Annotated in this window: 51 protein-coding genes, 2 tRNA genes and 1 pseudogene (2 of these 54 cut by a window edge); 26 read left to right on the top strand and 28 right to left on the bottom strand. The window is 53.7% G+C overall.

What is annotated here, in order from left to right:
- A pseudogene (locus ACFQ14_RS10700) lies at positions 1-226 on the bottom strand (IS3 family transposase) (it extends 903 nt beyond the left edge of the window).
- Between the two features lie 64 nt (positions 227-290).
- A complete protein-coding gene (locus tag ACFQ14_RS10695) occupies positions 291-1,559 on the bottom strand; it encodes a hypothetical protein (protein WP_377212720.1) in 1,269 nt (422 codons plus the stop codon).
- 734 nt (positions 1,560-2,293) lie between these two features.
- On the opposite strand from ACFQ14_RS10695, the gene ACFQ14_RS10690 reads away from it, so the two are divergent.
- The 6 genes from ACFQ14_RS10690 (at position 2,294) to ACFQ14_RS10665 (ending at position 10,072) form a co-directional block, all read left to right on the top strand.
- Entirely contained in the window at positions 2,294-2,449 is a 156-nt protein-coding gene (locus ACFQ14_RS10690) for a transposase (protein WP_377212719.1), read from the top strand.
- A 35-nt stretch (positions 2,450-2,484) separates the two neighbouring features.
- On the top strand, positions 2,485-2,796 hold the full coding sequence (locus ACFQ14_RS10685) for a transposase (RefSeq protein WP_377212718.1): 312 nt from the start codon (positions 2,485-2,487) through the stop codon (positions 2,794-2,796).
- A 570-nt stretch (positions 2,797-3,366) separates the two neighbouring features.
- Entirely contained in the window at positions 3,367-5,787 is a 2,421-nt protein-coding gene (locus ACFQ14_RS10680; RefSeq protein WP_377212717.1) for a Calx-beta domain-containing protein, read from the top strand.
- 424 nt (positions 5,788-6,211) lie between these two features.
- Positions 6,212-7,359 (top strand): IS3 family transposase gene (locus tag ACFQ14_RS10675; protein ID WP_377212716.1). Its coding sequence is split into 2 segments (ribosomal slippage): positions 6,212-6,458 and positions 6,458-7,359, totalling 1,149 coding nucleotides; the frame shifts between segments, so codons are not numbered across the junction.
- Positions 7,360-7,748: 389 nt separating this feature from the next.
- Complete coding sequence (locus tag ACFQ14_RS10670; protein ID WP_377212715.1) at positions 7,749-9,170, top strand: site-specific DNA-methyltransferase; 1,422 nt, start codon at positions 7,749-7,751, stop codon at positions 9,168-9,170.
- Complete coding sequence (locus tag ACFQ14_RS10665) at positions 9,167-10,072, top strand: hypothetical protein (RefSeq protein ID WP_377212714.1); 906 nt, start codon at positions 9,167-9,169, stop codon at positions 10,070-10,072. Before ACFQ14_RS10670 ends, ACFQ14_RS10665 begins: the two co-directional genes overlap by 4 nt.
- 84 nt (positions 10,073-10,156) lie before the next feature.
- On the opposite strand, the gene ACFQ14_RS10660 is transcribed toward ACFQ14_RS10665, so the two are convergent.
- Entirely contained in the window at positions 10,157-11,449 is a 1,293-nt protein-coding gene (locus tag ACFQ14_RS10660) for a calcium-binding protein (RefSeq protein ID WP_377212713.1), read from the bottom strand.
- A 235-nt stretch (positions 11,450-11,684) separates the two neighbouring features.
- On the opposite strand from ACFQ14_RS10660, the gene ACFQ14_RS10655 reads away from it, so the two are divergent.
- Positions 11,685-12,191, top strand: coding sequence for a GAF domain-containing protein (locus ACFQ14_RS10655; RefSeq protein ID WP_377212712.1), 507 nt, complete (start codon positions 11,685-11,687; stop codon positions 12,189-12,191).
- Between the two features lie 67 nt (positions 12,192-12,258).
- Here ACFQ14_RS10655 and ACFQ14_RS10650 read toward each other — a convergent pair whose 3' ends face one another.
- The 4 genes from ACFQ14_RS10650 to ACFQ14_RS10635 form a co-directional block, all read right to left on the bottom strand.
- Complete coding sequence (locus ACFQ14_RS10650; RefSeq protein WP_377212711.1) at positions 12,259-14,337, bottom strand: mechanosensitive ion channel domain-containing protein; 2,079 nt, start codon at positions 14,335-14,337, stop codon at positions 12,259-12,261.
- A 303-nt stretch (positions 14,338-14,640) separates the two neighbouring features.
- Positions 14,641-15,789: a DUF3095 domain-containing protein gene (locus ACFQ14_RS10645; protein WP_377212710.1), complete on the bottom strand. Its 1,149-nt coding sequence runs from the start codon at positions 15,787-15,789 to the stop codon at positions 14,641-14,643.
- 154 nt (positions 15,790-15,943) lie between these two features.
- Positions 15,944-16,954, bottom strand: coding sequence for an ABC transporter transmembrane domain-containing protein (locus ACFQ14_RS10640; RefSeq protein ID WP_377212709.1), 1,011 nt, complete (start codon positions 16,952-16,954; stop codon positions 15,944-15,946).
- 169 nt (positions 16,955-17,123) lie between these two features.
- Positions 17,124-17,489 (bottom strand): response regulator, encoded by a 366-nt coding sequence (locus tag ACFQ14_RS10635; protein ID WP_377212708.1) that lies wholly within the window; start codon positions 17,487-17,489, stop codon positions 17,124-17,126.
- 189 nt (positions 17,490-17,678) lie between these two features.
- Between ACFQ14_RS10635 and ACFQ14_RS10630 the strand changes: the two genes are divergently transcribed.
- A complete protein-coding gene (locus ACFQ14_RS10630; RefSeq protein ID WP_377212707.1) occupies positions 17,679-18,713 on the top strand; it encodes a sensor histidine kinase in 1,035 nt (344 codons plus the stop codon).
- 248 nt (positions 18,714-18,961) lie between these two features.
- Here the strand turns inward: ACFQ14_RS10630 and ACFQ14_RS10625 are convergent, their stop codons facing one another.
- Genes ACFQ14_RS10625 through ACFQ14_RS10605 form a run of 5 tightly spaced genes read right to left on the bottom strand, consistent with a single transcriptional unit; the run spans position 18,962 to position 25,944 of the window.
- Complete coding sequence (locus ACFQ14_RS10625; RefSeq protein ID WP_377212706.1) at positions 18,962-22,087, bottom strand: efflux RND transporter permease subunit; 3,126 nt, start codon at positions 22,085-22,087, stop codon at positions 18,962-18,964.
- Positions 22,088-22,099: 12 nt separating this feature from the next.
- Positions 22,100-23,644, bottom strand: a complete 1,545-nt coding sequence (locus ACFQ14_RS10620; RefSeq protein ID WP_377212705.1) for a CvpA family protein — start codon at positions 23,642-23,644, stop codon at positions 22,100-22,102.
- A gap of 26 nt (positions 23,645-23,670) precedes the next feature.
- A complete protein-coding gene (locus tag ACFQ14_RS10615) occupies positions 23,671-23,805 on the bottom strand; it encodes a hypothetical protein (RefSeq protein ID WP_377212704.1) in 135 nt (44 codons plus the stop codon).
- Positions 23,802-24,239 (bottom strand): DoxX family protein, encoded by a 438-nt coding sequence (locus tag ACFQ14_RS10610; RefSeq protein ID WP_377212703.1) that lies wholly within the window; start codon positions 24,237-24,239, stop codon positions 23,802-23,804. Before ACFQ14_RS10610 ends, ACFQ14_RS10615 begins: the two co-directional genes overlap by 4 nt.
- A 28-nt stretch (positions 24,240-24,267) precedes the next feature.
- Complete coding sequence (locus ACFQ14_RS10605; RefSeq protein ID WP_377212702.1) at positions 24,268-25,944, bottom strand: glutaredoxin domain-containing protein; 1,677 nt, start codon at positions 25,942-25,944, stop codon at positions 24,268-24,270.
- A gap of 213 nt (positions 25,945-26,157) precedes the next feature.
- On the opposite strand from ACFQ14_RS10605, the gene ACFQ14_RS10600 reads away from it, so the two are divergent.
- Together ACFQ14_RS10600 and ACFQ14_RS10595 are read left to right on the top strand one after the other, a co-directional pair.
- Positions 26,158-27,069 carry a LysR family transcriptional regulator gene (locus ACFQ14_RS10600; RefSeq protein WP_377212701.1) on the top strand — a complete coding sequence of 304 codons (912 nt, stop codon included), beginning with the start codon at positions 26,158-26,160 and terminating at the stop codon, positions 27,067-27,069.
- Between the two features lie 573 nt (positions 27,070-27,642).
- A complete protein-coding gene (locus ACFQ14_RS10595) occupies positions 27,643-28,773 on the top strand; it encodes an ankyrin repeat domain-containing protein (RefSeq protein WP_377212700.1) in 1,131 nt (376 codons plus the stop codon).
- A 265-nt stretch (positions 28,774-29,038) separates the two neighbouring features.
- Here ACFQ14_RS10595 and ACFQ14_RS10590 read toward each other — a convergent pair whose 3' ends face one another.
- Both ACFQ14_RS10590 and ACFQ14_RS10585 read right to left on the bottom strand, forming a co-directional pair.
- Entirely contained in the window at positions 29,039-29,470 is a 432-nt protein-coding gene (locus ACFQ14_RS10590) for a glyoxalase superfamily protein (RefSeq protein ID WP_377212699.1), read from the bottom strand.
- The gene (locus ACFQ14_RS10585) at positions 29,467-30,858 is read right to left on the bottom strand and encodes an MATE family efflux transporter (protein ID WP_377212698.1); all 1,392 of its coding nucleotides are present in this window, start codon (positions 30,856-30,858) and stop codon (positions 29,467-29,469) included. The genes ACFQ14_RS10590 and ACFQ14_RS10585 overlap by 4 nt, the downstream gene beginning before the upstream one ends.
- 454 nt (positions 30,859-31,312) lie before the next feature.
- Between ACFQ14_RS10585 and ACFQ14_RS10580 the strand changes: the two genes are divergently transcribed.
- Positions 31,313-33,196 carry an adenylate/guanylate cyclase domain-containing protein gene (locus ACFQ14_RS10580; RefSeq protein ID WP_377212697.1) on the top strand — a complete coding sequence of 628 codons (1,884 nt, stop codon included), beginning with the start codon at positions 31,313-31,315 and terminating at the stop codon, positions 33,194-33,196.
- A 364-nt stretch (positions 33,197-33,560) separates the two neighbouring features.
- Positions 33,561-33,827 (top strand): hypothetical protein, encoded by a 267-nt coding sequence (locus ACFQ14_RS10575; protein ID WP_377212696.1) that lies wholly within the window; start codon positions 33,561-33,563, stop codon positions 33,825-33,827.
- A gap of 152 nt (positions 33,828-33,979) precedes the next feature.
- Here ACFQ14_RS10575 and ACFQ14_RS10570 read toward each other — a convergent pair whose 3' ends face one another.
- Entirely contained in the window at positions 33,980-34,897 is a 918-nt protein-coding gene (locus ACFQ14_RS10570) for a hypothetical protein (protein ID WP_377212695.1), read from the bottom strand.
- A 30-nt stretch (positions 34,898-34,927) separates the two neighbouring features.
- Entirely contained in the window at positions 34,928-35,158 is a 231-nt protein-coding gene (locus ACFQ14_RS10565) for a DUF6471 domain-containing protein (protein ID WP_377212694.1), read from the bottom strand.
- Between the two features lie 106 nt (positions 35,159-35,264).
- Between ACFQ14_RS10565 and ACFQ14_RS10560 the strand changes: the two genes are divergently transcribed.
- From ACFQ14_RS10560 to ACFQ14_RS10550, 3 genes are all read left to right on the top strand, one after another.
- Entirely contained in the window at positions 35,265-36,227 is a 963-nt protein-coding gene (locus ACFQ14_RS10560) for an IS1595 family transposase (protein ID WP_377212693.1), read from the top strand.
- A 62-nt stretch (positions 36,228-36,289) separates the two neighbouring features.
- Complete coding sequence (locus ACFQ14_RS10555; RefSeq protein ID WP_377212692.1) at positions 36,290-36,733, top strand: hypothetical protein; 444 nt, start codon at positions 36,290-36,292, stop codon at positions 36,731-36,733.
- A 5-nt stretch (positions 36,734-36,738) separates the two neighbouring features.
- Positions 36,739-36,829 (top strand) — tRNA-OTHER (locus ACFQ14_RS10550).
- Positions 36,830-36,859: 30 nt separating this feature from the next.
- Here ACFQ14_RS10550 and ACFQ14_RS10545 read toward each other — a convergent pair.
- Together ACFQ14_RS10545 and ACFQ14_RS10540 are read right to left on the bottom strand one after the other, a co-directional pair.
- Positions 36,860-37,288 (bottom strand): hypothetical protein, encoded by a 429-nt coding sequence (locus tag ACFQ14_RS10545; RefSeq protein ID WP_377212691.1) that lies wholly within the window; start codon positions 37,286-37,288, stop codon positions 36,860-36,862.
- 102 nt (positions 37,289-37,390) lie between these two features.
- On the bottom strand, positions 37,391-38,110 hold the full coding sequence (locus ACFQ14_RS10540) for a TIR domain-containing protein (protein WP_377212690.1): 720 nt from the start codon (positions 38,108-38,110) through the stop codon (positions 37,391-37,393).
- Between the two features lie 495 nt (positions 38,111-38,605).
- Between ACFQ14_RS10540 and ACFQ14_RS10535 the strand changes: the two genes are divergently transcribed.
- The 4 genes from ACFQ14_RS10535 to ACFQ14_RS10520 are packed head-to-tail and all read left to right on the top strand — an operon-like array spanning position 38,606 to position 42,193.
- The gene (locus ACFQ14_RS10535) at positions 38,606-39,253 is read left to right on the top strand and encodes a DUF3489 domain-containing protein (RefSeq protein ID WP_377212689.1); all 648 of its coding nucleotides are present in this window, start codon (positions 38,606-38,608) and stop codon (positions 39,251-39,253) included.
- Positions 39,254-39,255: 2 nt separating this feature from the next.
- On the top strand, positions 39,256-39,828 hold the full coding sequence (locus tag ACFQ14_RS10530; RefSeq protein WP_377212688.1) for a DUF2924 domain-containing protein: 573 nt from the start codon (positions 39,256-39,258) through the stop codon (positions 39,826-39,828).
- The gene (locus ACFQ14_RS10525) at positions 39,825-41,648 is read left to right on the top strand and encodes a recombinase family protein (protein WP_377212687.1); all 1,824 of its coding nucleotides are present in this window, start codon (positions 39,825-39,827) and stop codon (positions 41,646-41,648) included. The genes ACFQ14_RS10530 and ACFQ14_RS10525 overlap by 4 nt, the downstream gene beginning before the upstream one ends.
- On the top strand, positions 41,645-42,193 hold the full coding sequence (locus tag ACFQ14_RS10520) for a hypothetical protein (protein ID WP_377212686.1): 549 nt from the start codon (positions 41,645-41,647) through the stop codon (positions 42,191-42,193). The genes ACFQ14_RS10525 and ACFQ14_RS10520 overlap by 4 nt, the downstream gene beginning before the upstream one ends.
- Positions 42,194-42,437: 244 nt before the next feature.
- Here ACFQ14_RS10520 and ACFQ14_RS10515 read toward each other — a convergent pair.
- Both ACFQ14_RS10515 and ACFQ14_RS10510 read right to left on the bottom strand, forming a co-directional pair.
- Positions 42,438-42,513: transfer RNA gene (locus tag ACFQ14_RS10515), tRNA-Ala, on the bottom strand.
- Between the two features lie 147 nt (positions 42,514-42,660).
- A complete protein-coding gene (locus tag ACFQ14_RS10510) occupies positions 42,661-43,080 on the bottom strand; it encodes a TIGR02300 family protein (RefSeq protein ID WP_377212685.1) in 420 nt (139 codons plus the stop codon).
- 272 nt (positions 43,081-43,352) lie between these two features.
- Here ACFQ14_RS10510 and aroA point away from each other — a divergent pair, with 272 nt between their 5' ends.
- Complete coding sequence (gene aroA / locus ACFQ14_RS10505) at positions 43,353-44,708, top strand: 3-phosphoshikimate 1-carboxyvinyltransferase (RefSeq protein WP_377212684.1); 1,356 nt, start codon at positions 43,353-43,355, stop codon at positions 44,706-44,708.
- Entirely contained in the window at positions 44,708-45,154 is a 447-nt protein-coding gene (dut, locus tag ACFQ14_RS10500) for a dUTP diphosphatase (RefSeq protein WP_377212683.1), read from the top strand. The genes aroA and dut overlap by 1 nt, the downstream gene beginning before the upstream one ends.
- Here the strand turns inward: dut and ACFQ14_RS10495 are convergent.
- Entirely contained in the window at positions 45,151-45,576 is a 426-nt protein-coding gene (locus tag ACFQ14_RS10495) for a hypothetical protein (RefSeq protein WP_377212682.1), read from the bottom strand. The genes dut and ACFQ14_RS10495 overlap by 4 nt on opposite strands.
- A 294-nt stretch (positions 45,577-45,870) precedes the next feature.
- Here ACFQ14_RS10495 and gyrB point away from each other — a divergent pair, with 294 nt between their 5' ends.
- The gene (gyrB, locus tag ACFQ14_RS10490) at positions 45,871-48,318 is read left to right on the top strand and encodes a DNA topoisomerase (ATP-hydrolyzing) subunit B (RefSeq protein ID WP_377212953.1); all 2,448 of its coding nucleotides are present in this window, start codon (positions 45,871-45,873) and stop codon (positions 48,316-48,318) included.
- On the opposite strand, the gene ACFQ14_RS10485 is transcribed toward gyrB, so the two are convergent.
- The 6 genes from ACFQ14_RS10485 to ACFQ14_RS10460 all read right to left on the bottom strand — a co-directional run bounded on the left by ACFQ14_RS10485 (position 48,319) and on the right by ACFQ14_RS10460 (position 55,390).
- On the bottom strand, positions 48,319-49,230 hold the full coding sequence (locus ACFQ14_RS10485) for an ABC transporter permease (protein ID WP_377212952.1): 912 nt from the start codon (positions 49,228-49,230) through the stop codon (positions 48,319-48,321). It abuts the gene before it with no gap.
- A 100-nt stretch (positions 49,231-49,330) separates the two neighbouring features.
- Positions 49,331-50,359, bottom strand: coding sequence for an ABC transporter permease (locus tag ACFQ14_RS10480; RefSeq protein ID WP_377212681.1), 1,029 nt, complete (start codon positions 50,357-50,359; stop codon positions 49,331-49,333).
- 80 nt (positions 50,360-50,439) lie between these two features.
- On the bottom strand, positions 50,440-52,146 hold the full coding sequence (locus ACFQ14_RS10475; protein ID WP_377212680.1) for a peptide ABC transporter substrate-binding protein: 1,707 nt from the start codon (positions 52,144-52,146) through the stop codon (positions 50,440-50,442).
- 110 nt (positions 52,147-52,256) lie between these two features.
- Positions 52,257-53,249: an ABC transporter ATP-binding protein gene (locus tag ACFQ14_RS10470; RefSeq protein WP_377212679.1), complete on the bottom strand. Its 993-nt coding sequence runs from the start codon at positions 53,247-53,249 to the stop codon at positions 52,257-52,259.
- Complete coding sequence (locus ACFQ14_RS10465) at positions 53,246-54,280, bottom strand: ABC transporter ATP-binding protein (RefSeq protein ID WP_377212678.1); 1,035 nt, start codon at positions 54,278-54,280, stop codon at positions 53,246-53,248. The genes ACFQ14_RS10470 and ACFQ14_RS10465 overlap by 4 nt, the downstream gene beginning before the upstream one ends.
- A 78-nt stretch (positions 54,281-54,358) precedes the next feature.
- Positions 54,359-55,390 carry an NADP-dependent oxidoreductase gene (locus ACFQ14_RS10460; protein WP_377212677.1) on the bottom strand — a complete coding sequence of 344 codons (1,032 nt, stop codon included), beginning with the start codon at positions 55,388-55,390 and terminating at the stop codon, positions 54,359-54,361.
- 150 nt (positions 55,391-55,540) lie between these two features.
- On the opposite strand from ACFQ14_RS10460, the gene ACFQ14_RS10455 reads away from it, so the two are divergent.
- Genes ACFQ14_RS10455 through ACFQ14_RS10445 form a run of 3 tightly spaced genes read left to right on the top strand, consistent with a single transcriptional unit; the run spans position 55,541 to position 57,341 of the window.
- Positions 55,541-55,975: a YeeE/YedE family protein gene (locus ACFQ14_RS10455; protein WP_377212676.1), complete on the top strand. Its 435-nt coding sequence runs from the start codon at positions 55,541-55,543 to the stop codon at positions 55,973-55,975.
- Between the two features lie 4 nt (positions 55,976-55,979).
- Positions 55,980-56,429, top strand: coding sequence for a DUF6691 family protein (locus tag ACFQ14_RS10450; RefSeq protein WP_377212675.1), 450 nt, complete (start codon positions 55,980-55,982; stop codon positions 56,427-56,429).
- An 18-nt stretch (positions 56,430-56,447) separates the two neighbouring features.
- Complete coding sequence (locus ACFQ14_RS10445; RefSeq protein WP_377212674.1) at positions 56,448-57,341, top strand: MBL fold metallo-hydrolase; 894 nt, start codon at positions 56,448-56,450, stop codon at positions 57,339-57,341.
- On the opposite strand, the gene ACFQ14_RS10440 is transcribed toward ACFQ14_RS10445, so the two are convergent.
- Positions 57,338-57,508, bottom strand: a complete 171-nt coding sequence (locus ACFQ14_RS10440) for a hypothetical protein (protein WP_377212673.1) — start codon at positions 57,506-57,508, stop codon at positions 57,338-57,340. The genes ACFQ14_RS10445 and ACFQ14_RS10440 overlap by 4 nt on opposite strands.
- A gap of 124 nt (positions 57,509-57,632) precedes the next feature.
- On the opposite strand from ACFQ14_RS10440, the gene gcvA reads away from it, so the two are divergent.
- Positions 57,633-57,671 carry the start of a transcriptional regulator GcvA gene (gcvA, locus tag ACFQ14_RS10435; RefSeq protein WP_377212672.1) on the top strand. Its footprint extends 921 nt past the window's final position, so the window shows 39 of its 960 coding nt (coding positions 1-39); the start codon lies at positions 57,633-57,635; its stop codon lies beyond the right edge, outside the window.

The raw sequence follows: 57,671 nt of genomic DNA, 5'->3' as shown, positions 1-57,671 counted from the left end.
CGAAAACAGTCCTTCGAAGCTGCTCGTTCTCTTTCTGAAGCTTCTTCAGCTCTTTCAGTTTATCTGTTCCAATCCCCCCATACTGCTTGCTCCAGCGGTATGAGGTTTGCTCTATGATAGTAACCTAACGGATTGCATCAGGACGGGGCATTCTCTGTCCAGCCAGCACATCAACCTGACGCAGCTTCGTGACAATCTCCTCCGGTTTGTGACGTTTGCTACCCATCTGTGGTCTTCCTTCTGCTCATCAATAGGGTGGACCACTTCATTCGGAGAGGATCAATGAATTTCTAATAAAACAGAAAATCCACTGCGTCGACAAACACGTTCGCACCACCGTCACCGTTCAGCGTGATAGTGTTTTCGCCGCCGATGGAGTCGTTGAGTGACAACAAAACCGAAGATGTGCCGTTTCCATTGATGGTGAAATCGGAAACTTCATCCGCCACCGCTGAGAACACGCGGAGACGGTCGAGGCCGTCCTGAAAATCGGTAATAGTGTCTTGGCCGAAGCCCGCGAACACGTACTGGAACTGATCTTTGCCCGACCCGCCCGTCAGCATGTCGTTGCCGGTGAAACCACGCAAAACGTCAACTCCGGCGCCACCATCAAGTGTGTCATCACCTTTACCGCCGTCAAGAAGATCGACCGTCGCAGAGCCGCCTGTCAGAACGTCGTCACCGCCAAAGCCGTAGAACTTCGCACGTCCTGCTCCAGCAACCATCACATCATCGGCCGTGTTGGAGCCCCAGAAGACTTCCATCGAAACAAATCGATCGCCCTGCACATCACCCGTACCGGCTTGCGTCGTCTCATTCAGATTGAGGTTCATTCCCGCCGTGCCAAGACGTGCGTCAAAAATGTCGAGCGCGTTGCCGCCTGAAAATATGTCGGCTCCCCCCTCGTCGAGAATGAATCTGTCGACACCAGCATTTCCCTCCAACCTGTTGTCGCCAGAATTACCAGTCGCAATATGGTTGCCGGTATCAAGGAAAGTCAGACGCTCTGTGTTCGCTGAAAGCGTCCATTGGGCCAGGCCATCCACATACACGCGATCGTAGCCTTCATTTGCCAATTCGATAACGGTGTCGCCAACATTATCGACCCAGTATTCGTCATTGCCCTCGCCGCCCAGCATACGATCAGCACCCTCTCCACCATCGAGATCGTCGGCACCGTCGCCGCCGTCAAGATTATCCTGGCCACGCTCACCGTTCAGCACGTCATTGCCTTCGAATCCGGAGATGTCGTCGTTTCCATTCCCGCCAAAAATTTGATTGTTGGTCACCGTCCCCAAGATGGTGTCGTTTCCACTGGTTCCACGAAATTGCTCGTCGACGATATCGATTACATCAACCGTCAGATCTTTTTCAACGGCCCGGTTGGTTGAATCGATGGCTCGGATGCGAACCGAATATTCATTCTGCATCTCAAAATCGAGTTCAACACCCTGCCTGACGCGCAGGGTGCTACCAATGATCTCAAATTTCCCACTAAGGTCGCCAATCAATTGGAAGTTGTGAAAGTCTCCATCGTCAGGGTCGACCGCCGATAGCAAACCGATACCTGCTCCGGCCTCACCTTCGTTTACGGAACTTGACGTCAGGAAGATGTTTCTGGGGGCGTCTGGAAGAGGATCTACCGAAAAGCTATCTTCATAAAGCCGGTTCAGAGTGCTGCGGGGCGATGTCCAGCGAAATCGAAAATCCCCCGCGTCACCGTTAAAGTCATCATCTGGCTTGAAATAAAATGTGAGTGTTGGAACATAAAAATCTGATGAACTTCGAAAAAATCCAGGCTCTCGAAGCGTTGATGTGGTAAGAAGTTTTCGAACGTTCGAGTCTCCTTCCAGATAAAATATATCACCACCGGTTGGAGACTGCTCAACACTAATAATTATTGTGTCATCCGTTGCAAAGCCTCTTAATGTGCGAATTTCGAGGAACCCTGAGTCCTCAGAGACATTAAAATTTTCACCAAGCATTTTATATTTCCAGCATCAAAGTTGTTATCGTTATTAGAAATCGTTTATTATAGTCAATCATAAAATGTTCCGTTCTCGAGATCTGATTTTCACGAACAGAATTCAAAAAAGCCTTAGCGTCCGGGTCTATTGATCAACAGGTTTTCTGATTGAGGCAAATGAGGTTCAAGGAGGCAATCGAAAAGTTTTTCCATGTCTGATTTGTTTTGGTTGTCTGATCGTCAGTTTGCGTTGATGCATCTCTATTTCTTCTAGCCCACGGCATTACACGCAGCAATGATCATAAAGCCATCTCAGGGATCATCCATGTGATCCGCAATAGTTTGCGCTGGCACGACATGCCGAGTGATTGCGGCCCGCACAAGACCGTCTACAATCGCTGTGTACGGTGGAACCGACAGGATGTTTTCGGTCCAATATTCAGCAGCTTGACCGCAAGAGCGGGTGAACCGGACATCGTTTAGATTGACGTCACTCATTTGAAAGCCCACTGAACCGCTTGCAGCGTGGTAAAAAAGGGAATATTCCTCGCCACATTGGACGGGCAAAAAGCGGCCTGAACTCCAAGCTGCAGGCTCTTAGCAACAATGAGTGCAAACCCATAGTTATGGTCCTGACAGCAGGGCAGGTTTCCGATCACATCGTAGCAAAAACCATCTACCATGGATTACCGAACGCGAAGACCCTGATCGGTGACAAGGAATACAACAGCGATGAATTCCCAGCGGCCCTCAAGACCAAGGGAATGGCTTCATGCATCCCACCAAGAGCCAAACGAAATAATCCTGCTAAGTGCCGAGAACCAATTTAAAAACAGCGATATAAGGTCGAAAACACGTACAGCAAACTGAAAGACTGGAGAGGCATCGCGATCCGCTATGATCGGTGCGCGGGCACATCCTTCGCAGCAATAGCAATCGCTGCTATGGTCATTTTCTGGCTGGATCAATGAATCCTCACACTAGGTCTAGATAATTGTGACCAGTTCTGGATGATATAGTATAGTGCTTTGGCGAATTGCTGAATATTATTTGTGGCATCATATTACATTAAAGCAATATAGAATTTCAGTTACTCGAAATTGATTTTTTTGAGTGGGATATGAATGCGCTAAAGGCTAGGTAACGTGTATTTGCCAACGTTAATGCTGCTTACGGAATTTGACCTCGTTGAAGCAATCAGCATCAATGATTGCCCGGACTGACAGATTAATTTGGCGATTGACCGGCAAGCATTCCGATATTGAAGACTATGGGCGAGCCCTATTCCAAATAGCGCCGCGTATTTATAAATAGCAATTTGAAATGAACTAAATTTTCAGTTGACACTCAATTAAAATCTCAAATTATGGGCTGGAATGGAATTAATTGGGGGTTACGGCATGGTGCAGATTTCAATTTCTGGGGATACAGTCCTCGAGAATGACAATGAATTTTTGGAGTTCGTTGTTACCCTGTCAGAGGCTGCTGTTGATGCGGTGACGGTGAACTTCCGAACGCTTCGTGGTACGGCTCTCGACGACGATCTCGACAACTCACTTACCGGAACTCTGAACAATGGAACGCTGACATTTGCGCCCGGTCAGACGTCTGCATCGATCTTCATTGAAGCGAACTTCGACACTTTAGACGAGCGCGACGAACACGTCATTGTCGAGCTTTTTGATCCAAGTGCAAACGCTGTCTTTGCGGGAGACCTCCCGGTCGCAAGAGCAACAGGGGTGATCCTTGATGATGATGGACCGGGTTCTAACCTTGCGTTGTTTGTATCCGAGCCCGTTCTGGTCGAGGCCGATGCCGGTCAAACCAACGCTGTCTTTGAGGTGCGGCTGTCGCAGCCAGCGCCATCCGCCTTCTCAGTGAACTACCAAACCGCCGATGGAACCGCTGTTTCCGGCCAAGACTATATCAGCACAAGCGGCGTACTGTCCTTCGCGCAGGGTCAAGAAGTCCTGTCGGTTTCGGTGCCCGTAATCGGCGATACTGTCGGCGAGATGGCAGAGTTCTTCTCGCTCATCGTCACGCCTCCATCCAGTCCATCCATCGGCACCGATGGCGCAGTCGGAGAGGCAACAATCCTCGACACAGACACATCCCCGCTGCCGGAGATCAGCATCGAGGGCGATACCGTCCTTGAGGATGACGTAAACTACCTGCGCTTCGTTGTTACCCTGTCCGAGGAAAGCACCTCACCCATTACTGTGGACTTCAACACAATAACAAGGACAGCTTCCGCTGCAGACTTTGACAACTCACTTACCGGAACTCTGAACAATGGAACGCTGACATTTGCGCCCGGTCAGACGTCTGCATCGATCTTCATTGAAGCGAACTTCGACACTTTAGACGAGCGCGATGAGTCACTAGCGATCCGTCTAATCAATCCGACTGGTGCAGTTTTCTCAGGCGGTGCTGATACTATCGAAGCGATCGGGTTCATGCTCGACGATGACGGTGCGGGCCTCAACATTGCTCTGGCAGGGACAGAGCTGGAAGTCTTTGAATTGCCGCAACCGGAAACCACATATTATGTGCCCGTAGAGCTTTCTCAACCGAGCAGTGTACAACTGGTTTTCAATGTCTCGGCTACTGACGGCTCCGCTAACAGTACAGATTTCCAACTTCTGGACCCGACGGTCACATTCGCACCCGGCCAAACGAAAGCATCTGTTGCGGTTAGTATCAAGGGCGATGCTATGGTGGAAGGCGATGAGATGTTCAGTCTTGATTTTTCCCCTCAAGCAGGCCTCCCCTTTGCAGGAAATATCCCAACCACATTCATAACGATTAAAAATGGTCCATTGCTGCCTGGGCCGACGAACGGAAACGATGATCTGATCGGGACCTCTGGAAATGATACAATAGACCTACTAGCTGGCAATGACAGCTATTCCGGTTTGGGCGGCAATGACACCATATTTGGGGGTGCGGGTGGTGACAGTCTAGATGGCGGCACTGGCGCTGATACGATGTACGGCGGCAGCGGCAATGATCGATTTTACGTCGATAGTACATCTGATCGAGTGTTTGAGAGCGCCAACGAGGGGTATGATATCGTCTATGCAAGCTCTGCTTCTTGGACACTTTCAGCCAACACCGAGAGACTAATCTTCACCGACAGTGGCAATCATGTTGGGCGTGGCAATGAGTTGGATAACAGACTCAATGGTAATGCAGGAATAGACCGATTTGTCATTGATGCTGGAGGAGCGGACGTTTTCTCAGGGGGTAATGGGCGCGATTCCTTTGACGCACGGTCCAGCTCAGAAGGCATGCGTTTGTTCCTCAACAATCAGGCGTTGAATGGCGATGCCGTTGCGGGTGACATATTTGCTTCCATTGAAGTATTTTTAGGTTCATCCACGGCAGATGATTTCATGCGCACAGGCGAAGGCCGAGCCCGTTTTGCAGGTTCAGGCGGCAATGATCGGCTCTACGGTGGCAACAGTGTTGACTACCTTCAAGGCGATGCAGGAGATGACGATCTCCGTGGCGGCAATGCTCGCGACACACTGATCGGCGGCACCGGAAACGACGATCTTTACGGCGGTAAAGACAGAGATCAATTCCGGTTTGTTGAGTCCGATTTTGGTCAGGATACCATCCACGACTATCAAGACGGTCTGGACTATTTCCGCTTCTTCTCAGCGGTAGCGGATGATTTCTTTGACTTCACGATTACTGGAAACGGCACTTCGAGTGTCCGCCTGACGCTGGCCAGCGATCCGACGAATTTCATAGACGTCAACGGCAATGGCGGTTCAATCGTCACGTTGGATGCTGGTGACTTCTCTTTCTATTAGGGGTGATCTGAGCAACTGCCTTTAAGTCTGATAGCTTGACGTATCGAACCATCGCGCTCTGCAGGCACGGTGGTTGACCTGCCCCCGAGAATTTGGACCATCCAAAGCTGGAATTTTCCATTTATGATCCCTTTGTTGGGAGAAGGAGATTTCCATGAAAGCATCAAAGTTCAGTGAGGCCAAGATTGCGTTTGTCTTGAACCAGCCATGGCCGCATAACTAAAACCAAACAGCTTCCGGTAAACTGGGGGCGGTTCCAACTGGACCAGTCAGATGAGGCTGATCAAGTCGCGCAATTTGGGACATTTGGTGTATTGTTATTGTTGTGCCTATTATTCATCTAATGATGTCATACGCTTACTCTGAGTAGCCCCTAGATTTGTAGACACCTTGGTCCTTACAAAATGAGGACAAGGAGGCCGTTATGGGCAGACCAAGATTTAGTGACGATTTCAAACGCGATGCGGTGCATCAGGTTGTTGAACGGGGTTATCCGGTTGCGGAGGTTTCCCAACGCTTGGGTATGAGTACGCACTCGCTGTACGGTTGGATAAAGAAGTTTTCAAAGCCAGATCAGCCCAATTCGGACGATGAGCAGGCAGCTGAGATACGCCGGTTGAAGAGTGAGTTGATGCGCGTCACCGAGGAACGCGACATCTTAAAAAAGGCCACCGCGTACTTCGCGCGAGATGCAAAGTGAAGTACGCGTTTGTGGTCCAGCATCGTCCGTCGTTTTCAGTGCGCGCGATGTGCCGTTGTCTTCGCATCCATCCCAGCGGGTTCTATGCTTGGTTGAAGATCCCACTGAGCAATCGGGCGCAGGAAGACGAGCGTCAGACAAAGCTTATCAAGTCTGCATGGAATGATAGCGGCAAGGTCTACGGGTATCGTAAGCTGCATGATGACCTGCTCGACCGGGGCGAGACATGCTGTCCCAACCGTGTAGCGCGACTGGCTTCTCTTGCGGGTATCAAGGCCCAGATTGGCTACAAGCGCCGCCCTGGATCTTATGGCGGAAAGCCGTCTGTGGTTGTCGATAATACGCTGGCGCGCCAATTCGATGTTGCTGCGCCAGACACCGCTTGGGTGACGGACATAACCTATATCAAGACCAACGAGGGGTTTGCCTACCTAGCAGTCGTCATTGATCTATTCTCGCGGCGTGTGGTCGGTTGGTCAGTTCAGAGCAGGCAGACAACCGACGTCGTATTGCAAGCGCTGCTGATGGCCGTGTGGCGGCGCAAACCAACACAACGAGTGCTGATCCACTCGGACCAAGGCTCACAGTTCACCAGCATTGATTGGGCATCATTCCTTCGCCAGCACAATCTGGAGCACTCGATGAGCCGACGTGGCAACTGTCATGACAATGCTGTCGCAGAAAGCTTCTTCAACCTGCTCAAGCGCGAACGGATCAGGCGGCGAACCTATCGCAGCCGCGAAGATGCCCGGCGCGATGTGTTCGATTACATCGAGATGTTCTACAACCCGAAAAGGAAACATGCGAGAAACGGGATGCTGTCACCCGTCGACTTCGAACGACAGCAGAAATTGAACGCCGAGAGTGTCTAGGAAACTCGGGGCTATTCATTTCATTCTACTGAGACAGCGTCTGGTTCACCCATAGAATTGACCCATCGCTAAAAAATCGGTGGGCACTTTTGTCTGGTTGTTCGTAAGTGCGCCAGTGCAAGGTTTTCAAATGCGTGTCCTCGACGACATTTGAGCGTCGCTGTTATCTGCCAAAGCTCCTGAACTCCCTGTTTCTAAAGGTCTTGTGGGCCAGATATTTGCCTTTTTTTGAACAAAGCGTGAGGCGTTTTGTATGAATTTTCTCATCAGGGGGTGAAACCCTTCCCCTGCTGTTTGCCATGTGGACTGGTCTATAGTGCGCTCACTGACCGAATCACCCCATTCCTGAACGCGGATTTCTCCTAATCCGCTAACCCCGGAGGTTGCCCATGCAACAGCTGAACGTCGAACTACGCCCAATTATTGACCTCAAACCGTATGCGAACAACGCGCGGACGCATTCCAAACAACAAATCAAGCAGATTGCCCGCAGTATCGAGCGCTTTGGTTTTACCAATCCTGTTCTCATTGCGGACGATGATGAGATCATCGCAGGCCATGGCCGTGTTTCTGCGGCCAAGCAAATGGGTTGGACCGAAGTTCCAACCATTCGCCTTTCGCATTTGTCGCCCATTGAGCGTCGCGCCTATGTCTTGGCCGACAACAAACTCGCCGAGAACGCGGGTTGGGATGAAGAACTGCTTGCAATTGAACTGCAGGGATTGATCGATCTTGAGTTCGAAATTGATGACATTGGCTTCTCCATGACTGAGATCGACATCATCCTTGATGGCGCACAAGACAAGGGGCCGACAGCCAGTGACGGGCATCTCGATTCCGTACCACCAATTCTTGCAGGTCCGGCTGTGACGCACCTCGGGGATCTTTGGCATTTAGGCGAGCACCGTCTGCTTTGCGGCGATGCGCGTTCATCTGATGATGTGCAACGGCTCTGCACGGATCCATCTGGTGCGATCGAACCCATCGCCATGCTGTTCACCGACCCTCCGTACAATGTGAAGATACACGGTCATGTCAGCGGCTTAGGCAGGACCACACACCGTGAATTTGTCGAAGCCTCTGGAGAGATGTCAAAGGAACAGTTCACCGAGTTCCTGACAACCACTCTGGGCACGGCTGCTGCGCAGCTGAAAGATGGTGCTATCGCCTATGTCTGCATGGACTGGCGCCACATGCCAGAACTATTGGCAGCTGGTGATTGGGTATTTGACGAACTGAAGAACCTATGTGTTTGGAACAAGACTAATGGAGGCATGGGCACATTCTATCGTTCAAAACACGAACTGATCTTTGTCTTCAAAAAGGGCGTTGCAGCCCACACCAACAACTTTGGACTTGGCGAGAACGGTCGCTATCGCACGAATGTGTGGGATTATGCAGGCATCTCGTCACTGTCGTCCACCCGCGCGGAGGAACAAGCGATGCATCCCACCGTGAAGCCGGTGGCCATGTTGGCAGATGCTATGAGAGACTGCAGCAACAGAGGCGAGACAATACTTAATGTGTTTGGCGGATCAGGGTCTACGCTGATTGCTGCTGAGCAATGCGGACGCAAGGCGAGGCTCATCGAGATCGACCCGCTTTACTGCGACACGATCCTTCGCCGATTCGAAGACGTCACCGGCAAGCCCCCTACACTGAGCGGGACTGAAGAGACGTTTACGTACGTACGCCAACGTCGAGAAACAGACACACATAATTCAGCACTGGTTGAAGAACCGACAAAAAGATCAATCTCCACGCAAACAACGACCGATACTGACGCTGCTGCCGAAAGAGCTCTGTCATGAGTGCGCGCAGGAACACTCAGGATTCTCAGGAAAGAACCGATTACCTTGGACCAATGACCAACATTGATCGTGAATTCCTCAAGATCGCCGAGGAACTTCTGGCGGTCACTGAAAATGGCGTCCACCGTGAAGCGTCAATGATGGAGTTGATCGTCAAAAAGCTCTTCAAAGCAGGATTGGGGGATTCAGCCCATGCCAAAGGTCAGATCCTAAAATATCTTGCGCGCGCCGAGCAAAAAAGAGAGCGAGATCGCGAACGCCGCGTCCAAAATGGACTCAAATGGAAGGCTATCCAGCAGGAGCGATTAGTTCAGGCCGAAGCAGCAGGGCAATCAACGCGTCTGATCCTGCCACATCCCGACGATATGACTATTGACCCGAAGCAGGGCGTTATTCTTATCGGTCCCTTCGACGAACATAGCCTGATGAAATTGGAACGCGATATTCAAGAACGCAACGTATTCATGCTTCAAGCTGTGCTGGAAGACCGCATTGATTGGCCGACACCATCTGGCTCAGACAATCACTCCGATGAGGTCTTTCAAGGTGGATCAGCGCGCTTGATCTGCATGCTGATTGATCAGACCCTCCCAGAACGACACCGAGTGTCTGACGATGATTGGATAAGACATGAATGGCTGCATCGGCAGAAGACCAAACGGGAGCTATTGAAGGAGGTTCGACGAGCTTGGCGGTCCATAGGCAAAAGCGTTCCGCGTGGTGCGCTCACACCCTCAGTTGATAAAACTGTTCGAGCATTCAAAGCGGGGCAACCTTTTCTGACCGATCTGATTTTTGCGCGCAAGAACAGCAATCGAAACGCTGCAAAAACAGCGGCTCTGGAACTGGCTCAAACGATGTTAGATATTGTTCACCCTAAGGACTTATCAAACACCATTTGAACGCCGCCTGAGGCGTTGGAAACCTGGCTTCTGCATACCTATCCAATTTGGCCAGCCGACAAAATTGAATAAGAGTTGGCCCGTCTAATAAAACAAGAAATCGTTCGCATCGATTGTGACGTTTGATCCGCTAATTCCGTTGATGTCGATAAAATTGATAGGATCAGCGCTCAGAGCGACGCGCACTGTGGATGTGCCATTATCGGTGATGGTAAAATCGGAGATATCATCGGCTACCGCTGAGAACACCCGCATCCTATCGATACCGTCTTGGAAGTCAGTAATGGTATCCTGCCCAAAAGCTGCGTTCACGTAGAGGAACAAATCACGACCGCCTCCACCATTGAGTGTGTCGTTGTCACCACCTCCTTGAAGGGTGTCACTGGCTGATCCTCCAAACAGGATATCATCGCCATCACCGCCGGAGATCCGGTCTACCGAACTACCACCAATCAGCGTGTCATTGCCGCCAAAGCCTGCAAAGTCAGCTCGCGCAGCGCCCGTACGCATAAAGTCATCCTCGACAGTTGAGCCGAAGAACTTCTCAATAGAAGCAAACGTGTCCCCTGCAGCGTCTCCGCCATGCACGCCTGTGATCAAATTGATCGAAACACCGTTCGCTGCAGAACGCGCATCAAATGAATCGCTGCCGGAACCGCCAGAGAAAATATCCGCGCCACCCGCATCAAGCACAAACTTATCATTGCCGACATTACCGTTAAGACGGTTGTCGAGCGCGTTCCTGCAGCCAACATGATTACCCGTATCAGTGAAGATCAATCGTTCAATATTGGCGGATAAGGTCAGTGATGACGTTGTTGCATAGACGAAGTCAGCGCCTTCACCAGCATTCTCAAACACCCTATCAGAGGCGCTATCGACGTAGAACTGATCATTGCCAGTGCCGCCATACATCGAATCTGTGCCGGTGCCGCCATCCAAGATGTCGTTCCCGGCATCGCCGTAGAGAAGGTCGTTGTCTCCGCCTCCGTATAGAGTATCCTTGCCAGCTCCTGCGACCAGCGTATCGTTCGAACCTAACCCAACCAATAAGTTATCATTCTCGTCGCCAGCCAAATGGTCCGCAATATCACTTCCAATAGATATTTGATCTCCACCAACTCTATACCGGCCATCAATCAATATCTCGGCGCGCTCGATGTCCACAATTTGAAGCTGAAGGAAGTCATAGTAGCGGTTGCTCCGCAAACCTCGCATGTCATCCGTTTCAATTCCCAAGTCGGCATAAATTGAAGCGACTTGTCCGATGTTAATGGCTGTCAAATCACTCGATGACAGATTGATTTGCACTGTGTCGTAGCTATCACCGCCAACATACTGACGTGAGATCCGACTTCCCTCCAGCCATTTAGACAATTCGCCGCTTTGTTTTTGGCCTTATGCTCGCCAGCTATGCCTTTCATTCGATAGTTTAAAAAATTTTGACCGATGTGGCCGATTGCACTAGTCAAATCCATCCACTTCATAGATACGAACTGCATGCTTGTGCAGTCGGGCGAGAGTAACCTGTTGAACAAAGCGGAATAGACACGAAATTGCCAGTTTTCCTAATTGGTTGGCTGGGCTTCCGATCAAAATACGTCGAGGATTTATGAAAGCTTCAGGTCTTACCGACGTGATTGTTGAATTGCTGAAAGATGCGAACCGCCGTCGCGTAAAAACAAGTGTTGAGAACATCACGGCCGACCAGGACAAAAAACTTCAAGCCATTGCATCTAAGGCGGGAGAAATCTTCGAATGTCCTATCTCGCAGGTCACGTTGCTGGGCGACCAGTTTCAGACATTCTTGGTGAGCCAGGGCGCGGATTTAAGCAAGGCACCCACTGAAACTTCGTTCTGCGCGCACACTTTGGGGGCCGAAGACCCGGTGTTCATAGTCTGTGACGCAACAAAAGATGAGCGGTTCAAAAGCAATCCGTTTGTTACAGGCGACTTCCACATACGCTTCTACATTGGATGCCCAATTATTCTTGAGGACCAACGCATTGGCACAATTTGCCTTTACGACTTCACAGCACGCGAAGGCATAACCAGAGAGCAATCTCGATTGCTGGTCGATTTGGCTTGGGACGCGAGCCTCGTTTTAAGTCGCGGATAACCAAAATGCGGCGAACTTTGTTCCGTGCGGTTCGCTATTGGAATTGCGACCAGTAAGTCAGTGCGTGCTACGTGTCTTTCACTGGTCCGGATTTAGACGCCGCTGCCCTTTTGCGCGACTTGCTTGTAGCAGATTTCTTAACTTTCGATGCCGTCACGACGTCGACGTTTTGGTCAATTACCAATTTCGAGTGCGGAAATGGGATTTCGATATCCCGCTCATCCATAACCTCTTTTACAAGCTCGGTATAAGCTCGTCCGAGAGCAAACTGTTTTCCCGGAACAGTTTTAATCCGCGCTCGGATTGTGACCGCACTATCTCCTAATGACGTGACGCCGTGGACTTCCAAGGGAGCAATTATGTCGGAGGCGAAATCCGTTTGCATAAGCCGCTCATAGGCTTCGAGCATTGCGTTTTTGCCATCCTCGACCTTTTCCTTATACGCGATACCTACCTCGGACACGTGGTAAGAGAACCCGCGCATATAGTTAGAAACGGTGTCCATCGCGCTAAACGGAATGATGTGATAAACACCATGAACATCCCGCAGCGACGCCGATCTCAGCGTAAGATGTTCAACCGTGCCAGTTGTTCCACCAAGGTTTACCACGTCGCCGACATTCATAGCGTTTTCAAGTTGGATGAAGACGCCGCTTATGATGTCTTGAACGAGCTTCTGGGCACCGAAACCAATGGCGAGGCCAAGAACCCCCGCACCAGCTAGCAAAGGTCCGATATCCACGCCCAATTCCGACAGAGCAATCATCCCACCGAATACAATTAGTGCGACGGTCAAAGCGCTGCGCAGCAACGAGAACAAGGTCCGCTTTCGAGCGCCTTCCAATGGGTCGGCAGAATTAGCTTCGATCTGTTGGTCTATCCAGGAGGATGCAATTGCCCAAAACAGTGCCACAAACAGCAGCACGAAGAGCGCACTCAATACGCCTGACACAATACCAGAACCGGTATCGGACGTCAGCCAGCCGCCAATATCTACAAATTGCCATGCATCCAAAATCACGCCCACAACGGTCAGCGCTACCACTAAGCGAACGGCTTTGAGAATGAATGGAAACAGTGTTTGAAGGCGCTTTGATAAAGAACCGCTATCTAAGGGCAAGAATTGGGGCGCATGAATTTGCGCCCTCGAAAGCTTGGCGAATAAGCGAATGAGCAACCCACCAGCTACCAAAGCTATCGCTGACTTGAGCGTTGCTCCTCCGATATACTCAATGAACAGAAATGGCCTTGTAAGCGCCGTTACGTAAGCAAAGGCAACGTAGCCGTAAGCGATAACGGGCCAAACGCGTGACCCTATCGACCGGCTGCTATTTGCAGGAGCCGTCTGATCGTCGCCAGCTTTCAGCAAGAGAGAAGGCTGCGCCGCAAGCCGCCTGATAAGCAACACAGCAAGCACCGCAGCGAAGGTAAAGACTAAGACTCTAACGCCCCGACCCAGCGCGAAGGTCGTGCCCACATTCAGTGCAGGTACGACGAACCCCAGTCCAAAAATGAGGACAGCGGCGATCATCCGCGAACGAAGTCGAATATAATCCACCTTGGTTGGTTGGATGCCGATCAGTCCCAGTTCCCCGTCCACACTTCCGGTCAGCAGCCGTATGACGACAACTGCGGCGCCAAAGATCCCGAATGCGTTAAGATACAGCGCTTGATAGATCGAAACGCCTTCGCCTCCGAAATAAGTCACGGCAAGCACGTTGCCTGCAGCATACGCGATACCGAAAGAGGTAATAAGCGCTGTTAAGTAAAAGGCGATGAGCAAGCTGGACGGGACAATGTCGTCCGTCCCCAATCGCCACTTCACAGGTGTCAACAAATAACGGGTGAAACGATCTACCCCCAGCCAAACCGCCAACGTCGTTACGATAGTAGCGGTGATCGGCCAGAGCGCACCCAAGAGCTTATAGAGATCGAAAGTGCCGGGAGCTGACAAAGACTCCCAAATTCCTGAAATGTCAGAAGCGAAGTTCTTGATGACGAGCAGGCCATATTCTGCATAGGATTTCGTTATTGATGCAATCTTCGTGGCTGCAGTTCTCGCACTTGCTGCTCGCTGCGGCTGATCCTCAGCGGCTGGTTCGCCGTTTGCCTTCTGTTCGGCGGCAGCGTTTTCTAGGCTTTTCACAAGCTTGTCTCTTGCCGCCTCATTTTTGAGAACGTCCAAAAGTGGCTTGATGATTTCATCTTGCTGGGGAGGCTGTGTGGTTGAGCTTTGGGCAAAGCTAACAGCGGCTGTTCCGAAGATAAAAATTGTTAGAAGCGTAGAAAACATTGCAGCAAAAGCTGCGCGAGAGAAAGGCATGAAATTTCCTACTGGAGAGTTTGCATTGTTCCGGAACGGAACGGCGTACTTATTGAATGTCGAACTTGACAGGTCTTCTAGACCGTTGGCTTAGGATATCGTCAGTGTTTTGGTGTCGTCCAATTGTCAATGCTCTTTGAGCGTTCTGGTTGCAGCCGCATAGCCACCATTGGCACCATCGACGAAATGAATATGATCATCGGACATGATCGATGGCACAATGCAGGTCATAATGCTGGTATCCTGCTCGTGAATACCGTACCGGATGATCCCTTCGTGCTGGGCTTCATCCAACATGGTGATGATCTGTTGTTTTACAGCTTCGTTGCAGTCCAGCGTCATTTTTAAGCTTTGTTCGAATTTCTGAAAGTCGGCGTTCAACCCGGTCGTCCGCTGGTAGTGAGCGGAGTCGAATCCACCAATCTTGAGACGGGCTTTGATGAAAACCCAAGCGACAAATGTCTCAGCGAGCAGACGAATCTTTGTTGTGAGCATGGATCTAGTGCCGTGAGAGGCGTGCGCTTCCAATGCTAGCCCTTCAGGTGGCCACGAAACGCCTGGCCCCTCTTCCGGAACGGGTGTGCTTCCTCTTTCAGTTTGCGAAACCAGTTCAACAAAGGCACCAGCAAATTTGTCATACTCGAACGGATCAGTTTTCGTTTCCGGAATGATGACAATCGACAGAACTGTGCCGTTCTTGGACCGCATGGCGGACCATCGGCAAGAGAGACCTGTCAAATCTGGGTACGTGTCAGAACCGCCTGTAGGCAGTGCAAAAGCACCTGCCTTCAATTGTTGTTCAGCCCATAAGCTGCCACTTCCCCGAAACATCGCGTAGTCTACGCTCTCCGAGACTGCGTACCGAGCTACTGAAACGGTATGACCGGCTTGGTGAATTGCATCCATTGGTATGAGGGCGATCCTGAGCTTCAGTCCAAATTCGGCCATGGCCCACTGCCGAACCGCCGATAATTGCTGTGCCGAAGCGTCTCGAAATGCCGGTGGAACGCAGAAAGTGGCTCCGTCTCCGCCGAAAATATATGGAAAATCAACGTCTTGCAGCGTGTTTACCTGCGCAGAAATGACGGCTGCTCCCACCATATTAACGGTCTTGTACGCGCCCGCCTTGATAGCTTCAGTTGATCCGACAACATCAGCTATGCCCAAAAACCAGCCGTCTGGGATATCGCTGTAGGCGGTGGAATCCGTCAGTTCAGCGAACGAGCGAAAGCGCGGTAAGCGGCTATAGAAGTCTGCGTATGAAACCTCGATCATTTGTAAATCCTCTCAAGCGGAGGTTACCGCTTTCATTGTAGTGACGGTTTGTGTCTAGTCATAGCAGGCTATTGGTCTGCAGTAGGTTTCTGCGAACTCTGCCTCGGCCCCAACGGCACCATCGATGAAGATGCACCCATCCCGTCGCTGCTAATCATCGCCTGGAAGCTAAGACGCGATCATCGATCCAATGCGCAATTTTTTCGTGCTGCTCGTTCTTTATGGATGCCACTCGGTAATATTGCACAAGCGCACGTGTTGGTGCTGCCATTTGCTCAAATCCAGATACAAAGGCAACGATCACACCCAGCGATGTTTCTCCCTGAATGAACAGATAGCCCCCGAACACGAGCACGCTGAGCGGAGCGAGAGAGTTAAGAATATTGATCCCTGCTTTGATGAGTTGCTTGTAGAATGTCGACTTCATTTCATTGCTGAAAATGTCAGCAATCACTTGGGAAGTACCTTCAGGAACATCGCTGTCAGAAGCGTCGAGGCTTGATATGCGATCCGACATATCGCGGACGTGGTCTGTTTTCTCGCGAATGAGCCTGTTTAAGACTTTCTGCATCAAAGGCACGAAGAGAAATTGTGGTATGAAGAATGCCATAGCCACAACAGTCACCATTGGATCAACGACTAGCATATAACCGAAGACAAACAGAAGCTTTGCACCGTCGGCCACTGGATCGGAAAGGCCTGTGCCTACAAATCTCCCCACCTTGTCAATTTCGCTTTGGACAACAGAGACCGTTTGACCACTGTCACTATCCCCTTGATGACTATCCGAAGCCGCAGCTGCGCCAATCTTTCCCAGCTGCAACCCGATCAGATGTTTCCTGCAATAGACGATCGCGCTCTGTGACAGCCAGTCTTGGTACACGGCAAACAAAAATTTCAGCACGCGGCGCAACAGAATAGCAGCAAGAAACAGCGCGCCCAGCGTAATCAGCATATCAAGATTTCTGGGCTCGATCGCATCGTTTACAATGCGCTTCTGTAGTTCAATGGGCGCCACGCTTACGGCAGCTACAACCAGAGATAACAAGCAGATAAAGACTTGGTGCCTCCCCCCCATTCGCACGGCAAACTTCCAAATGTTGGAAGCGGCGGCGTCGTCGCTGCTGCTTTTAATTGCATGGGGTTTGGAAAACGGCACTGCCATGGATGAACTACCTAATAGTTTGCCTCAAAACGAGATTGTGGCTTCAGAATGCTGGGCTAGTGCGGACAGTTTTACGGGAAGCAAGCATGCTCGCCCTGCCATATTTTTGAACTGAATAGCCCGGGTTTTCCTGTTTGAGCCGGCGCGTGCGCAGTCGTTGAGGACCTAGCTAGGAGAGGTACTTCGAAATAACTGCCTCCATATCCACTGGCTTCGAAATTATCGGAGCCTCTGGCGCGTCTCCGTCACTAGCCAAATCCAGTTCACGGCCCGTTATATAGATAAAAGGGATTTTTCTTTCCAACAAAGCGCGCGCCAAAGGCACGCTGGTTTCAGAGCCCAAATTATAGTCTAGAATGGCAACATCGGGTGTTCCTGATTTGAGCAATTGGAGTCCATGCTCAAGATTGGTTGCCAATCCAAAAATGTCGAAGCCTTCGGCTTCTAGCGTCATTTCCATATCCATAGCGATGATGGGTTCATCCTCGACGATAAGCACAGAACGAACCGTCGTGCTGGAGATTGTATTGGACATTGATTAAACAGCCCCACTCTGTGTCTTTTTTAATTGCGCCCGCTTTCCACATGTACAACATCTGCGCTCCTGTTTCGTTCCTCAACGTCGACTTCAATTTCTGAACGAGAGCTCTTATTCTAAATTTTTCAGCAATTTCCATTGGTTGACCTGCATCATATCAGCCCGATCCGGAAGAAGGGATAATCGGTGAAAGTCTCTCAGATCGAAAAGCTTGCGTTAGAAAACGTCGCTCCCTCCGCGACCGAACTCTTGGAGTTGGGGGCGGTCGTTGCTGGGTTTGGACTCGGTACAGTGGATTACATCCGCGATACGATAAAGCTGGACGAACGAGCGGCCGCTTTGTTTGACTTGCCGGCCAACGTTGCGATTGCCCGAAACGAATTGCACGCCAGGATTCATCCTGATGACCGTCCGGATATTGAGCGCGAGCTCGGATGTCTATTCGATTTGGACGGCAGCGGACACATTGACGTTAAGCACCGAATTGTTCAGTCCGACGGAAACGAGATTTGGGTGCAGGCGCGAAAACAAGTTCATTTTCTTATCGGAGCCGATGGCGAGCACATTGGTTTGAAATCTGGCTTGGTGGCCATTCAAGACATCACAGAACACAAACGCGATCAGGAACGCGTTCAATATTTGATGGAGGAGCTAAACCATCGAGCGAAAAATGCCATGGGTGTAATCCAAGGTATGGTTCGGCTTGCAGCCTCGTCTGATGCAGAAAAAGCTTTCGCTGATCGCTTCTCAGACCGTCTCAAGGGGTTGTCATACAACCACGATGCTCTGGTCAAAAGTAACTGGGAGCATATCGACCTGCGAGGGCTGGTTGAGTTCCATCTCAGTGCTTTTGCGGATGTGTCGACCGACAGGGTTTCGATCATTGGCAATACGATTAACTTGAACTCCCACGCTGCTCAGTCAATCGGCATGGCAATGCATGAGCTTGCGACAAACGCAGTAAAGTACGGTGCGCTTTCGAACGATCAAGGGTATGTGACCGTCAAGTGGGAGATATCCAGTGATGCAAAGGAAACCTTCAAGCTAGAGTGGATTGAGCGAGATGGCCCACCCGTTTCCCAACCAACCCGCAAAGGCTTTGGTCAAAATGTGATTGAGCGAATGGCTGCTGCCGGGGTCAATGGAACAGTGGATCTCAACTACGAGACCCAGGGACTTAGTTGGACACTCATCGCTCCTTTGGGACACGTCAAAGTCTGATGAGAATTGGGTGGTATCCAATCTCCTTTTATTGTGTCCACCTAGTGGCAAGTAGGGTTTGTAACCAACCGCAAAATTAAGAGCACACGAAGGACCTAGCTAGTATAGAGGGTTCAGCATCGTCATGTATGATCAAAATCGTTGGTGTATAATCTCAGCTGCCGTCCAATTAGATCTGAACGATCAGTTTGAGGGTCCGCTCTTCAAAACAACTAACTCAGGTTTTGGACATCCGCTGTCGGCCACTCTTAACTAGACACGGCCTGTGTCGAGTATCCACCGCTCTCGATTCTATGTTTGTTTCCATCCTCACGTTCTCGAAACAGGATAGAATAGAGCAAGGGCACCACGCCGAGCGTCAGCATGGTGCCGACAAAGAGGCCGAGCGCCATGACAGCCGCCATGCCGTAGAAGAGCGGGTCTTTTGACAGGATCAGGGGCAGCAGGCCGAGCACTGTGGTAACAGTCGTCATAACGATCGGGCGCAGTCGCCGAGCGGCGGCGGTGATGATCGCGTCCGTACCGTCGCGACCGTTCGCGCGTTCGATGTCAATGCGGTCTATCAGAACGATACCGTTGTTCAGGATAATGCCCGCAAGCGACAGCATGCCGAGAATCGGCATGAAGCCGAAATCGGCGTCCAGCAGCCACAGGCCTAGCGCCACGCCAGTGACGATTAACGGCACGGTGGCGAGGATGATGATTGGACGGCGGAACGAGTTGAATTGCGCTACGAGCAAAATGACGACAAGAGCGAGGCACAACGGTGCGTTGGCAGCGAGTGCGGCTCGGCCCTCGCTCGACTGTTGAATAATGCCGTCTAGTTCGATCGTATGGTTCGGCGGCAGCGTCGCGCGGATACGGTCGAGGTCGTCGGCAATGAGTGGTGCCATGTCTTCAGCCGCAATTTCGGTTGAGCGGGCCTGCACGGTTATGGTGCGTGCGAGATTTTCGCGTTCGATACGGGCATAGCCATTGACCAAGCGCACATCGGCAACCTGCAACAACGGCACGGTGGAGCCATCGGCACCAAAGACGGCTAACGTGCGAACCCGATCCAGATCGGATCGCTCTTCGTCGGAGGCGCGTGCGACCACGGGGATCACATCATCCCCTTCACGATATTGCGTCACGGCGCGCCCGGAGAAGAAGCTGGACATCGATTGCGCAATGTCGGCCGACGTTACGCCGGCGCGTCGCGCGCGGGCCTGATCGACCTCCACCACGATACGCTGAACCCGGTTTTCCCAGTCTTGCCGCAGGTCAATCGCTCCCGGCAGATCGGCCATGACACTCTTGACCTCACGCGCCGTGCCATAGACCACACCGCGATCCGGGCCTTTAACCTGCACTTCAAGAATAGAACTGTCGGACGGACCGAGGAACATGGTCGTCACCCGAGACGAAACATCAGGGATCGTGTGGCGAAAATGGTCGCGAAGTTCATCGACCGCTCTGCTGACATTTTCGGGTCGATCGACATTGAGGACGAGAACGGCACGGTTTGGTGCCGGATCAATTGGCGTGAGCGACAAGACAAAACGAGGGCCGCCAAAACCGACATAGGCCGCCTGATTGTCCAACCAGTCGAACCGCTCTTTTGTCAGTGTTGGCAACAATTCTCGTATACGCGCATCGGTTTCATTGGACGCCACACCGGCAGGCAGGTCGAGATAGACGATGATCTGCGCCCGGTCCGACCCGGGAAAGAATTTCTTAGGTGCCAGCGCGACCCCCGCCACGCCGCCGATAAAGGCAATCACCACAAAAACAGATGCTATGGCGCGGTGGGCTAGAACCCATGCGAGAATGCGTTCGTAGGCCCGCACAAGCGGATCGAACATACGCTCGTTCCAAGGGCGCTTTTTTTCACCCGCCAGTATCTTTTCGTCGATGCGGATGAAGCGGTGACACAAGATCGGCGTCACCGTCATGGCAAGCAGCCATGAGATTGATAGGGTGATAGCGATGACGACGGAGATGGAGCGTGTGTATTCGCCCGCGACGTGCTCCGCTAACATCAATGGCAGGAAGACAAGGACGGTCGTTGCGGTCGACGAGAGGAGCGGAAATGTCAATTCGCGACCGACGCCTTCCAGCGCTTCATCGCGGCTGTCGCCGTCTTCCAGACGTTTCTTGAAATCCTCCGCGACCACCACCCCGTTATCCACCAGAAGACCGAGCGCGATGACCAGCGTAGCAAGGCTCATGCGCTCCAGCGGTAGGCTGGCAAAACCCATGATCGCAAGTGTTGCCAGCATGACGACCGGTACGATGGAGCCGACGATCAAGCCGGTGCGGACACCGAGAAGCAGAACGACAACACCCAGCACAATGCCAAGTGTTTGAAGAACGTTGAGCGTTACGCCATAGACAGCCCGTTCCACCTGTTCGGATTGGTCGGTGACGACATCAAGACGGTATCCCACGGGAAGGTCCGAACGCAGTTCTTCCAACTTCTCGCGAACCTGTGGCGCAAACTTCAGCGCGTTGTTGCCTTCCAACATTGCGACAGCGAAGATGATCGCTTCCTCGCCTTGGTAATACGCTGCCTGCGGCACGGGGTCGGCATAGGCGCGGCGGACTTCCGCCAGATCGCGCAACGCAACGACGTCACTGATACCGTTTTCATCCGGCGGCGTTCGCACAAGCGTTTCGCGCAGATCATCGAGATTGCGAAAGTCGCCGGTGGGTTCAATGAGGAAGGCACGACCGCCGGTATCGATTTCGCCGCCGGGGCGAATGACGTTTTGCGACTGCAACGAAGCGACGATGGCGTCAGGCGACATCCCGAGCTCTGAAAGCTGGGCGTTTCGTGTTTCGATATAGACGCTTTCGGGACGGATGCCCGACACATCGACCTTCTTCACGCCTGGAACAGTGTAGAGCATGTCTCGCACATGGTCGGCCATATCGGCCTTTTCAGCCATCGAAAAATCATCGGCCCGCAGAGCTGCGGTGACGACCGCCACATCGCCGAATTCATCGTCGATGCGTGGCGGAAGAGTGCCGTCTGGAAGATCAGCAGCAGCCTGTTCGACCCTGACGCGAAGCGAGTCCCATATTTGGCCCAACTCGAAGAAACGGTCGTAGACCTCGACGTGAATGATCGACAGACCGGCGGTCGATGAGGACCGGATTTCTTCGACTTCTGGCATCTGGCGGATCGCGACTTCCAGTGGCTTAGTGACGAGTTGCTCCATTCGTTCGGGCGACAGGCCGGGATAGCGCGTGGAAACGATGGCTTCACGTATCGTGATGATCGGGTCTTCCTGCGCCGGCAGGTTGAAATAGGACCACGCGCCAAAGCCCATCAGGGCAGCGACCAGGAAAAAGACCAGACGTGGGTAGCGAAATGCGGCTTGAGTAAGCATTTGATGGCGTCCTCAGTTATCGTAACGGGCGTAGCCAGTGCCCATGAGTTCAACAGCCTGACCGTCTTCCAGAAACGGCACCCCTTTGGCGGCGATGATTGTCCCTTCCGCCAGGTCGCCTTCTGCAATTCTTGCACTACGACCTTCAAATGATAGGACGTTGACTTGACGCTTCGTAAGACGGCTTGTCTGTCGGTCGTGTGTGAAGACGTAGCTTTCGTCTCCATCTCCGGGCAGGATGGCGGTGACGGGCACGATCAAGCCGGTCGCAGTCTTTGCGTTGTCCAGGGTCACGCGCACTTCGGCACTCATTCCTGCGCGGATTCCGGCAGGTGGGTCGATCAGTCTTACGATGACTGGGAAAAGCGACGAACCGGAACCACGTGCGCCAATCTCGGCGACTTCACCGGTAACGGTAGCGCCAATGCCCGTCACACGAACAGTTTCACGTGCGCCCGGTTTCAAGCTCAACAGCATGTTTTCGGGGACATCGAGTTCAACCTCAAAGCCACCCTGATTGCCCTGAATGTCGAAAACCGGAACACCAGCCGTAACGATCTGCGACGGCTCTATTTTCCGCTCTGCAACGCGACCGTCATAGGGGGCCCGCAACTCCGTGTCCTGCAGGCGATCACGGGCGCGTTCAGCCGCAGAGCGGGCCATCTCCAATCTTGCTTGCGCGGCATCACGCTTCAAAACCACGCGGTCGACGGCGGCTTCGGCAACCACATTGCGGCGAAAAAGCTGAGACTGACGCGAGAAATCAGCCTGCGCTTCAGCGAGAGTCGCCTCTGCTTCGATGACGGAGGCTTCTGCCTGCTCAAGCGTTTGGCGCAATGCGGTATCGTCCAGCCGAGCCAGCATGTCCCCTTTTGAAAATCGGTTGCCGGTTGCAACATAGACGGCAACAACGCGACCGCTTTCTTCGAAGGAAAGTGGCGCGCGCTCGGCCGCACGAATTGTGCCCGATAGCGCGCGCTCAGCCTGCGCAGAAAAAGGCTTTACCTCGGCCCATACTATTGGACGCAGCGGCCCTTTGGCTTCAGCGATATCTGCCTGATCTAACGGCTTTGGAAATGTCAGAGCAGACACACGGCTTTCATTTGGTGCGCGTGCCACTATTCGATCACCTGCCGACGCGACCAACGGGTAAATGCGAGCTTCTCTAAGCGAAGTCTTCACGTCGCCCATAGCCGCTAGCGGTGATCCGATGATTGATAAAGATAAAGCTATGATGAGAACGACGGCCTGAATAGCGCCTACAAAGGCACCAAGAATGCCCGACGCCACGGTTTTGCGTTGGCTTGCAAACCTGTCAATCACCAAACGGAACACCCCGGCAAGGAAGAGCCATCCAACAACAAAGGAGACGACAAGGGCCAAGGAACTAAACCCCTGACTGCCCAGAATTTCGACAATTTTCCCACCCCAGCGCGCAACTGCGAGAAGGGCAACCGCAAAGGCCGCCAGAGCCGCCACTTGGCGAAGGGCACCGCTCTTGTAGCCAAGCACAGCCAGCGTCAAAATCAGCAAGCCTGATAGAATATCGAAAAACATGTCGTCTCCTTGCGAGGTGTTAGTTGTTACGTCAGCCAGAGCGCCAGAAATCCAAAAACGAGAACGCTTAAAACCACGGCAGCAGCCAGTGCGTGAGGTCTATTGTCTTCCAGTGGTGACGGACGGCGTTGAAGGGGATCGCGCAAATCGTTGGGAATCATGTACCCGACTCCACAGCGATGGTTGTGTACTCCCGCGGGCGATGGAACCACGCGATTGCGGACGTAATCACAAGCAGAACGAGCGCGGGCACGAAGCTGCCACCGATCAAGAATGCGTGCGTCAAAATTGCGCCGATCATCACAACAGCAAGCACTGTGGCGCCAATCCATGCCGCACCCGGAATGAGCAAAAGAACAGCGCCCCCCACTTCGATGAGACCCGTTAGCACACGAAACCATTGGCCGGTCCCAATCATCGAATCTATCGAAGCAAAAAGGCTGACCATACGGTCCACGCCAAGGAGCTTCGATCCTCCCGCTGCAAGGAACGCAAGTGCAGCAAGCACTTGCAGTGTCCAGAAGACGTAATGGATCCACTTCAAAGTTAGGAAACTGTCGCTTTTTGCCTTTTTGTATTTGATGGTCTGGGACATGATTTTCTCCATTTCTGTATTGCGCGTGTCAGGCCGCAACGAAGTCGGCTCCGCTGTTGAATGCGTTCTTCGGTTCGGGAAGCGGGTAGCGGATGGCCAGCGTGTCGAGTGACAAATCGTTTTCGTCCAAAAACCTGCGAACTTCCGTTTCAACCTTTGGCTTGGAGATTGCGGCGAATCGCTGAATCATCGAAGCCATGGCGCAGACCGTAATAAGGTGGACAAGCTCGGTCGGGTCGAAATGATCGATTGCCGCCTGGACAAACCTACGGGGTGTCGTCAACGGAACCTGAGCGGATAGCCGAGCAAGTTCCAGCGCAGCGCATTCTCGCGCGGTGAAGAGGTTACGATTGTCCTGTCTTTTGGCTGCGTCGAAGGCATGCCGGACGCGCTCAACCGCGTCTTGCGTTCGTCCGGCCGCATGCCAAGCAAGCCACCCTTCCACGGCGGCGAGATAGTCATTGCCCTTCGCAATGTGCGAAACACGGGCCATAAGGTGTTTCAATTCCGACGAAATGGACACGCCATCACTTTCTTCGTCAGTCATCGCACCCACATAGAACTTGGCGTGTAACGGGCGAAGCGGCAGCGGCCATTGCGCCATCCAGTCCGGTTGGATACCCAGTTTTTCGGTTGCATACCGGGCGGGTCCGCCAGCGAGCAGAACGTCCTTGCCGTACCGGGCTATCATGGAGGTCATGGAGGGACCGCCCTCAGGAAGGTCATAGTCGAGATTGGTCGAGTCCCGATCTTCGGAAGCCCCATGGCGGCCGGTTTCGATACCAGCCCCTTCCTCAGCTTTCTTCGCCCAGTCGGCCTCTACCTTGACGCCGGTTAGATCGTTGAAGACGTTCAAAAAGCCAAAGGCAGCCGCGATCATTGAAGCAGCCTGAATATTGGCTTCCACCGGAAGCTTCGTGAACCGCGCCTCGCCGCCATTCTCACGTATCTTGGCGAAGTCATTCTCTGTGACCGTATTGGTCGAAGCGTGGGCGACGAGGTCTGCAAGCGCCGCTTCAAAGGGGCCGAACTCGCCGGAGAAGTCTCCGTCGAGCGCCTGCTCAATACCTTTTGCATATCCTGCCGATTTTTCGTCGCCAACCGACACGGAGTGAGCCTGACAATAGTTGCAGCCTTGAGCGTTTGAGGTGGCATAACCCAGCGCGTTCATCACGGGAGCGCCAAGAACTTTCTTTCCGCCGGCAATCGCTCCAACGTTATGGCAGTAGACGAATTGGCGGTAGGCTACCTCTGGCCAGTGATATTGATAGTAGAAACAGTTCGGCCAAAATCCGAAGAACTCTTTGTACATACGAAGGATTGGCCAATCTTCCTCCACGTCGGAGCGCGATCCATCTCTTTCAGGAATGACCCGACGAAGCTGATAGTCTTCCGCACCATCAGCAACTTCCTGATTAGAAGGCGCATCGATGTCCAAAGGCTCGGTCGCCGTTGCAACCAACGGCACCAGCCTGCCCGCCGCGTGTAAGGCAACAAAATCGGTCGAACCGTTCACATGGTCTGGTCCGATGAAGGTTTGAGGCACAGTCGACACGCCGGAGAGATAAACAGACAGATCAGCATTACGGTCACTGCCAGTCACATCCAGTTCGCTGAACGGAAGACCTGCGTTATCCAGCGTGGCCTTGACCTTCGCGCAATAGGGGCAATCTGGTTTGGTGAAAACCTGAATTTTATGGGCCATCGATACGTCTCCTTTCGTTTCGCTCGATCCGTACTCCAGAACTAAGCTTCAACAGATGTGCCGTGTAGTTGCTAAAAACGAACAAGGTGTTCCATTATGGGAACAGTTTACGCGGGAACCCAACGGGCTGTTTTGCATTCCAGTCTGTTGTGCAAAACCGACCAAGGAGTATTACCGCTGCCGAACGACCGAAAAACACATGTTGAACCGTCAGTGGCTGCACGCGACTTCAGTGTTGACGATTTGCGTTTGTTGGCTTTGGTCGCCGAGGCCGGATCAATGAATGCCGCTGCCAAAAGGTTCGACATATCCAAATCGGTTCTATCGCGGGCGGTTTCCAAGTTGGAAGGTCTGGTCGGTGGGCCTCTCTTCGACCGGACGCAAAAGGGCATGGTTCCTACAGAGACGGGCAAAGTCTTGCTCCCGGTAGCGAAACAGGCTCTTTCGGTTGTCCGTGATGCAGAAGAGGCCATTCGCTCAGCGAAGGGAACGCCTCAAGGTGAACTCAAGATCGCTTGCAGCGCCTTGTCCGGTCAGCAACTTGTAGCGCCTGCCGTGGCTGAAATGGCGCGGCTCTATCCGAAAGTGGAAACCACCCTTCGGGTCAGCAGCCGCGGGCCTGATCCCTTAGCGGAAGATCTTGATCTGGTGCTTCGCATCGGGAAACCGCCGGAAGCCTATTTGGCCAGCCGCGAGCTCATTGCTTCTCGGTTTGCGCTCTACACATTTCGTTCCCGCGCAGCAGAGGTTGATCTCAATGACCCCGATTCCGTGGAGACGCTCGGCCGCATCGTGATTGCGATCGATCAGGTGCCCGAAATATGGAAAATTGAACATCCGGACGGCCGAGAAAAAATTCTCTCATCAAAACCTTTGGTGCGCGTGGGTGACCCCACGGTTGCCATCGGAATTCTAAATGCCGGTTCGGGCGTTGCGCTCATTCCCCAAGTCTACGGCGAGCCCCTCGCCAACGCTGGCGCTCTGGTCAGAGCCATGCCCGGTTGGCTTGGCCCAACAATCGAAATTCACGCCGCCATGCCCCCGCGCCGGGCCTCCGTCCCAGCGGTGGCAGCTTTTCTTGATATCCTATCCCATCAGGCTGAGCGTCTACAGCAGATGGTTTGAAACAGACTTCGTGAGCACATGCGTTAGTAGATGCAAAATTTTCTCCCCTAGCCCTTTACACGAAGCGAAACGGTGTTGGCGCCTTCCGGCATAGCTCGAAAGCCAATTGCTCTGAATGATACAATCCAAAAGTCTGCTTTCCGAAGTTCACCATTTGCACCGCAGCGTCCGCTGTCAGCTCAACCTCAGCAGCCGACAAATCTCCATGCGATCCAATCTGCGACACGTGCAATTTTGGTAGCTAAGGGCTCAGAAGAGACATCCGCGCCCGCGAAACCTCTTTGCCGGCCATTGGCGCTCGCGGCCCATTGCCGCCGTTCGAGCAAGGTCAGAATTTACCGATCAGTTTCGCTAAAGCAGCCATTCATGCGGGAAGGTGAATTCAAGTCGCCAAGGTCGGGAGTGCGGACTTGCGGCCATCGATGTTGTGGAAACGAACGTCCGCGCCTTTCTGATTGAGAATTGTGCAGTTGGTGCGGCTTTGATAAGTTGAGTGCGCGTCTGGAGGCGCTTCCAACCTGCGGAAAGGACAGTGTCCACTCCGAAGTTTTGATCTGTCAGATGAACTGACCTTTGGCGAACGATGCAGGTGCCGCCGATGAAAGGGAAAGTTCCATGCCGACCAAATGGCTCCCCGACTCCGCCAATCTCGACCATCTAAAAAATCAGACCAAGGTTCTTTTGCGCGATTTTCGCGCGGGTCAAATGGGGGCCTTCCAACGGGTGCGGGAATTTCATCCAAGGTTTTCCGGTGTGCCCGACGCCGACATGCCCGCGCGCAGGTTTGTCCTGAGCGACGCCCAGCTTTCAATCGCGCGAGAGTATGGATATTCAAGCTGGCCGCGCCTGAAGGTTGTCGTCTCTGAAAAGCAGTACGAAACACTGCGACTTTCGCAAAGGGATCGTTTACCTGACGGCCCCTTCAAGCAAGCGTTGACCCTTATGGATAGTGGTGATGAACAGCGTCTGGCGCACCACTTGGCGCGCAATCCCGGGCTTGTGCATGAGAGGGCAATATTTGAAGGCGGGAATTACTTCCTAAACCCGACACTGCTGGAGTTCTTGCCGCAGAACCCAACCCGACAGGACAGCCTGCCCGCGAATGCGCTCGTGATCGCTGAAATTCTATTGGAGGCTGGCGCGAAGGACAACCATGAGACCCTGAACGAAACCTTGTTGCTGACGGCTTCGGGGAGTCTTTGTCGGGAATGCGGTATCCAGACCCCTCTACTCAAACTCCTTTGCAGCTATGGTGCTGATCCTGCCGCCGGTATGCAAAGTGCCCTCGGACACTGCGAATTCGAGGCGGCTCGGACGCTGATCGAATGCGGCGCGCCACTTGATTTGCCGACCGCTGCGACCCTCGGAGAACGAGAGATCGTTGAGCGACTTGTGAAAGACGCGCATCAGGATTCCCTGCAAATGGCGCTTTCTCTGGCTGCCAACACAAATCTGGCTGAGATCGTAGCGAGACTGATCTCTGCTGGTGCCGACCCCAATCGGTACAACCCGCCAGGTGGCCACAGTCACTGCACTCCGCTGCACTCTGCCGTCGCCAGTAATCAATTTGCAACCGTTGTTGCCCTTGCAGAAGGTGGCGCTAACCTGAGCATGGAGGACATTCACCACCAAATGACGCCCTTGGGCTGGGCGAAATATCTAAAGCACGAAAGGATCGTGGATTTCCTCAAGTCTCAATCTTAAGCAGATCTTCGTTACAAGCTCAGCAGTGGTTTGAATCGGCTCGATGCTGCCGTTGAGCTGCTGAATTTGACTACGCGCAGTGATTGTCACTCGCGGCCCATTGCCGACCTTGGAGCTAAATCCCAAATTAGCAACCAGTCTCATCGAAGCCGCCATTCAGCTCGGATAACACTTCGGCATGCTGGATGACCGGGATGCGGACTAAGCTGCCATCAACCATAACCAATTAAAGGTTTGCTTTGAGTTTAATTGGTCGGCTTCAACCCTACAAGTGATCAATTTGAAGCTGCGCTTGCCCGTCACTAGTCCGTTCCACGGAATACCCTTTGGGACCTACGACACCGCGCACACGCGAGCGGAAGTTTGAAAAGCCCGTCGATGTGACCACATCAACGGCCTGATCCAGATGCAGCTCCAACCGGAACCACCCTGGCTTAAGGATAGCAACAGCAACCACACTCGCGCTGAAAGGTTGAGATAGATACGTTCCGCTTACCTTGTCACCAATTGCCCAACCATTGGGAGGGCCGTTTCCAATAGCTGCAAACATTGTGTTCCAATCCCTAAATCCATGTTGATTAGCGATAAGCTCAAGTGATTTTGCATGACCAATAGACGTGCCCTCCTCGGTCATTTTGGCCCTCAAACGTTTGGCTTGCTCCTTTGCCTTAAAGGCTGATGGCAATTGCGTAGTCATGCGCTTTCACCCTTTTCAATATGAAAGAGTCCCCACTTGAGACGCTTGCCCTTGGCGATTTGCCAAAGCACACTTGCCGTTAAGATCAGCAACATGACCTCGGCGATTGGACCCGCATACCAGACACCAATTTCTCCCAGCCAGATCGGCAACAGGAACGTCAACGGGATTGCAAAGATATATCCCTTGGTCAGGCCCAAGATTGCTGCCTTCATCGCCGACCCGATGGCTTGGAAGTATGTGGCGACCATCATCAGGGGTCCGACCAAAAAAAACACACTAGTCATGACGGGCAAGATGCGGCCAACTTCTGCAATGACCGCAGCATCGTCAACAAATGCACCTGCGATTTGGCTGAGCATACTTATCACAACGACCTGCACCACCGCGCAATAGATGAATGCAATCCAAAGCGATAACCGTAAGCTCGCGTCCGACCTATGCCAAAGCTCCGCGCCATAGTTGTTGCCAGTGATCGTTTGCATGGCGAAGGACAGACCCAATAGCGGCAGAAATGCAAAAGTAATGACCCGCGTGATGATTCCGTAGGCAGACACGGTATCGGCGTAATTGGAGCTGCCAACCCATTGAAGTGCTGTGATAATCGCCGCCGACCCAAGCGCGAGGCCAATGAAATTCAGGCTTTGTGGCGCACCCAAGGCAAGTATCTGCCCCCAGTACCGCCGCACGGAATGATGCCGCAGCGTCGATGGCCGTAGCGATGTCTTACCGTTTAAACGAAAAGCTAAAATGATCGCGAACGCCAGCGCCTGTGCTGCGGCTGTGCCATATGCAGACCCTGCCACGCCCATATCGAGTAGCGCTATCAGCACATAGTTGAACGCGATATTTGCAAGCGACACCAGCAGGCTCATCGCGGCCATGAAGCCGACCCGGCCCTCGTTGCGCAACGCGTCAGAGTTGACCGACAAGACGAACAAAAGTGGCGAGAAGAACACCGTAATCTGTAAATAGATCAGCCCCATCTGCGCCAGTTCGTCAGAGCCGCCCGCAGCCAGCAAGGTCATTTGTCGTCCCAGCAAAAGGAACATCGCGATCAGACCGCCGCCCAATACAATCGCCAGCCCATGCGCTCCGGCAAAGACGGCACGTGCGCTGTCCATGTTTCCGGCACCTAGAAATCGCGCAAGCAAGCTGGACATGCCGTTTGACACCAGCGTCGAAAGCGCGACTATCAACATGTAAACTGGAAACATCAGCGTGACTGCCGCGAGCGCCTCGGGACCGACATAAATGCCAAGGAACAGCGCATCTGCGACAGACAATAGGCCGCTTATCCCCATCACAAAAATGATCGGCAACGCTGTTTTTAGATAGATGAAGCCAAGCGGCCCATCAGTGAATGAATTTGTAGGGGTGTCGGACATGTCCCATATCTCTCTTGCCAAATCGCGCAGTTTGAGACGGAACTCGCATTACCATCCGCGCGATATGCGGAAAGAAGTAGATAGAGACTTATAGTCACAGAACTTCACCAAGACAAAAGTCAGCGAGAGGCAGGTGTCTACAACCTTCCTCACCGCTAGTCCGAATAAATCCTGACGTCAAGCGGGCTTGCGAATACCCGTTTTGTAAAGCTGCCATTCGCCGCGATGCGGAAATTCGGCACATTGGGCCGTAACCAGACTTTTGGACACTTCTGCCTTTTCGTAAATTCAGATTCTTCGGATGACCGCAACGCGGACAAAGCACCGTTCTATAATATTGCGCTTGTCTAATTCGCGCCATCAGCCTTAGCGCCTGAACCTGCGTGCAACTGAATTTATTTCTCTCATTTGAATTATATGATTGGTGTTATAAGTTCACCTATAGGGGGAATTGATGGAACGTCGCCTAAGTGCCATTTTAGCAGCAGACATGGTTGGGTATAGTCGGTTGATGGAAGCCGATGAGATTGGTGTTCTTAAGCGTCAAAAAGTTCTTCGCAGCGAACTTATTGATCCCGCATTTACAGAATTTCGCGGACGCATTGTTAAAGAAATGGGCGACGGAGTTCTGGTTGAGTTCCCTAGTGTTGTTCAAGCTGTTCAATGTGCGGTTGTAATCCAACGTGCTATGGTGGTTAGAGGGGAAAGTGACCTTCCTGACCAACGTATTCAATATCGCATAGGCATCAATCTTGGTGACATAGTTATCGAGAACGATGATATTTTTGGCGATGGCGTCAATATTGCAGCGAGACTGGAACAGCTTGCAGAACCCGGTGGAGTATGTATTTCCGGCACGGCTTATGATCATTTGAAATCGACCGTTGACGTTGGTTACGAAGCCCTTGGGGATGTTCAGGTCAAGAATATCGGAGCACCAGTCCGTGCTTATCGTGTTCTTACCGATCCTGATCAGGCAGGTAACGTTTTGGGAAAGACAAAATCACGGTCAGCACCACCAATACGATCAGTTGCTTCGGCATTAATTTTACTGATCATAGGCGCTGGCAGTTGGTGGTGGATAAACCAACCTGATTTCTCGCCTGTCGATCCGACTCAAATGGCGCTCGAATTACCTCAAAAACCATCGATTGCAGTGCTGCCATTCGAAATGCGCGGCAATGCTGGATCGCAGGACTGGCTGGCCGACGGTATCACCGAAAGCATCATTTCCACCCTATCGCTGTCGCCAGACATGGTGTCGATCGCCTACTCAACTATGTCGAGTTTCAAGGATCGCGACGTCAGCGCAGCGCAGGTCGCGCGGAAGCTCGGCGTACGGTACATCCTCAGCGGGAGTGTGCTGAAGGTTGGCGACAAGCTGCGCGTGACTTCTGAACTGGCTGACGCAGTCAAAGGTAAGCAGATTTGGTCGATCCAACAGGACAGTTCGCCGGACGATCTTATCGTGCTGCAGGACGAGATTTCACACAAAGTCTTTGAGGAACTCTCGGTGTCACTTACGGTTGGTGAGGGCACACGCAGTTGGATTGAAATGGTCGGTGGTTTCAATAACTACGTCCAAGTGATCAACGGCCGTGCGGAGTTCCAGAAATTCAGCCCCGAAGGCCATGCCAATGCTGAACGGTTATGGGGCAAGCTCTATCGAATGGAGCCGAATCGGGCGTTTGCAAACTTCCTGATGGGCTTCATATATTGGCAGAAGGTAACTATTGGGATTAGTGCCGATATTCCGGGAGACTGGGCCAAAGCCACAGAGTTTTCAAATCGGGCGCTAGAAATCGAGGAATTTGGAGAAGGTTACACACTTGGAGCGGTACTGGCGCAGGGCGCGCGGAAATTTGAAGAAGCCATAAAACTGGCTGACAAGGCAATTCTGCTTTCACCTGGCAGCGCTGACTCGAATGCTCTCGGCGGGATGGTCAAGGCGATGTCTGGACAGACGCTGGAGGGACTCGAACATATGGAGCGCGGAATGCGGCTGGAGCCGGATTATCCCGAGTGGTTACCGGCCCCGATCAACTTCGCCAGGCTGGAGCTTGGACGCAACACTGAGGCAAGAAAGCTGGCCCAAGAGGTCTTAGCAACTGATATTCAGGATGTGCGGGCCAAACCGAATGCAGCTGGGATATTGGTGGCGGCGGCGGTGTTCGATGGGGATATGAATGAAGCCAGGGCGCGGGCACTCGACCTGCAGAAAATCTATCCCGGTATAACCGGAGCATTCGCCCGTATGGCACGGTCGACATATAAAAATCAGGCGTTTGTCGAAAAATACGTAAATGCGCTCGTACAGGCGGGAATTCCTGAAAACTGATCGACAAGGTAGTTCTAAAACCAAGCGCCTTGGTTCAGTGTTTGGCTTCAAGTTGAATACGTCATTGGCGTCTGCATAGTTCGATAATTCGACTTACACCAATCCAAACTGATGTCCCTTTTGGATCATATCCCCTGACGAAGATTCCATCCACCAATCCAAATCGCGACACGAGGTGAAAGTCTCGATTGGGCTCCATGCAGACCTTGGCATGACCCAATCGGACAGGGCGCGCTTGGCAACTCCGTTCTGAAACTTGCCAGTCCAAAGCGTCACAAGTGCTGCTTAGCAGCATCCGCATTGCGGACATTTGCCGCGTCGTTTAGGGAATTATAAAGCTGTGGGCGGCCAACGAGGTATTCAGATGGAACTCGAACCCAATCTTGTCATATCAAGCGCCTCACGGCGTATCGTTGAGGATGGGGTACAACTCAAAGTAAATATCTACAAACTCGAAGGTGGCGATGGCTGGTCATTGGAAGTTGTAATTGAAGATGGAACGTCAATTGTTTGGGATGATCTTTTCGAAGACGACCGAGCCGCGTTCGAAGAGGCGCTTCAGACCATTCGCGCAGAAGGAGCCGTTGTATTTGCCAATGGCGGGTCAAACGTCATCCCATTCAAACAGTAGGCGAGGCAATCGCGGCCCCTTGCCGACATTCGATGGAGCCAGCCGAATTTGAAAAGAGATCGGCCTTATGTATCAAAGGTAACAAGCCTTGGAACTGGATTTAGGTCGTGAGGCGCAGGGCCGCGTGGTGTGCGGTTATGGCGATTATTGGTCTACTTTGTTACTCGCATATCGGGGTCTTGTCGAAACTCTTGCATCCAAGGCCCTATGCTGGGGCCGGTTTGCTGCTGAAAAAAAGTTTGAACGTCAATGCCGCTAAGTTTACCCGAAGCATCCGTGTACTTTACGGCAACAAAAACGGCAAAATATTTGGAGTTTGGGGACTCTTTTGCGACAAATTCAGATCTTTTCAGCGGTCGCAACCCGCCTTTCTCATTTGGGAAGACTATGCCAGTTTTTCTAACTCGCCTGCCGCTCCCGCAATTTTCAACAAATTCGCTAACGTGGGTTCTAGCGTTAAACCAATTATCAAGGCACATGATTTTGGTGTGAATGGAGTAGTGAAAAGCGCCCGACTTCCCCTTGTTCGCAACATCTACTCTCATTCCCCATTCAACTTTCAGATCGTAGTCAAGTACATTCACTTCAGTTGCTTGAAGGAAACCATGAAGTTTGCTCTCTATTACGAGCCAAGGACGCTGTTCATCACGCATTATATCGTTGGTTCGATTAGCAGCATTGGAAGCTTTTGCGGCCTGACTCAAAGTTTCTCTAGTCGCCCGAAGGGTCTTGGCGAGATAAATCACACCAATCAAAGTAAGTCCCGTTACGGCCCATGCGGATATAGCGGTCCACCAGGTAAAATAAGCTACGCTCTCTTGGGCTGCCAGATCACACCAATCAGGTTCATTTTTTTTGTAATCCTTCTTTTTAGTGGAACCTTTGTAGCCGGGAAGGGCCTCCACGAGCGCAAGGCGTTTCTCACCGTCAGCGGAACATATCTCTGCATATTCACTATAGCGCTTTTCGCCGGAATAATTTGAAATCAGAGGAAGGCTCGCCATAAAAAATATGATTGAAAAGAAGAATATGGCCGTAAGTAATGAACCGTCGTCGACTTCGTCGCTCATAAAGCCATCCCCCTAGTAAAAGGAAGAAGCCTATATGCGGATTTCCTTTTCGCCAATCGCTTCAAAGCATTGAATCATAAACGAAGCTGAAAAGCCGCCACGGCTGATCTTATTGGCAACGCCTTGCTCACCAATCTCTGTTCCCATTTCTGTTAGTTTTACAGCTAAATCTCTGTAACCAATGCCCTTTCTCTTTAATTCGGCCTTCAAAATGTTTTTGGCTTTGATTGCCCATTCGTTCTGATTTTCGACTTTTGCCATATTCGCACCTGTTGATAAAAATAACCACTTTTGGTTATATACCTCTTGCAAGTGTGTAAGTCTATCGCTATATATGTGTAAGAACATAACCGATAGTGATTATAACATGGCACAGCATTTCAGACTTTCAGCAGCTTCCCGCACCCTTAGCCTGAAAGAGATTTACAAGGGCGGTGAGGAAAAGGCTAAAGCCATGTTCCGCAAGCTGCGTTGGCCGGAGACCGATGGCGAGCCTGTTTGCCCTAAGTGTGACTGTGAGCGTTCGTATGACGTGCCAAGCCGCAACCGCTTCAAGTGCGCCGCTTGCCACCACCAATACAGCATCACATCAGGCACCATCTTTGCTTCTCGCAAAATGGACTTCACCGATTTGCTGGCGGCTATCACGCTTGTAGTGAACGGCGCTAAGGGCATTTCCAGCGTCCAGCTTTCCCGTGATCTGGACTGCCAGTATAAGACCGCTTTCGTGTTGGCTCACAAGCTACGCGAAGCAATGGCAATGGACGTTCACACTGGTGAGGAACTGGACGGCGTTGTGGAAATCGATGGTCAATATCACGGCGGCCACGTTCGGCCTCACAACTGGAAAGAGGACCGCGTTGATCGTCGCCTTGCCAAAAACCAATCAGGCAAGCGCCGCGTTGTTGTCGCCCTGCGTGAGCGTATGGGCCGCACACTCCCATTCGTGACCATGAACGAAAGCGAAGGCGTGGCGCTGGCAATCGACAACGTATCCCGCAACGCCACTATGGCCGCTGATGAAGCCTCACATTGGGATTTGCTGCATGATGGTTGGGAAGTTAACCGCGTGAACCACAGCCGCGTTTACAGCGACCACGGCAAGCACACGAACATGGTGGAAAGCTTCTTCAGCCGCCTGCGCCGCATGGTTCAAGGCCAGCACCACCATGTGTCACCACAATATCTCTATCAGTATGCAAACCAAGCTGCTTGGCTCGAAGACCACCGTTTTGAAAGCAACGGTGAACTCGCAGCACGTGCCGTTGGCAATGCGATGAAGTCATCGGTTAGCCGGAACTGGAAAGGTTATTGGCAACGCCAAAAATAAATTTGTGATCTTTACAAAATCTTGTGAGCGGGATAGTAACTCACTACAAGAGGAATTTTTGCATGACTGATTCGAACGATTTTGAGGAAAAAATGATCACAGAATTTCGGCAGCTGGCATTGAAAATATCTGAAGCTCAAGAGATTATTCAAACGCTTGCGCCAAAGCATCAGAAACTTGCAGACTTGATAAAGACCTATGGGCTTGATGCGCAGGTTGACGATCTTTTAGATGATGCCGATCCTGAAAAATCACAGAAAAAGGGGGCTAAAATAGCCCATGAAGTTTCGTTGCTTTTTAGAGCAAACGGTAATGCTTGGATGAGGCTGTCAGACATCCATGACTATCTGCTAGCTAATGGAATAAAAATTGGTGGTAGAAACCCCAACTCAAATCTTAGCGCGCATTTGTCAAATGCTGGTGGATTTGAGGTTCAAAGAGCAAAGGGGTGGCGGCTTGAGCCATCGTTCTTCAACGATTTGGAGCAAGCCGAGAGTAAACAATAGGTTTTCGAAATGTAGTGTAATGGAAGCACGTAGCGAGTTCTGAAGGCTGTGAGAGGCTTCTCGCTAAAGTCCGGTTCGAATCCGGCGTTTCGTCCAAACTTTATATGAATCAAACAGAATGGGTTGTCAAACAACTCGTTTCCACAGCGCCCCATCCGGCCCAAAGTCTGACACAACCCTATCCGTATTTTTAAGCCGCTGGAGCGCATGGCGAACCCGTTTGAGTATCTCCAGCCTAAACTCGCCATCGGCTTCCCACCCCTTTGTCTGAATGATGTGGTCGGCAATAGCCCGATCATCGGCGGGGCTTTCTTTCAAGCGGCCCATAATCATTAGCTTCAACTCATTCCGAACGAACATCGTCTTGTATTTGCCGCGTGGCTCTATTCCGCGTGGGTCGCCCTTATAGCCGCATATGGCTAGTGCGCGGTCCAATGCGTCCAGATCGCCTTTGATTGCGTCAGCGGCCTTTACAGCGGCTTTATGCTGGCCTGCTATCTCGCCACGCTTACGGATAAGGCCGGAAACTAAGTGGGTGTCAGTGCTTTGTGTCATTCACCGATTTTATCGCAATCGGGATTCTCATGCAGTCGGAAACTTGTTACCTTTGATACATAAGGCCGAAAGAGATCAAGAAGCAGCCATCGGAACTCTTCGTCATTCAAACGTAATTGTGTCTTTTCCTTTCCGTCTGGGTCGATAATTCCAACGAAGCGCCGCGGCTTCTATATGCTTGCGAGCGGAACCCGGAACGAGACCCAATTTTTGATCTACTTCAGCATATTTGATTGCCCTGGTGTTTTCCCCTGACGGGCGTGCCCCCATCATGCTTTCAATAAGAGATATGCAATCGTTGTCGTCCTCGATTAACCCGGTCTTTTCGTCTATATCTGTATTGGTGCCAGCTTCGCTCGGTGATTTCTTTCCAAACTTTCTAACTGAGCGTTGAACGCGATTGCATGCAGGTCCTAGCGCGGCGACCAGATTTCCATCCGTTCGGTCTGGTTGATAGTTGGCTGGTGTTATTCCCAACAGGTCCGTCGGCATACGAAGGTCGGAAGAATTGCTTGGTGTAATTATGAAGGCGCGTTCTCTGCCCAACCGCCCAATGAACAATCCTAATTCAAATATTACATTGTCTCTCACTGTCGCCATCTCGTCCGATCTGATCATTGAGACATCATCCGGAGCAAAAATAAACAAACCAAAATCAGTTTCTTCAATGGCATCAACTAGAGATTCTATCGTGGTTTTGGACAATTCAAAAATACCTTGGGTCCAAACTGTCGCTTCAACATCGTGTTCCAGATTTTCCTGAACCGCATAAGCGATATCCAGCTGTTCAGCCGACGAGCCAATGAAGAGTTTTGGTTTCACTTTGTATGTCCCAACAACATTTGATAATGCCAAGTTCATACTAGAAATGGCACGATAAATGAAACCGATGAAGTGAACTTGCAACAGAATCCAACGTCCGTTTTCGAGCGGCCGAGCCGATTCACCAACTATGGGCTAACGACCGCTTCCCCCCAACAGCTGTCAGTCTGATGTACTAACTGCGTCGCCGTTAACACGAAGCTTCCGCATTTGACGGAATGCTAATTACCATGTTTTGCGCCTTTGGTGTGCATAGAAACTATGGCAACCAATTGTTTCGCCCCCATGTCGCGTTGATTTTGAACATCCAATGCGTGCGTTAGATCTTTGGGCGAACTTCTCCTCCACCGAGACTGGACTTCGCCGCGATTGCAAGCATTCATGTGTATGTCAGGCCGCGTGTTTTGATGCGGTTGATGGGCTCGTATTCTAATGACGAGCCTTTGGTCAGTGCAACGCTGCGTATTGTGCGTAGCGCACTGACCAGAGGTTCGAATGATGACAAAGACGCACCAATCACCTTCCCCTTATTCCAAGGGAAGCACCAAAAAAATTAGGTCAACTGCTGCCCCAAGAGCAGTGAGGCTGTCTGAAGCGCAGCAATTAGTACTGGTTCGCGCCAGTCAACGAGACGATGGCGTTCTGATTGAACGATACGATCAATCCATTGTGGGACAGCAAGTTCCAGATGGCGCCTTCGGTTCAACATTGAATGATCGCCGCATGATCGAGGGCTTTATCGCTAAAGGACTGGTGGAGGGTAGCATTGATGATCTCTTCAGTTTGCGTCTCACAGCTGTCACCTTCTCGGCTCTTCACATTGATGAGAGCGAGTGGCCGGAGCGGTTGCAGGGTAGGACCAAGGCCAACTCAGAAGCCCTTGATGCTGTCCTGCTGAAAGACGAACACTCGCCAACAAAACCCGCCACCCTCAGGGCAGGCAGCAAGGGAGCTGCTGTCCTTGCACTATTGCAGCGCGAGGGCGGAGCAACGCTGGCGGAAATGCAGGGGGTTACAGACTGGCAGGCGCATTCGGTGCGCGGCTTTCTATCAGGAACGATTTACAAAAAACTGGGCTTCGAGGTTAGCAGCATCAAGTCGGATGACGGAGAGCGGATCTATCGTGTGTGCGAAGGAGCATGACGATGGCTTCTTTGATCGACAACGAAGCACTGCTGACCGCCGGTATTGTGACTAGCGATAGTGCGGAGGACACCGCGCCTGATGACGACATCATTTCAACAGCAGTTACACCTGAACCAATGTCTGTTGAGCAGCGATGGTTCCACGCCACGGGTGTTGGTGTTCCGTCTGCCCTTACCGGCTTGCTCCTTACTGCAGCCTTGCAGTACGAGGAGCAGTGCAAAGCATCCGGCGGACTCACACTACAGCAAAAGCGTCACCTGGCCTCAGTTGCTAAAGCTAATGTGCCTGGAACGGTGTCGAAAGAACGAACGCGCTCGGACAGCACTTTACTGGGCGAAGCGCTCACACACCCGCCAAGCGGTAAAGCGCGCCACAAACGATCCTTTGCAATCGGCACAGAGTTCCATCGCGAATGGAAGGGGCGAGTTCACATTGTGATGACGACTGCAGATGGCTTCCTGTGGTCCGGGCAAACCTACAGATCGCTGTCGGCCGTCGCACGTGCCATTACCGGAACGCGCTGGAATGGTCTTCGTTTCTTCGGTGTGGACCGAAAGGCGACAGGATCATGAGTACACGGAAGAAGATTGGACAGACCGGTCCACACACAGTGCAAGGAACCGGTACAGCTGACGACTCCGCACTCCAAAGCTACAAGCGCTGTATAATCTACACACGCAAATCATCCGAGGAGGGTCTGGAGCAGGACTTCAACTCGCTGCATGCCCAGCGGGAAGCTTGTGAGGCCTACATTCAATCACAGCGTCACGAGGGCTGGAGGCTGCTGCGTGATCGTGACCACCACTACGATGATGGAGGGTTGTCAGGCGGTAATATGGAGCGCCCAGGCCTGCTGCGCATGCTGGCCGCAATCGAAGACGGCCAGATCGATGTCATCGTGGTTTACAAGGTGGATCGTCTCACGCGTTCCTTAGCAGACTTTGCGCGCATCGTTGATGTGATGGATCGGCATGGTGTGTCGTTCGTCTCCATTACCCAAGCGCTCAACACCACATCCAGCATGGGGCGCCTAACGCTCAACGTGCTGCTGTCCTTTGCCCAGTTTGAGCGAGAGGTCACCGCGGAGCGCATTCGAGACAAGATTGCAGCATCCAAGAAGAAGGGCATCTGGATGGGCGGCCCCGTACCACTTGGCTATCGGGCTCAGAATAAACGCCTTGTTATCGATGAAGCGGAAGCGAAGATCGTTCGAAGGGTGTTTGAGACCTATTTGAGAACCTCGTCCGTGGTAAAAACCAAAGCCGAACTAGATGAAGCTGGCATTACAACCCGCAAGCGCTCCCGCAAGAATGCGGGGCCGATGGGGGGCCATTCATTCTCTCCAGCGGGTATCTGCGCCCTGCTGCGCAATCCGGTGTACATCGGAAAGATTCGGCATAAGGATGAGGTGTATGAGGGCGGGCAAGGCGGGATTGTGGAAGAATCGCAGTTCAAAGCCGCCCAACGGCAATTGGACAGCGCAACAGGAGGCAATCGCAAGCGCAGAGGGCGAGCTGGATCGAATGGAATGGCCCAAGAACCTATCGCGGGAAGATTGCTGACCGGTCGTCTGTTCGATGTTGACGGGCATGTCATGTCGCCGACCCATACAAACAAGAAGGGCGTGCGCTATCGCTACTATCTCTCCACCGCGCCATTGAGTTCCGCTGGAAAGGAAAGCGGTGGCTCTTCTGATCGATCCCTAGCAAAAGGCCCACGGCGTATCTCAGCCAACAAGTTAGAACGCGCTCTGCTAGTCGCTCTTAGATCGCCTCTTACAGCCAATCTGTCAGACGTGCAGCTGTTGGAAAGCGTCGAGCGCATTGAAGTAACCGCTGCTGGTGCAACGCTCACCTTTATCGAAGGATGTGAACATGAGAATGCCGAGCAGGCCGAGGATGGAACTGGACTACAGTCCACAGGGGTTCAGCCAAGCGAGCGCGGAACTGAGCGTCAGGAAGAAGACCTAAGACTTCATTCCCAGCCAACTCCACCCAGCCGCCGTCTCTTGCATGTCCCCATAGATTGGCAACGTCGGGTTCATCGCGATGTTCGATCTCCTGCTGCCAGCGCCGGTGAGATCAAAGCGCAGAAGTCTGCCGATAGACAACGACGGGCCAATGACCGTCTCCTGCAAGCTATCGCAACGGCGCACCGACACTATCAAATCATTTTGCACGGAGACGTTCGGACAATAAGCGAACTGGCCAGTCGGGAGCGGTGCTCTGTTCGGGGGCTCCGGCTAGGGCTTAACCTCGCTTGGCTCGCCCCCGATATTGTTCAAGCGGTCATTCAGGGCAAACTCGACGCATCAATCAGCGCCACTGAACTGGCTAGGTCCATGCCGTCCGATTGGCAGGCCCAACGACATCTTGTAGGGCTTTCAACATGACGCGTATTCCAGAATATCAGCGTGGCTTTCGTGATGGGTGTCGAGCCATTGTCACAGCGCTTCACGCAGCTGCACGGGAAGAAACCTATGGCGGGTCGCTAGCCAACTTCCACTGCACCGCGGACATGGTTGGTCGCTTCGGCTCATGGTGCTTCCACTTCCAACTTCTCAGTCCTGAAGAACAGTCAATCGCGCTTCGAAAGTCGCCGCCGAACCGCTACCTCACGCGTATGGAGCCAGTTCTTGCAATCCTCGTCGCAGCAGCGTCCGATCCAACATTCGCAGCCGCAGCCCAAAGGCATCACGACATGACGGGCAGACCAACCGACTATATGCACGGCTATATGATTGGCATCATCGGTGCGCTTGAAGAATGCAAGTATCGTGACAGTTATCTGATCGATCCACTCGCCAAACATCCCCTTCGCAAGTTCATCAATGGAATGCAAGATCAACTTGATGTTCTGCTAATGGCCAAAGAACCTATATGGGTTCGCTGGCCAAAACCAATCCGGCAAATACCTCGCCGGCGTCAGACAAAATAAAAGCCTCCCAATCCAACAAAAGCCATGCGCGCATTCCAGTGCCATCAAACCGGTCTCTCTAGAAGACAAGCCCTCAAACCATGGCACTCGCCGAACCGATGCAGAGATAAGAGCAGGACCAAACGCCGTGTTCCGCATGTCCAAGACGATCAAACAGCCAAGAACCTTGCAGAGATCCCGTAAGCTGCTGAATGGTCGGTTCAATTATGGAAACTACAGAAGCGGGAGCAAACTGACGGAAAAATGGTGGAGCTAGACGGAATCGAACCGACGACCTCTTGCATGCCATGCAAGCGCTCTCCCAACTGAGCTATAGCCCCGTGCCGTAACGCTGGCAGCGGTCTGGCGGGTGATCCGCCATGTGGGATGCTGAACGCTTACGTCCAGCGAGCGGCTTCTTACGAAAGGAAGCCGCTCATGACAAGACAATTCCGCCGCGCGGGCAGCAGAAAATACGTTAGACGCTCTTAGCTGTCGTCGTCGCCGCCACGCACAGGAATGATGTCTTCGAGACTGTCTTTGTCATCGTCATCATCTTCAAGAAACGGGCCTTCTTCCTCGTCATCGTCGTCACCTTCGATTTCAACATCGGGAATATCGGCAGGGATATCATCATCGTCGTCGCCGTCGACCGTATCGCCATCATCGTCCTCAGCATCGTCGAGGCTGATGATTTCTGGGCCATCATCATCATCAATCTCGTCTTCATCTTCTTTGACCGCTTCGGGCTCTGCCTCTTTTTCCGGCTTGGCTTTCTCCGCCTCATGGGCAGTCATGACGAAGACCGCGCTGCATTTCGGGCAGATGATCGGATCTTTGTTCAGGTCGTAGTATTTTGTGCCGCATTCCAGGCAAAGGCGCTTTTCGCCGAGTTCAGGTTTGGCCAATTGAGTGCCTCATCGTGTGGGGACCGAAAACACAGGCGAAATGCCAGTGCGGGGTCGAAAATCGGGGAGCGGCAGGCAAAACACTACGTGCTTCGGTGCGCCGCTTTGGCGGGATGATCTAGCCTTGTGTTCTGGCGGTGTCAAAGGGCATTTGCGACCGAGATGCCACACCCTTGGTTGCAATAGGGTTTGTACAGGTGACAGCCGCGCACCTCGGCGCTAGACTGGGACTACCGAGTGAGACCCTCATTCTTTCCCGAATATAGAAAATCATGGCTTCCCATCCTCATGCGGCCCACACGCTGGCACCGCTGACCGCTCAACCTGTATCTTCGCTTTCAGGCACCATTTCCGTGCCGGGCGACAAATCCATATCCCACCGCTCGCTTATTCTGGGCGCCGTCGCTGATGGCCGTACAAGCGTCACGGGTCTGCTGGAATCCGACGACGTTATGGCAACCGCAAGCGCGATGCGTGCTTTGGGGGCAACAATCGAGAAGCAAGGCGATGCGTGGCTGGTTGATGGTGTGGGCAACGGCTCGCTGCTGGAGCCGACAGCGCCGCTCGATTTCGGCAATGCGGGCACCGGTTCGCGGCTGACCATGGGCCTCGTTGCGCCCTACGATTTTCCCGTAACAATTGTGGGCGACCCATCGCTTTCATCACGCCCCATGGGCCGTGTTTTGAAGCCCCTGCGCGAATGCGGGCTTCAGGTGACACCGCTTGAAGGCTCACAGGGCGAAGACATGCTGCCGCTCACCGTTCAGGGCGCTCCTCTGGCAATTCCGTTCACCTATCGTGTGCCAGTAGCCTCCGCTCAGGTTAAATCAGCTTTGCTGTTGGCGGGGCTAAACATTGCGGGCAAGACGACCGTGATTGAGCCGGTCATGACGCGCGACCATACCGAGAAAATGCTTGTTGGTTTCGGAGCAGAACTGGAAATCGAGACCGACGAAGACGGGGCGCGTCACATTACGATTACGGGTCAGACAGACCTGACCGCACAGAATGTCATTGTGCCAGGAGACCCATCGTCTGCCAGTTTTGCAATCGTTGCAGGGCTTATCGTTCCCGACTCTGATGTCACGGTGAAAAACGTGCTTCTGAACCCCACTCGCACCGGCTTGTTTGATACGCTGGTGGAAATGGGTGCCAATCTGACAATCAGCAACAGACGCCAATCCGGTGGCGAGGATATTGGCGATATCCGGGTTCGCACCAGCCGTTTGCGCGGCGTGACGGTGCCCGCCGATCGCGCACCTTCGATGATTGACGAATACCCCGTGCTTGCCGTCGCCAGCGCCTTTGCAGAAGGCGATACGCACATGCTGGGTCTGGAAGAGTTGCGGGTGAAGGAATGCGACCGACTGGCCGTCACCGCACGAGGATTGGAAGCCAATGGTGTGGACTGCACCGAGGGCGAAAACGAGCTGACCGTGCGGGGTGGTGGTGTTACAGGCGGTGGCACCGTGGAAACCCATCTCGACCACCGCATCGCAATGGCGTTTCTGGTAATGGGCATGGCGGCTAAAAATGCGGTTCATGTTGACGACACAACCATGATCGCAACGTCCTTCCCCGAATTCCGTGATCTCATGACTGCGCTTGGCGCGCACTTTGAAGGCTGATGGCTGATCCGCTGCAAATCCTGCGCTTGCCGCACAGCGAAGGGCTGGCACTCCCGTCTTATGAAACCGGTGGTGCGGCTGGTATGGACCTGCGTGCCGCCGTCACAGGGCCGCTGGTTCTGAAACCGGGCAAACAGGCGCTTGTTCCCACGGGCATCGCGATTGCGCTTCCTGTTGGCCATGAGGGCCAAGTGCGGCCCCGCTCCGGGTTAGCCGTGAAGTTTGGGATCACAGTGCTGAACGCGCCGGGCACGATTGATGAAGATTATCGCGGCGAAGTGCATGTGCCGCTGGTGAATTTGGGCGATGAGGATTTTATCGTTGAACGCGGCATGAGGATAGCGCAATTGGTGGTGGCACCGGTGACCAAAGTTACCGTTGAAGAAGTCAGCGAACTGCCACCCACCGAACGGGGCTCGGGAGGCTTTGGGTCGACGGGACTTTAGGCCTTATTCGGATTCATCAATCCCAGTGATGCCAGGAACGGCATGGCAAATGCCATGTTCCAGAGCGAATTTGAGCCAACGCCGGCTGCATAGGAACCGACGCAGTCAATTACCGCCCAAGCCGCAACGCCCCAGAAGGCGACACGGGCAACGGGCTTGTTTCCGGCCCCTACCTGCGGCGCGACAATCCAGATCATCATCGTGCCCAGCAGCACCAGCAAGCCGGAAACCACAGAAGCCATCCAGCGCATGTCGCGGCTGATGTCTGCATGGTTGCCGTCCAATGGCCAATCGAGCAGGTCCAGCACGAATTGTGCAGGGGCATCAATGGCAGCATAAGAAGCGGTGCCCAGCAGCAACGCGAAGGCAATTACACTCCAAGATGCAAGTTTCAGCACCGTGGCTGATAGTTTCGGCGACATAAGACTACCCCTAAGATGTTCCCCGCTTCTTAGTACAAAAATTCTCAAGAACTTTGAAGAATTACGTTAAAGTTATTCCATGTGTATACGGCATCTATTTCAGATAAATTCGTCCGCATAATAAGCTGACAATTATCCCGTCAATAATTTGGAATTGGGTGGGTAACACACTATATTTGTTGGGATTTGGAGCGGCGATTCGGCAGCTTCGTCCCGCTTGCCTTTTCAAGGCTGGCCTTCCGACAAACCAGAGGTTGCACCGTGAGCGACAAGCCAATCGAACCAGACGACAACATGCCACAGGACCCTTCGGCCCCTGAGGAATACGGCGCTGATTCGATCAAGGTGCTTAAAGGCCTCGATGCAGTGCGCAAACGCCCCGGCATGTATATCGGTGATACCGATGATGGATCCGGTCTGCACCACATGGTCTATGAGGTCGTTGACAACGGCATCGACGAAGTATTGGCCGGCCATGCCGACCGCGTGACTGTCACGATCAACGCCAATGGCTCGGTGACAGTGACGGACAACGGTCGCGGCATCCCTGTCGATATGCATACGGAAGAAAACATGTCGGCCGCCGAGGTCATCATGACCCAGCTTCATGCGGGCGGTAAGTTCGACCAGAATTCCTACAAGGTTTCCGGCGGTCTGCACGGTGTGGGCGTGTCGGTGGTGAACGCGCTTTCGGTATCGCTTCAATTGAAAATTGCGCGCAACGGCAAATGGCACGAAATCAACTTCACACATGGTGTGTCTGATGCGCCGTTGAAAGTGCTTGGCGATGCTGGTGATTATACCGGTACGGAAGTTACTTTCATGCCGTCGTCGGACACGTTCACGATGGTGAAATTCGATTTCGACCGGCTGGAGCACCGCCTGCGCGAATTGGCTTTCCTGAACTCCGGCACACGTATCCTGCTGGCCGACAAACGCGGCACGGAAGAGAAATCGACCGAGTTGTATTACGAAGGCGGGCTGAAGGAATTTGTCCGTTATCTCGACCGGGCCAAAAGTGCGCTGATCGATACACCGATCTACCTGAAGTCGGAGAAAGACGGCATCACGGTCGAACTGGCGCTTTGGTGGAACGATTCCTACAACGAGAACGTCCTGTGCTTCACCAACAACATCCCGCAGCGCGATGGCGGCACCCATCTGGCCGGTTTCCGTGGAGCGTTGACCCGTCAGGTGACAGGCTATGCGGACGCTTCCGGCATGATGAAGAAAGAGAAAGTCTCTCTCACCGGTGATGATTGCCGGGAGGGTCTGACCTGCGTGCTTTCGGTTAAGGTGCCCGATCCGAAATTCTCGTCGCAGACAAAGGACAAACTGGTTTCTTCCGAAGTACGGCCAGTGGTTGAAAGCCTCGTCAACGAAACGTTGAAGGAGTGGTTTGAGGAAAACCCGGCCGATGCGAAGACAGTTGTTGCCAAAGTGGTGGAAGCTGCCTCTGCCCGTGAAGCTGCCCGCAAGGCGCGAGAGTTGACACGCCGCAAAGGCGTGCTCGATATCGCCTCCCTGCCCGGCAAACTGGCCGATTGCCAAGAGAAAGACCCGGCGCTTTCCGAACTCTACATCGTCGAGGGTGATTCTGCTGGTGGTTCGGCCAAACAGGGCCGTTCGCGCAAGAACCAGGCTATCCTGCCTCTGCGCGGCAAAGTGCTGAATGTGGAGCGGGCGCGCTTCGACAAGATGTTATCGTCCGACCAGATCGGCACGCTCATCACCGCGCTTGGCACGGGCATTGGCCGCGAAGAGTTTAACATCGAGAAACTGCGCTACCACAAGATCATCATCATGACGGATGCGGACGTGGACGGTGCGCATATTCGCACGCTTCTGCTCACTTTCTTTTTCCGCCAGATGCCTGAAATCATTGAGCGCGGTTATCTGTATATTGCGCAACCCCCGCTCTATCTGGTGAAGCGCGGCAAGTCCTCGCAATATCTCAAAGACGAGAGCGAGATGGAGAATTATCTCATCGAAGGCGGCCTCGATGACGCCAGCCTTCAAACAGGCACGGGCGAAGTGATGGTGGGCGCCGATTTGCGCGACACGGTCAACAAAGCACTTTCCGTGCGCGGGCTGCTTAACGGTCTGCACACGCGCTACGACCGTGGCGTGGTGGAGCAGGTGGCAATCGCCGGTGCGCTCAATGCCGAATTGCTTTCCAATCGCAATGATGCGGAACAGGCGGCGCAATATGTTGCAGCACGCTTGGATGCGATCTCCGAAGAAACGGAGAAAGGCTGGGAAGGCCGGATTGAAGACGGATCCAACGAAAACGCGACGCATGACTGGTCGATGGTCTTCACCCGCACCGTGCGTGGCGTGCAGGAAGTTCACCGCATCGACCAAGCATTGATCGGTTCTGCCGATGCTCGTGCGCTCGATGGTTTCGCCGCTCACATGCAAGAGGTCTACGCCCGCCCTGCGGCTCTTATCCGTCGCGATCTTAACACGCCTGTCTTTGGCCCACGTGATCTGCTCACGGCAGTGTTCGCAGCCGGTCAAAAGGGCATCACGCTGCAACGCTATAAAGGCTTGGGCGAGATGAATGCCGAGCAATTGTGGGAAACCACGCTGGACCCGGAAGCGCGCACCTTCTTGCAGGTTAAAGTTCACGAGGCGACCAAGGCAGACGATCTGTTCTCGCGCCTGATGGGCGAAGAAGTCGAGCCGCGGCGAGAGTTTATTCAGGACAACGCACTCAACGTAGCCAATCTCGACTTCTGATCACCGCTCCCGCGAGCGGGGGTCAAGTGCGTCGCGCAGACCATCGCCCATGTAGTTGACGCTGAGCACTGTCAGCGAAATGGCAAGGCCGGGCCACAGCACGCGGGTCGGCGTGATCTGCAGGAAGTCTTTGCCATCAAACAACAGACGGCCCCATGTGGGATAATCCGATGGAAAGCCGAGGCCGAGAAACGACAGCGCACTTTCGGTGATGATGGCGTTAGCGATGCCAAGCGTAGCCGATACCATAATGGGTGAGAGCACATTGGGCAGGATGTGACGCTGCACGATGCGGCGGGAATTGGTGCCTATGGAGTGGGCCGCCAAAACGAATTCCCGCTCTTTCAGCGCCAGCACTTCACCACGCACAATCCGTGCCGTCTGCATCCAGCTTGTGATGCCAATGATGAACACAATGAGAATAAAAATCCCCGTTTCCGGCCCGAAAGCTGCCCGCAGGGGGTCGCGGAAGAGCATTATGATAACCAGCAACAGCGGCAAGATTGGAAGCGCGAGAAACAGATCCGTCAGGCGCATCAGCGGCCCATCGAGGGCTTTGAAATAACCCGCCACAACGCCAACAAAAGCGCCCAGCACCAGCGACAGCGCCATGGCCACGATACCAACCAGCAACGAAACGCGGCCACCCGCTATAACTTGCGCCAGCATGTCCCGCCCCAGATTGTCGGTGCCGAAGGGATGCGCCCAACTCATGCCCTGGTTCTTGTTGCGGATGTCGAGGAATTGCGGGTCCAGGTCGTGGATGTAAGAGCCAAAGACGACGAGAATGACGATACCAAGGAAGATGATTGTGCCCGCCATTGCGCCTTTGTGGCGGCGGTACTGGCGCCACACATCGCCCCACAGCGAACGGTGCTGTTGCTGCGCTTCACCAGCGTTCATGTGGGCCATTTCGCCGGCCAGCATGTTGCCACCCATCACGGTTGAACCGTCAGCGCCATCGTTGCGCGGGTTGCGGGCCGGGCCGATGGCCGCGTCTTGGTTGGTCTGATCAGTCATAGCGGATCCTCGGGTCGAGAATGCCGTAGAGCAGGTCGGCTATCAGGTTGAAGACAACGATGAGGACGGCGAACAGGAAGGTGAGCGTCTGCACCAGCGGATAGTCTGCGCCCTGAATGCCGTTGATCAGCAGAGCACCAAGGCCGTTCACGCGGAAGATCTGTTCGGTGATGATGGCGCCACCAAAGATCTGCGGCACGCCCAGCGCGATAACCGTGATGACCGGAATGAGCGAATTGCGCAGCACGTGAACGAGAACCACGACCTTTTCACCCAAGCCCTTTGCGCGAGCCGTGCGGACGTAATCCTGATTGAGATTATCCAGCATGGAAGCGCGCATGAAGCGCGAAATCTGAGAGGCGTTGAACAGGGCCAGCACCATTACGGGCATGATCATCTGCTTCACCTGTAGCCAGAACGTCTCCCACGAATTGACCACCAGCGTCGTGTCATAGACCGAGGGGAACCAGCCCAACCACACCGAGAAGATGACGATCATCAACACGCCGGTGAAGAAGGTCGGCACTGAAAAGCCGATCATGGAAATGAACGTGCCAATCTGATCGAACCAGGAATACTGGCGATAGGCGGAGATGACGCCGATGGGGATGGCGATCAAGATGCCCACCACATAGGACATGCCAACCACCCACAGCGTCTGTGGGGTGCGCTCGATGATGAGGTCAACAACCGGCGAGCGGGTGGACCATGACGTGACGCGCAGACGGTCTTCGGAACCCGTGACAAACCCATCGCACCAAGCGCCCTTGCAAGCGGTTTCGATGAGGTTGAGTGGTTCGTTTACGAGGAACTGGTTCAGCCACAACCAGTAGCGCACAATGAAAGGTTCGTTGAAGCCCATAGCTTCGCGGATTTGTTCGCGCACTTCCGGTGGAATGGTTAGCGGAAGTTGGCCTGTTGGGTCGCCGGGGGCTAGGTCAAGCAGGCCAAAAATAATGAATGAGATTACCAGAAGGGTCGGGATTGCGAACAACAATCTGCGTATTGCGTAGGAACCCATGCTTCGCACCCTGACTGACTATACAAAGGGAAAAGCACCGGCCCAAATGAGGGCCGGTGCAATGATCTATGCAGATGCGCTTATTTCTTGCGCGTCCAGTCGGCGGCATTCCAAAGTTCGGAATCCCACTCGTTCATTTTCACGCCTTGCAACGTGTTGGAATGAGCCGACACACCACCACGGTGGACAAGGCCAATGATCACGCCGCCTTGCATCAGCATGTCGTTCATCTTCTTGGCCAATTCGGCACGCTTGGCCGGATCAGCGGTTTTGCCCATTTCATCGACCAGCGCGTCGTAAGCCGGGTCACAGTAACGGGGTATGTTCTGACCCTGCCAGCCGTTTTCAGGGCTTGGGATGTTGCTGCACGTCCAGCTGGCCATATATTTCTCCGGGTCGGTGCCATTGAAGTTGTTCGTGTACATTTCAATGTCCGCGTAGAACTTCTGGAACGTGTCCGGCGAGGATGGGTCGCCGCCGAAGAAGACCGAAGCGTCGATGTTGCGAAGCTCGGTTTCCACGCCAATGGCGTCCCACATCTGCTTCACCAGCGCCTGCGTGCCTTGGCGCACACCGTTGGTGGAGGTTTGATATAGGACAGACAGCTTCATGCCGTCCTTGTCGCGGATGCCGTCGCCATCGCTGTCGGTCCAACCGGCTTCTTCCAAAAGCGCTTTGGCTTTGTCGACGTTTTGGGTGAGGCATTCATCATTTGCGGTCGAAGCGTAGACTGCCGGTGCGGGCAGCACATTGCATGTCGGACGACCGGCAGCGCCGTAACCGGCTTCCACCAGAATATCGCGGTCAATTGCGAGCGACAAAGCCAAGACAACTTTCGGGTCCGTCAGAAACGGGTGCGCACCACCTTCGCGGGTAGAGCGCTTGTCGCCCAGAGCCGGGTCCGGATTGGTCTGGTTGATCATCATGCGCTCAACCGATGTGCCAAAAGACGAAACGACCATGCCTTTGCCAGCAGCTGCCATCTGGGTGAGAATTTCTGGCTCCACCTGGAGGTTCCAAGCGTAATCGAACTCGCCGGTTTCCAGCACTGAACGGGCAGCCGATGCGGCATCGCCCCCACCCTTAAACAGGACGGTCGCAAAGGCGGGCTTTGCCGGGTCGCGGTAATTCTGGTTGGCGGCGAACTGGATCACATCGTTGGGCTTGAACTCGGTGACCGAGAACGGGCCCGTGCCAACAGGGTTAAAGTTTTGCTCGGTGCATTCGGGAGCTTTTGCGCCCGTGCAATCGGCAAACTGGGCTTTCTGGATAACCGGCGACTGGCCACCCGTCAGCGGGCCATAGGGGTGCGGCTTTGGCTTGGTGAATTCGATGCGGATCGTGCGTTCGTCGACGGCAACGACGTCTTTTACGTCTTCAAATTGCCCAAGCTGGGCGCAGCCACCGGCAGGGTCGGTGCAATACTGCCACGTGAAACGGGCGTCTTCTGCGGTCACCGGCGTGCCGTCAGACCAAAGCAGACCTTCTTTCAGCTTCCACGTAATGGAGGTGAGGTCTTCGGAAATACCGCCATTGGCAACCGTTGGAATTTCGTCAACGAGGGCGGGAACAAGCGCGCCCACTTCGTCGTATTTTGCCAACGGCTCAAGCACCAGCGATGCGGCTTCAATTTCTTTCGTGCCACCCGACAGATACGGGTTCATGGTGGAAGGCGCTTGCCAGTAGATGATGTTGAGCTGACCATCGGCACCGCGCTCGGCCATGGCGACATTGGCCATCATCGTTGAAGCGGCTCCTGCCAACAGAAGCGTTTTGAGAAGTTTCATACTTATTTCTCCCTGTCTGTGCCCAGTTGATCCGGGCTGTTTGGTTGCGTCCGCGCGATGCGAACAGTTTGTCTCTCCACCCGCGCCTTTGGGTGCGGATGAAAGCGGCGTCAGCCTTCCGCGAAATGGCAGGCGACGCGTCTTCCGTCGCCAAGTTCACGCCATGCGGGCGGCTCGGTAAAGCACTTTTTGTCGTTCATCTTTTGCGCCAGTGGACACCGCGTGGAGAACACGCAGCCCTGTGGCGGGTTGGCGGGGCTCGGCACATCGCCGGTCAAAATCGTGCGCGTGCGGGTTTTTTCCGCTTGAGGATCCGGCACAGGCACGGCGGAGAGCAGCGCCTTGGTGTAAGGATGGGCAGGGGAAGCGAACAACTGATCGCGGGTCGCCAGTTCCATGATCTTGCCCAGATACATCACCGCCACCCGGTCCGCGATGTGGCGCACCATCGACAGGTCATGGCTGATAAACAAGTAGGTCAGTCCCTTTTGCTTCTGCAAATCCTGCAAGAGGTTCACCACCTGCGCCTGGATGGAAACATCAAGCGCGGCGATCGGCTCGTCGCAAACGATGAAATCCGGGTCTAGCGCCAGGGCTCGCGCAATGCCGATGCGCTGGCGCTGACCGCCGGAAAATTCGTGCGGGTAGCGGCTGGCGAAAGACGGGTTCATGCCCACCGCCTCCAGCAATTCCTGCACTTTTGCTTCGCGCTCTTTGGCGTTCATTTTGGTGTGTTCCACCATCGGCTCTTCGATGATGGTGCCGACCGTCATACGCGGATTGAGGCAGGCTTGTGGGTCTTGGAAAATCATCTGCATGCGTGGGCGCATGGCGCGCATGTCTGCGTGGGAAAGCGCGGCGATGTTTACGTCTTCGAATGATACGCTGCCCGCGGTGGGGTCATAAAGGCGAAGCACGGCGCGGCCTGCGGTCGATTTTCCGCAACCGGATTCGCCCACCAGTCCCAGTGTCTCACCGCGCTTGATCTCAAAATTCACCCCATCGACGGCTTTGACAGCCCCAACCTTGCGACGGAAAATTCCGGCGTGGATGGGAAAGTGGATTTTCAGATCGTCCACGCTGAGCAGGGTTTCAGCCGTCATGCACGATCCTCCAGCAGCCAGCAGGCAGCGATTTGATCGTCGCCCACCTTGAACAAGGGTGGATTGGCCGCGTCGCATTTGTCGAAGCGGTGGCGGCAGCGCGGCGCGAATGGGCATGAATTGGGCGGATTGAGCAGATTGGGCGCTTGGCCGGGAATCGACATGAGCCGCCCGTCTTCATGGTCGCCGTGGCCCGGCAGGGTTTCCAACAGCGCCTGCGTATAAGGGTGAGACGGATTGGCGTAGAGGCTCTCAACGTCGGCATATTCGACGATCTGCCCCCCATACATCACGGCCACGTGGTCGGCGATGCCCGCCACCACGCCGAGGTCGTGGGTGATCCATATGATGGCCATGCCAAGTTCTTCGCGCAGGCCTTTGATGAGTTCGATGATCTGGGCCTGCACCGTCACGTCCAGCGCCGTTGTTGCCTCATCCGCGATTAGGACTTTCGGGTCACAGGCTAGCGCAATGGCGATCATCACCCGCTGGCGCATGCCGCCGGAGAATTGGTGCGGGAAATCCTTCAACCGTTGTTCAGGGCTTGGAATGCCGACCATTTCCATCAGTTCCACCGCCCGCTTGCGCGCATCGCGCTTGGAAAGGCCAAGATGCTCCCTCAACGGTTCAATGATCTGGAAACCGACCGTGAAGACAGGATTGAGCGACGTCATCGGGTCTTGAAAAATGAAACCGATGTCACCGCCGCGCACTTCCCGCAGCTCCTGTAATGAAAGTGACAGAAGATCGCGGCCATCGAACATCACGGAGCCGGAAGTGATTTCAGCGGGAGGAATGGGCAGCAGTTTCAGCAGCGACATCATGGTCACGCTTTTGCCGGAACCGGATTCGCCCACCACGCCGAGCAATTCGCCGGGTTTGAGTGAAAACGACACGCCGTTCACCGCATGAACATCGCCGTCTTGTGTGTGAAACACAGTGTGAAGATTTTCGACAGCGAGAACTGCCCCCGCAGCATCGCTGTGCGGCTGCGCTTTATCTTCGCGAACTAGGATACCACCCGTACTCATGGACCAAAGACTAGGCGCAAAATTGGCTCCGTGGCAATGCGTTTCCTTCCGCGCGAAACCGCGCAGTCAAACGGGGCATTATCCAACCTTCACCACCATCTTGCCAAAGCTCTTTCCCACCAGCAGATCGTTCAACGCGGCGGGCGCGGCTTCCAGACCATCCACCACCTGCTCTTTGTACGTCACTTGCCCGTCTGCCAGCCAAGACTTCATATCCGCGATAAACGCCTTGTGATGCTCGGGGCCAAAACTGTCGAAAATGATGAAGCCCTGAACCTTCACCTTCATGCGCAAAATTGTGCCCATGATCGCAGGGCCCATATCAGGCCCATCGGGCAACCCGGGCAGATTGTACCAGGAGACAACGCCGCAAACGGGCATGCGAGCGAAGGCATTCAGCAGTGGCAAAACGGCGTAAAGAACCTTGCCGCCGACGTTTTCAAAGTAAACGTCGATGCCATCAGGACAAGCCGCTTTCAACTGCGCAGCGAAGTCATCCGCGCGGTGGTCGATGCAGGCATCGAAGCCGAGAGTGTCGACCACATGAGCGCATTTCTCCGCACCGCCTGCGACGCCAACGACACGGCAGCCCTTGATCTTGGCGATCTGCCCAACCGTTGCGCCAACAGGGCCGGACGCGGCGGCAACTACAACCGTTTCGCCCTTTTTAGGTTCGCCGATGTTCAACAGGCCCGCATGCGCTGTGTAACCGGGCATCCCCAAGATGCCGAGATACCAGGATGGATTGTCGGGATTGGCACCCAGATTGATGACTTCCTTGCCGTCACTGACCGCATAATCCTGCCAGCCGCTGCCGTGGAGAACCATGTCGCCGACCGCAAAACCGTCGACGTCAGACGTCACCACTTCAGCCACCACCTGCCCCGTCATCACGCCGCCAATTTCCACCGGCGTGGCGTAAGACTTCGTGTCGTTCATGCGGCCGCGCATGTAGGGGTCAAGCGAGAGATAGACCGTGCGCAGCAGCATTTCACCCTTGCCCGCCTTGGGCATCGCGCTTTCTTCAAGGCGCAAAGTCTTGTCGTCCGGCGCACCTTTGGGGCGCTCGGCCAGCACGACGCGGCGGTTTGTGGATGCGGTTTGGGTCATGGGTATCTCTCCTGTTTGAAGCGGCAGGCTACAGAAGTTTTCAAACCAAACCAACGCCCTACCGATAGCGATTTCGATTGCCTATATAGAGGGTAAGCGCCGATCCCTGAATCGGCATGAAAATCACAAAGTCACAGACTGGGGCACACTATGGAAACCGACTTCACACCCATACAATCGCTGATCGGAGGCGCGCTGATCGGCCTGTCCGCCGTGCTGTTGATGGCAACCAATGGGCGCATCGCCGGCATCAGCGGCATCGTTTCGAAATTGCTGCCGGGTTCGACAGACAAAAGCGCAATGGCGCCCGGCGTGATGTTCGTGCTGGGGCTGCTTCTCGCCATGCCGTTGGCGCTGCTCGTCTTCGGCTTTTCGCCGCCACAAACCATCACAGCCACACTGCCCTTGCTGGCAGTTGCGGGTCTGCTGGTTGGCTTCGGCTCGGCCACGGGCAATGGCTGTACCTCCGGCCACGGGGTTTGCGGCATGTCGCGGCTTTCCGTGCGCTCGATTGTGGCAACGGTGACCTTCATGGCGACAGCGTTTGTCACCGTGCTCATTCTTCGTCACGTGGTGGGAGGCTGAGATCATGCGTTCGATTTCCGCTCTTATCGCCGGTCTGATTTTCGGCCTCGGCCTTGGCCTTTCCGGCATGACGAACCCTGCCAAAGTGCAAAACTTTCTCGATCTGTTCGGAACATGGGATCCAAGCCTTGCTTTTGTCATGGGCGGCGCCATTGCTGTAACGGCACCGGGCTATTTCCTTTTGAAAAAGCTGGCGGGCCAACCCCTGTTTGCCGAAAAGTTCCAGTTTCCCACCCGCAAAGACATTGACGCGCCCCTTTTGGGCGGAGCGGCAACCTTTGGCATCGGCTGGGGGCTTGGCGGCTTTTGCCCCGGGCCGGCGCTGGCCGCGCTGCCGCTGAGCCTGACGAACACGACATCGGTGCTGGTTTTTGTCGTCTCCATGCTGGTGGGGATGTGGCTTGCCAATTCGCGCACCCTTGCCAAAGCCGCAATTGCGGAAAACACTGCATAACGAAGAGGAGGAGCCGATATGGAATTCGAAGCCAATATGAACGTGAAGCCCCACGTCAAAGCCTTCTTTGACGAGGACAGTAACACCATTTCCTATGTGGTGAAGGAGCCCGATGGCCCCGCTTGTGCTGTGATCGACAGCGTCATGGACCTCGACTACGCGGCCGGACGCATCACGCAGGACCATGCGGACGAGATGATCGCCTACATTGAAGCGCAAGGCCTCAAGCTGGAATGGATCATCGAAACCCATGTCCACGCTGACCATCTTTCAGCCGCGCCCTATATTCAGGACAGACTGGGCGGGAAGATCGGCGTTGGCGCGCGGATTATGGAAGTGCAGGAGGTCTTCGGCAAAATCTTCAACGAAGGCACCGAGTTTCAGCGCGACGGCTCGCAATTCGATGCGCTGTTTGAAGACGGCGATACCTACCAAATCGGCGCGATGACCGCGACCGCTATCGCAACACCGGGCCACACGCCCGCTTGCATGGTGCATGTGATGGGCGATGCGGCGTTTACGGGCGACACCCTGTTCATGCCTGATGGCGGCTCGGCGCGGGCCGACTTCCCCGGCGGGGATGCGGGCGAGCTTTACGATTCAATTCAAAGGGTTTTGTCGTTGCCTGACGATATGCGCCTGTTCATGTGCCACGATTACGGGCCAAATGGACGCGAAATCCGTTGGGAAACGACTGTGCGCGAAGAGCGCGAGCATAACATACATATCGGCACGAAATCAGGCAGTGCTGTTACCCGCGACGAGTTCATCGCCATGCGCAAGGCGCGGGATGAGACGCTGGCCATGCCGCGTCTCATTATCCCCAGCCTTCAGGTCAACATGCGGGCGGGGGAATTGCCCCGGGACGACAAGGGCAACCCCATGTTGAAAGTACCGGTAAACGGGCTTTAACGCACTTTTGCGCCGAACAGACCGCTAAACATATCGCGAACCGCTTGAGCGCGTTCGATGCGGGCCTGGCGCATTCCGTGCGAAACCTTCTGGTTGAAATCCATCGCCGTCAAATCGGAGCCGCGGAAATCCTGGCGGGTGGTGCTGTTAGTGTTTGTGCGGGTCATGGTGCTTGTCCTTGATGCTTTGGCGATCAATGCGTTCGCCTTGGCCCAAGAGATACGCGCAGACCGGCTTGCAAACAAACGCGGAATGTTTCAGCTTCGCTTCAAATAATTTGAAGTGAAGCCCATGTCCCGCGCCATCCCACCCATGAATTCCGTTCGCGCT

Source organism: Pseudahrensia aquimaris, assembly GCF_042676045.1.
In the GTDB taxonomy this organism is placed as follows: Bacteria; Pseudomonadota; Alphaproteobacteria; order Rhizobiales; family Rhizobiaceae; genus Pseudahrensia; species Pseudahrensia aquimaris.
Note: the sequence above shows the minus strand (reverse complement) of the source record. Positions and strands in the feature narration are given on the sequence as shown.

Bases quoted from the DNA above. Each gene is read 5' to 3' on its own strand.
- ACFQ14_RS10680 (WP_377212717.1), top strand. From the start codon at position 3,367: ATGGTGCAGATTTCAATTTCTGGGGATACAGTCCTCGAGAATGACAAT.
- ACFQ14_RS10670 (WP_377212715.1), top strand. From the start codon at position 7,749: ATGCAACAGCTGAACGTCGAACTACGCCCAATTATTGACCTCAAACCG.
- ACFQ14_RS10665 (WP_377212714.1), top strand. From the start codon at position 9,167: ATGAGTGCGCGCAGGAACACTCAGGATTCTCAGGAAAGAACCGATTAC.
- ACFQ14_RS10655 (WP_377212712.1), top strand. From the start codon at position 11,685: ATGAAAGCTTCAGGTCTTACCGACGTGATTGTTGAATTGCTGAAAGAT.
- ACFQ14_RS10645 (WP_377212710.1), bottom strand. From the start codon at position 15,789: ATGATCGAGGTTTCATACGCAGACTTCTATAGCCGCTTACCGCGCTTT.
- ACFQ14_RS10640 (WP_377212709.1), bottom strand. From the start codon at position 16,954: ATGGCAGTGCCGTTTTCCAAACCCCATGCAATTAAAAGCAGCAGCGAC.
- ACFQ14_RS10635 (WP_377212708.1), bottom strand. From the start codon at position 17,489: ATGTCCAATACAATCTCCAGCACGACGGTTCGTTCTGTGCTTATCGTC.
- ACFQ14_RS10625 (WP_377212706.1), bottom strand. From the start codon at position 22,087: ATGCTTACTCAAGCCGCATTTCGCTACCCACGTCTGGTCTTTTTCCTG.
- ACFQ14_RS10620 (WP_377212705.1), bottom strand. From the start codon at position 23,644: ATGTTTTTCGATATTCTATCAGGCTTGCTGATTTTGACGCTGGCTGTG.
- ACFQ14_RS10615 (WP_377212704.1), bottom strand. From the start codon at position 23,805: ATGATTCCCAACGATTTGCGCGATCCCCTTCAACGCCGTCCGTCACCA.
- ACFQ14_RS10610 (WP_377212703.1), bottom strand. From the start codon at position 24,239: ATGTCCCAGACCATCAAATACAAAAAGGCAAAAAGCGACAGTTTCCTA.
- ACFQ14_RS10605 (WP_377212702.1), bottom strand. From the start codon at position 25,944: ATGGCCCATAAAATTCAGGTTTTCACCAAACCAGATTGCCCCTATTGC.
- ACFQ14_RS10590 (WP_377212699.1), bottom strand. From the start codon at position 29,470: ATGACTACGCAATTGCCATCAGCCTTTAAGGCAAAGGAGCAAGCCAAA.
- ACFQ14_RS10585 (WP_377212698.1), bottom strand. From the start codon at position 30,858: ATGTCCGACACCCCTACAAATTCATTCACTGATGGGCCGCTTGGCTTC.
- ACFQ14_RS10580 (WP_377212697.1), top strand. From the start codon at position 31,313: ATGGAACGTCGCCTAAGTGCCATTTTAGCAGCAGACATGGTTGGGTAT.
- ACFQ14_RS10575 (WP_377212696.1), top strand. From the start codon at position 33,561: ATGGAACTCGAACCCAATCTTGTCATATCAAGCGCCTCACGGCGTATC.
- ACFQ14_RS10570 (WP_377212695.1), bottom strand. From the start codon at position 34,897: ATGAGCGACGAAGTCGACGACGGTTCATTACTTACGGCCATATTCTTC.
- ACFQ14_RS10565 (WP_377212694.1), bottom strand. From the start codon at position 35,158: ATGGCAAAAGTCGAAAATCAGAACGAATGGGCAATCAAAGCCAAAAAC.
- ACFQ14_RS10560 (WP_377212693.1), top strand. From the start codon at position 35,265: ATGGCACAGCATTTCAGACTTTCAGCAGCTTCCCGCACCCTTAGCCTG.
- ACFQ14_RS10555 (WP_377212692.1), top strand. From the start codon at position 36,290: ATGACTGATTCGAACGATTTTGAGGAAAAAATGATCACAGAATTTCGG.
- ACFQ14_RS10545 (WP_377212691.1), bottom strand. From the start codon at position 37,288: ATGACACAAAGCACTGACACCCACTTAGTTTCCGGCCTTATCCGTAAG.
- ACFQ14_RS10535 (WP_377212689.1), top strand. From the start codon at position 38,606: ATGATGACAAAGACGCACCAATCACCTTCCCCTTATTCCAAGGGAAGC.
- ACFQ14_RS10530 (WP_377212688.1), top strand. From the start codon at position 39,256: ATGGCTTCTTTGATCGACAACGAAGCACTGCTGACCGCCGGTATTGTG.
- ACFQ14_RS10525 (WP_377212687.1), top strand. From the start codon at position 39,825: ATGAGTACACGGAAGAAGATTGGACAGACCGGTCCACACACAGTGCAA.
- ACFQ14_RS10520 (WP_377212686.1), top strand. From the start codon at position 41,645: ATGACGCGTATTCCAGAATATCAGCGTGGCTTTCGTGATGGGTGTCGA.
- aroA (WP_377212684.1), top strand. From the start codon at position 43,353: ATGGCTTCCCATCCTCATGCGGCCCACACGCTGGCACCGCTGACCGCT.
- dut (WP_377212683.1), top strand. From the start codon at position 44,708: ATGGCTGATCCGCTGCAAATCCTGCGCTTGCCGCACAGCGAAGGGCTG.
- ACFQ14_RS10495 (WP_377212682.1), bottom strand. From the start codon at position 45,576: ATGTCGCCGAAACTATCAGCCACGGTGCTGAAACTTGCATCTTGGAGT.
- gyrB (WP_377212953.1), top strand. From the start codon at position 45,871: ATGCCACAGGACCCTTCGGCCCCTGAGGAATACGGCGCTGATTCGATC.
- ACFQ14_RS10485 (WP_377212952.1), bottom strand. From the start codon at position 49,230: ATGGCCCACATGAACGCTGGTGAAGCGCAGCAACAGCACCGTTCGCTG.
- ACFQ14_RS10480 (WP_377212681.1), bottom strand. From the start codon at position 50,359: ATGGGTTCCTACGCAATACGCAGATTGTTGTTCGCAATCCCGACCCTT.
- ACFQ14_RS10475 (WP_377212680.1), bottom strand. From the start codon at position 52,146: ATGAAACTTCTCAAAACGCTTCTGTTGGCAGGAGCCGCTTCAACGATG.
- ACFQ14_RS10470 (WP_377212679.1), bottom strand. From the start codon at position 53,249: ATGACGGCTGAAACCCTGCTCAGCGTGGACGATCTGAAAATCCACTTT.
- ACFQ14_RS10465 (WP_377212678.1), bottom strand. From the start codon at position 54,280: ATGAGTACGGGTGGTATCCTAGTTCGCGAAGATAAAGCGCAGCCGCAC.
- ACFQ14_RS10460 (WP_377212677.1), bottom strand. From the start codon at position 55,390: ATGACCCAAACCGCATCCACAAACCGCCGCGTCGTGCTGGCCGAGCGC.
- ACFQ14_RS10455 (WP_377212676.1), top strand. From the start codon at position 55,541: ATGGAAACCGACTTCACACCCATACAATCGCTGATCGGAGGCGCGCTG.
- ACFQ14_RS10450 (WP_377212675.1), top strand. From the start codon at position 55,980: ATGCGTTCGATTTCCGCTCTTATCGCCGGTCTGATTTTCGGCCTCGGC.
- ACFQ14_RS10445 (WP_377212674.1), top strand. From the start codon at position 56,448: ATGGAATTCGAAGCCAATATGAACGTGAAGCCCCACGTCAAAGCCTTC.
- ACFQ14_RS10440 (WP_377212673.1), bottom strand. From the start codon at position 57,508: ATGACCCGCACAAACACTAACAGCACCACCCGCCAGGATTTCCGCGGC.